The sequence below is a fragment of the Streptosporangium album genome (genome assembly GCF_014203795.1).
Lineage (GTDB): Bacteria > Actinomycetota > Actinomycetes > Streptosporangiales > Streptosporangiaceae > Streptosporangium > Streptosporangium album.
The window spans coordinates 1-57,671 of sequence record NZ_JACHJU010000001.1; the positions used below are offsets into that span (position 1 = coordinate 1).

At 71.9% G+C, this 57,671-nt stretch carries 47 protein-coding genes; 22 read left to right on the forward strand and 25 right to left on the reverse strand.

The window, feature by feature from the left end; genetic code table 11:
- Positions 1-158: 158 nt before the first annotated feature.
- On the reverse strand, positions 159-1,220 hold the full coding sequence (locus FHR32_RS00005; protein WP_184751776.1) for a hypothetical protein: 1,062 nt from the start codon (positions 1,218-1,220) through the stop codon (positions 159-161).
- A 207-nt stretch (positions 1,221-1,427) separates the two neighbouring features.
- Here FHR32_RS00005 and FHR32_RS00010 point away from each other — a divergent pair, with 207 nt between their 5' ends.
- Positions 1,428-3,638 (forward strand): thiamine pyrophosphate-dependent enzyme, encoded by a 2,211-nt coding sequence (locus FHR32_RS00010; RefSeq protein ID WP_184751778.1) that lies wholly within the window; start codon positions 1,428-1,430, stop codon positions 3,636-3,638.
- Positions 3,639-3,676: 38 nt separating this feature from the next.
- Here the strand turns inward: FHR32_RS00010 and FHR32_RS00015 are convergent, their stop codons facing one another.
- Genes FHR32_RS00015 through FHR32_RS00025 form a run of 3 tightly spaced genes read right to left on the reverse strand, consistent with a single transcriptional unit; the run spans position 3,677 to position 6,250 of the window.
- Positions 3,677-4,819 carry a magnesium and cobalt transport protein CorA gene (locus tag FHR32_RS00015; protein WP_312881751.1) on the reverse strand — a complete coding sequence of 381 codons (1,143 nt, stop codon included), beginning with the start codon at positions 4,817-4,819 and terminating at the stop codon, positions 3,677-3,679.
- Between the two features lie 19 nt (positions 4,820-4,838).
- Positions 4,839-5,315: a nuclear transport factor 2 family protein gene (locus FHR32_RS00020; RefSeq protein WP_184751780.1), complete on the reverse strand. Its 477-nt coding sequence runs from the start codon at positions 5,313-5,315 to the stop codon at positions 4,839-4,841.
- On the reverse strand, positions 5,312-6,250 hold the full coding sequence (locus tag FHR32_RS00025) for an amidohydrolase family protein (protein WP_184756274.1): 939 nt from the start codon (positions 6,248-6,250) through the stop codon (positions 5,312-5,314). Before FHR32_RS00025 ends, FHR32_RS00020 begins: the two co-directional genes overlap by 4 nt.
- 81 nt (positions 6,251-6,331) lie before the next feature.
- On the opposite strand from FHR32_RS00025, the gene FHR32_RS00030 reads away from it, so the two are divergent.
- From FHR32_RS00030 to FHR32_RS00065, 8 genes are all read left to right on the forward strand, one after another.
- Positions 6,332-7,045: a M50 family metallopeptidase gene (locus FHR32_RS00030; RefSeq protein ID WP_184751782.1), complete on the forward strand. Its 714-nt coding sequence runs from the start codon at positions 6,332-6,334 to the stop codon at positions 7,043-7,045.
- A gap of 260 nt (positions 7,046-7,305) precedes the next feature.
- The gene (locus tag FHR32_RS00035; protein WP_184751784.1) at positions 7,306-7,956 is read left to right on the forward strand and encodes a sensor histidine kinase; all 651 of its coding nucleotides are present in this window, start codon (positions 7,306-7,308) and stop codon (positions 7,954-7,956) included.
- Positions 7,957-8,103: 147 nt separating this feature from the next.
- On the forward strand, positions 8,104-10,740 hold the full coding sequence (gene lanKC, locus FHR32_RS00040; RefSeq protein ID WP_184751786.1) for a class III lanthionine synthetase LanKC: 2,637 nt from the start codon (positions 8,104-8,106) through the stop codon (positions 10,738-10,740).
- Between the two features lie 4 nt (positions 10,741-10,744).
- The gene (locus FHR32_RS00045) at positions 10,745-10,876 is read left to right on the forward strand and encodes a SapB/AmfS family lanthipeptide (protein ID WP_184751794.1); all 132 of its coding nucleotides are present in this window, start codon (positions 10,745-10,747) and stop codon (positions 10,874-10,876) included.
- A gap of 39 nt (positions 10,877-10,915) precedes the next feature.
- The gene (locus tag FHR32_RS00050; RefSeq protein WP_184751796.1) at positions 10,916-11,050 is read left to right on the forward strand and encodes a SapB/AmfS family lanthipeptide; all 135 of its coding nucleotides are present in this window, start codon (positions 10,916-10,918) and stop codon (positions 11,048-11,050) included.
- Between the two features lie 75 nt (positions 11,051-11,125).
- On the forward strand, positions 11,126-12,808 hold the full coding sequence (locus FHR32_RS00055) for an ABC transporter ATP-binding protein (protein ID WP_184751798.1): 1,683 nt from the start codon (positions 11,126-11,128) through the stop codon (positions 12,806-12,808).
- 29 nt (positions 12,809-12,837) lie between these two features.
- A complete protein-coding gene (locus FHR32_RS00060) occupies positions 12,838-14,529 on the forward strand; it encodes an ATP-binding cassette domain-containing protein (RefSeq protein WP_184751800.1) in 1,692 nt (563 codons plus the stop codon).
- Positions 14,526-16,523 (forward strand): prolyl oligopeptidase family serine peptidase, encoded by a 1,998-nt coding sequence (locus tag FHR32_RS00065; RefSeq protein WP_184751802.1) that lies wholly within the window; start codon positions 14,526-14,528, stop codon positions 16,521-16,523. Before FHR32_RS00060 ends, FHR32_RS00065 begins: the two co-directional genes overlap by 4 nt.
- On the opposite strand, the gene FHR32_RS00070 is transcribed toward FHR32_RS00065, so the two are convergent.
- The gene (locus FHR32_RS00070) at positions 16,447-17,172 is read right to left on the reverse strand and encodes a response regulator (protein ID WP_312881752.1); all 726 of its coding nucleotides are present in this window, start codon (positions 17,170-17,172) and stop codon (positions 16,447-16,449) included. The two genes, FHR32_RS00065 and FHR32_RS00070, sit on opposite strands and share 77 nt — an antisense overlap.
- Positions 17,173-17,388: 216 nt before the next feature.
- On the opposite strand from FHR32_RS00070, the gene FHR32_RS00075 reads away from it, so the two are divergent.
- The gene (locus tag FHR32_RS00075) at positions 17,389-18,582 is read left to right on the forward strand and encodes a cytochrome P450 (protein ID WP_184751804.1); all 1,194 of its coding nucleotides are present in this window, start codon (positions 17,389-17,391) and stop codon (positions 18,580-18,582) included.
- Here the strand turns inward: FHR32_RS00075 and FHR32_RS00080 are convergent.
- Together FHR32_RS00080 and FHR32_RS00085 are read right to left on the reverse strand one after the other, a co-directional pair.
- On the reverse strand, positions 18,575-19,336 hold the full coding sequence (locus FHR32_RS00080) for an SAM-dependent methyltransferase (RefSeq protein WP_184751806.1): 762 nt from the start codon (positions 19,334-19,336) through the stop codon (positions 18,575-18,577). The genes FHR32_RS00075 and FHR32_RS00080 overlap by 8 nt on opposite strands.
- A 64-nt stretch (positions 19,337-19,400) precedes the next feature.
- The gene (locus tag FHR32_RS00085; protein WP_184751808.1) at positions 19,401-20,570 is read right to left on the reverse strand and encodes a helix-turn-helix domain-containing protein; all 1,170 of its coding nucleotides are present in this window, start codon (positions 20,568-20,570) and stop codon (positions 19,401-19,403) included.
- A gap of 229 nt (positions 20,571-20,799) precedes the next feature.
- On the opposite strand from FHR32_RS00085, the gene FHR32_RS00090 reads away from it, so the two are divergent.
- Genes FHR32_RS00090 through FHR32_RS00105 form a run of 4 tightly spaced genes read left to right on the forward strand, consistent with a single transcriptional unit; the run spans position 20,800 to position 27,659 of the window.
- Positions 20,800-22,011: a hypothetical protein gene (locus FHR32_RS00090; protein ID WP_184751810.1), complete on the forward strand. Its 1,212-nt coding sequence runs from the start codon at positions 20,800-20,802 to the stop codon at positions 22,009-22,011.
- Entirely contained in the window at positions 22,008-23,189 is a 1,182-nt protein-coding gene (locus tag FHR32_RS00095; protein WP_184751812.1) for a hypothetical protein, read from the forward strand. Before FHR32_RS00090 ends, FHR32_RS00095 begins: the two co-directional genes overlap by 4 nt.
- 21 nt (positions 23,190-23,210) lie before the next feature.
- The gene (locus FHR32_RS00100) at positions 23,211-26,279 is read left to right on the forward strand and encodes a chromosome partitioning protein ParA (RefSeq protein WP_246465858.1); all 3,069 of its coding nucleotides are present in this window, start codon (positions 23,211-23,213) and stop codon (positions 26,277-26,279) included.
- Between the two features lie 36 nt (positions 26,280-26,315).
- On the forward strand, positions 26,316-27,659 hold the full coding sequence (locus tag FHR32_RS00105; protein ID WP_184751817.1) for a threonine/serine exporter family protein: 1,344 nt from the start codon (positions 26,316-26,318) through the stop codon (positions 27,657-27,659).
- A gap of 143 nt (positions 27,660-27,802) precedes the next feature.
- Here FHR32_RS00105 and FHR32_RS00110 read toward each other — a convergent pair whose 3' ends face one another.
- The 3 genes from FHR32_RS00110 to FHR32_RS00120 form a co-directional block, all read right to left on the reverse strand.
- Positions 27,803-28,843, reverse strand: coding sequence for an ABC-F family ATP-binding cassette domain-containing protein (locus FHR32_RS00110; protein WP_184751818.1), 1,041 nt, complete (start codon positions 28,841-28,843; stop codon positions 27,803-27,805).
- A gap of 148 nt (positions 28,844-28,991) precedes the next feature.
- Positions 28,992-32,909 (reverse strand): AAA family ATPase, encoded by a 3,918-nt coding sequence (locus FHR32_RS00115; RefSeq protein WP_184751820.1) that lies wholly within the window; start codon positions 32,907-32,909, stop codon positions 28,992-28,994.
- On the reverse strand, positions 32,910-34,037 hold the full coding sequence (locus FHR32_RS00120) for an exonuclease SbcCD subunit D (RefSeq protein WP_184751822.1): 1,128 nt from the start codon (positions 34,035-34,037) through the stop codon (positions 32,910-32,912).
- 83 nt (positions 34,038-34,120) lie between these two features.
- Here FHR32_RS00120 and FHR32_RS00125 point away from each other — a divergent pair, with 83 nt between their 5' ends.
- A complete protein-coding gene (locus FHR32_RS00125; RefSeq protein WP_312881754.1) occupies positions 34,121-35,692 on the forward strand; it encodes an alpha/beta hydrolase family protein in 1,572 nt (523 codons plus the stop codon).
- Here the strand turns inward: FHR32_RS00125 and FHR32_RS00130 are convergent.
- Positions 35,665-36,624, reverse strand: a complete 960-nt coding sequence (locus tag FHR32_RS00130; protein ID WP_184751824.1) for an alpha/beta hydrolase — start codon at positions 36,622-36,624, stop codon at positions 35,665-35,667. The two genes, FHR32_RS00125 and FHR32_RS00130, sit on opposite strands and share 28 nt — an antisense overlap.
- Before the next feature lie 151 nt (positions 36,625-36,775).
- Here FHR32_RS00130 and FHR32_RS00135 point away from each other — a divergent pair, with 151 nt between their 5' ends.
- A complete protein-coding gene (locus FHR32_RS00135) occupies positions 36,776-38,221 on the forward strand; it encodes an LCP family glycopolymer transferase (protein ID WP_312881755.1) in 1,446 nt (481 codons plus the stop codon).
- Positions 38,222-38,385: 164 nt separating this feature from the next.
- Here the strand turns inward: FHR32_RS00135 and FHR32_RS00140 are convergent, their stop codons facing one another.
- From FHR32_RS00140 to FHR32_RS00150, 3 genes are all read right to left on the reverse strand, one after another.
- Positions 38,386-39,390: an enolase C-terminal domain-like protein gene (locus tag FHR32_RS00140; RefSeq protein WP_184751828.1), complete on the reverse strand. Its 1,005-nt coding sequence runs from the start codon at positions 39,388-39,390 to the stop codon at positions 38,386-38,388.
- A gap of 104 nt (positions 39,391-39,494) precedes the next feature.
- The gene (locus FHR32_RS00145) at positions 39,495-40,847 is read right to left on the reverse strand and encodes an MFS transporter (protein WP_246465861.1); all 1,353 of its coding nucleotides are present in this window, start codon (positions 40,845-40,847) and stop codon (positions 39,495-39,497) included.
- A gap of 48 nt (positions 40,848-40,895) precedes the next feature.
- Complete coding sequence (locus FHR32_RS00150; protein WP_312881756.1) at positions 40,896-41,444, reverse strand: TetR/AcrR family transcriptional regulator C-terminal domain-containing protein; 549 nt, start codon at positions 41,442-41,444, stop codon at positions 40,896-40,898.
- Here FHR32_RS00150 and FHR32_RS00155 point away from each other — a divergent pair, their 5' ends adjacent.
- Positions 41,445-41,759 carry an MFS transporter gene (locus FHR32_RS00155; protein ID WP_184756666.1) on the forward strand — a complete coding sequence of 105 codons (315 nt, stop codon included), beginning with the start codon at positions 41,445-41,447 and terminating at the stop codon, positions 41,757-41,759.
- Positions 41,760-41,873: 114 nt separating this feature from the next.
- Here the strand turns inward: FHR32_RS00155 and FHR32_RS00160 are convergent, their stop codons facing one another.
- From FHR32_RS00160 to FHR32_RS00185, 6 genes are all read right to left on the reverse strand, one after another.
- Positions 41,874-42,479 carry a hypothetical protein gene (locus FHR32_RS00160; protein WP_246465862.1) on the reverse strand — a complete coding sequence of 202 codons (606 nt, stop codon included), beginning with the start codon at positions 42,477-42,479 and terminating at the stop codon, positions 41,874-41,876.
- A gap of 191 nt (positions 42,480-42,670) precedes the next feature.
- Complete coding sequence (locus FHR32_RS00165) at positions 42,671-43,828, reverse strand: VWA domain-containing protein (protein ID WP_184751832.1); 1,158 nt, start codon at positions 43,826-43,828, stop codon at positions 42,671-42,673.
- The gene (locus tag FHR32_RS00170; protein WP_184751834.1) at positions 43,828-46,260 is read right to left on the reverse strand and encodes a DUF5682 family protein; all 2,433 of its coding nucleotides are present in this window, start codon (positions 46,258-46,260) and stop codon (positions 43,828-43,830) included. Before FHR32_RS00170 ends, FHR32_RS00165 begins: the two co-directional genes overlap by 1 nt.
- A gap of 108 nt (positions 46,261-46,368) precedes the next feature.
- Positions 46,369-47,436, reverse strand: a complete 1,068-nt coding sequence (locus tag FHR32_RS00175) for an ATP-binding protein (protein WP_184751836.1) — start codon at positions 47,434-47,436, stop codon at positions 46,369-46,371.
- The gene (locus tag FHR32_RS00180; RefSeq protein WP_184751838.1) at positions 47,433-48,842 is read right to left on the reverse strand and encodes a DUF5691 domain-containing protein; all 1,410 of its coding nucleotides are present in this window, start codon (positions 48,840-48,842) and stop codon (positions 47,433-47,435) included. Before FHR32_RS00180 ends, FHR32_RS00175 begins: the two co-directional genes overlap by 4 nt.
- Entirely contained in the window at positions 48,839-50,176 is a 1,338-nt protein-coding gene (locus FHR32_RS00185; RefSeq protein WP_184751840.1) for an SWIM zinc finger family protein, read from the reverse strand. The genes FHR32_RS00180 and FHR32_RS00185 overlap by 4 nt, the downstream gene beginning before the upstream one ends.
- Positions 50,177-50,310: 134 nt before the next feature.
- Between FHR32_RS00185 and FHR32_RS00190 the strand changes: the two genes are divergently transcribed.
- The 3 genes from FHR32_RS00190 to FHR32_RS00200 all read left to right on the forward strand — a co-directional run bounded on the left by FHR32_RS00190 (position 50,311) and on the right by FHR32_RS00200 (position 52,885).
- On the forward strand, positions 50,311-50,775 hold the full coding sequence (locus FHR32_RS00190; protein ID WP_184751842.1) for a hypothetical protein: 465 nt from the start codon (positions 50,311-50,313) through the stop codon (positions 50,773-50,775).
- Positions 50,776-50,862: 87 nt separating this feature from the next.
- A complete protein-coding gene (locus FHR32_RS00195; protein WP_184751844.1) occupies positions 50,863-51,294 on the forward strand; it encodes a cupin domain-containing protein in 432 nt (143 codons plus the stop codon).
- A gap of 55 nt (positions 51,295-51,349) precedes the next feature.
- A complete protein-coding gene (locus tag FHR32_RS00200; protein WP_184751846.1) occupies positions 51,350-52,885 on the forward strand; it encodes an aldehyde dehydrogenase family protein in 1,536 nt (511 codons plus the stop codon).
- A gap of 330 nt (positions 52,886-53,215) precedes the next feature.
- On the opposite strand, the gene FHR32_RS00205 is transcribed toward FHR32_RS00200, so the two are convergent.
- Together FHR32_RS00205 and FHR32_RS00210 are read right to left on the reverse strand one after the other, a co-directional pair.
- A complete protein-coding gene (locus FHR32_RS00205; protein WP_184751848.1) occupies positions 53,216-53,665 on the reverse strand; it encodes a hypothetical protein in 450 nt (149 codons plus the stop codon).
- 235 nt (positions 53,666-53,900) lie between these two features.
- Positions 53,901-54,308 (reverse strand): ATP-binding protein, encoded by a 408-nt coding sequence (locus FHR32_RS00210; RefSeq protein ID WP_184751850.1) that lies wholly within the window; start codon positions 54,306-54,308, stop codon positions 53,901-53,903.
- Positions 54,309-54,451: 143 nt separating this feature from the next.
- On the opposite strand from FHR32_RS00210, the gene FHR32_RS00215 reads away from it, so the two are divergent.
- Together FHR32_RS00215 and FHR32_RS00220 are read left to right on the forward strand one after the other, a co-directional pair.
- Positions 54,452-55,321: a helix-turn-helix domain-containing protein gene (locus FHR32_RS00215; protein ID WP_184751851.1), complete on the forward strand. Its 870-nt coding sequence runs from the start codon at positions 54,452-54,454 to the stop codon at positions 55,319-55,321.
- 25 nt (positions 55,322-55,346) lie between these two features.
- Entirely contained in the window at positions 55,347-55,577 is a 231-nt protein-coding gene (locus FHR32_RS00220) for a DUF397 domain-containing protein (RefSeq protein WP_184751853.1), read from the forward strand.
- A 132-nt stretch (positions 55,578-55,709) separates the two neighbouring features.
- Here FHR32_RS00220 and FHR32_RS43905 read toward each other — a convergent pair whose 3' ends face one another.
- From FHR32_RS43905 to FHR32_RS43915, 3 genes are read right to left on the reverse strand one after another with little or no spacing between them, the layout of a single operon-like run.
- Complete coding sequence (locus FHR32_RS43905) at positions 55,710-55,865, reverse strand: hypothetical protein (protein WP_246465864.1); 156 nt, start codon at positions 55,863-55,865, stop codon at positions 55,710-55,712.
- Positions 55,859-56,572 (reverse strand): hypothetical protein, encoded by a 714-nt coding sequence (locus FHR32_RS43910; protein ID WP_246465866.1) that lies wholly within the window; start codon positions 56,570-56,572, stop codon positions 55,859-55,861. The genes FHR32_RS43905 and FHR32_RS43910 overlap by 7 nt, the downstream gene beginning before the upstream one ends.
- On the reverse strand, positions 56,499-57,533 hold the full coding sequence (locus FHR32_RS43915; protein WP_312881760.1) for an AAA family ATPase: 1,035 nt from the start codon (positions 57,531-57,533) through the stop codon (positions 56,499-56,501). Before FHR32_RS43915 ends, FHR32_RS43910 begins: the two co-directional genes overlap by 74 nt.
- Positions 57,534-57,671: the final 138 nt, after the last annotated feature.

Genomic DNA, 57,671 nt, shown 5'->3' on the forward strand with positions numbered 1-57,671 from the left:
GGCAAGGCGGAGGTGCTGTCACACTGGGGTTGTCGACGAGAACATCGCCCCGCCGGGACACGCCCGGCCCACGGCGGCACGAGAGCGGCCCGGGTGCTCGAGCACCCGGGCCGCCGCCTGTCAGACCCGCTCACCGGGAGCGGGCCTCGATCTCACCGTCAGCGCCTGTAGACCCTGACGTAGTCACTCCCGCTGGAGTCGCCGTAGAAGTCGCCGTCACCTCTGAAGACGAACTTCCAGTAACCGGACCTGTAAGTCTTGGCCTTGGTGTAGAGGTTGCCGCTGCCGTTGGACCACGTCGTCTTGACGTAGCTCCACCGGTGCGAACCCTTGGCCTTGAAGTACAGCGCGACCTTGGCGCGGTAGCCCTCCCAGCCCGAGTCGTCCACCTGGAGCTTGCCGGTGAACCGCAGATACCGGCCGTAGCGGACGGGCTCAGGCGAGGCGTTGAACTTGATGATGCGGCTGTCCGCGCGCTCCGGCTCCGGCTCCGGGTCGCCGACCGTCACCTGGTCGGTGTCGCTCACCGACCCGTGGGCTCCGCCGTTGCCGTCGAACTCGGCACGCCACCAGCCGGTGGCCTCGGCCTTGACCTTGGTCGCGAACCAGCCGCTGCGGCTGGTGCGGACCTTGGCGACGTGCCGGTAGGCGTCGGTGCCCCTCTCCCGGAAGGTGATCGTCACGGGCTGGTCGCCGTACTCCCTCCAGCCGCCGCTGTCACGCAGCAGCCGGCCGGAGACCTCGAGGACATCGCCCCTGGTGACGTTGTCGGGAGAGGCGTCGAAGTCGACGATCTTGGTGTCGAGGGCCTTCCTGAGCTCGACACCGAACTTGCCGCGCGTCGAGTCCTCCTTGCCGTCGCCGCTGTGGGCGATCGCGAGGAAGCTCCACTGCCCGGTGGTGCTCTTGGCGTCGAACGACTTGGACGCCGTCCACTTGGTCTCGATGCCGTGCGGGCTGGGCTTCAGGTCGAGCGAGGTCCAGGCGCTGACGCCCGGCGCCTTGACCTGGAGTTCGGCCTTACCCGCCGCCTTCGTGGTGAAGCTGAACGTCGCGCTGACCGGCGACCCGGTCACCACGACGGGGCTGGGGTTGATCTCCACGTTGGAGATGACGGGGTCCGCCGAGGTTCCCGCTGCGGCCGTCGCGGAGGGTGCCAGAGCAAGCGCTCCGGCTCCCATGGCCACCGCGACGACGACGGCTCGGGTGCGTTGCAACATCTGGGTTGTCCATCCTCCCCATTGGCTGAACGCGGCATGAGGGTGCCACGTCACTTCTCTCAAGTAGACGCAAAGAAGAGGCAATTGGTTGATAGATCTGACAAGTTGTTATTAATAGCTGTCGAATAGGACCGTTCCACCGTCTCCACAGACCCAAAGGAGCCAAGGTTGGGGACGGGAGCGACCAGGAGGGACATAATTAGGGGTGTGGCGCGCGACACGGTTGAGACGCATTTCACCGAGGCGGTGGCCGCCCTCTCTCCGGGGGCCCCGCGTGATCCCGGGCTGCCCGTGCGGGAGGGCACGGGCCTGACCGGCGCTCGCTGCCGCGAGCTTTTCGAGTTCCAACTGGGCAGCAGGCTCCTGGACGTCACCGCGCGCCGGCTGCGCGAGCAGGACGAGGGCTTCTACACCATCGGCTCGGCCGGGCACGAGGGCAACGTCGCGGTCGCCGCGGCGGTGCGCGACACCGACCCCGCCCTGCTGCACTACCGTTCGGGCGCCTTCTACCTGGCCCGGTCGGCGATGGCGGGGCGCCTGCCCGAGGAGGGACTGCGCGACGTCCTGCTCGGCCTGACCGCCTCGACCGAGGAGCCGATAGCGGGCGGCCGCCACAAGGTCTTCGGCCACCCCGACCTGGCGGTGATCCCGCAGACCTCCACGATCGCCAGCCATCTGCCGCGCGCCATGGGCGTGGCCTTCGCCATCGAGCGCGCCCGCCAGCTCGGCCTGCCGGGCGCATGGCCCGCCGACGCGATCGCGGTGTGCAGCTTCGGTGACGCCTCCGTCAACCACGCCAGCGCCCTGTCCGGTCTCAACGCCGCCGCCTACGGCTCCTACCAGGGGCTGGGGATGCCTCTGCTGTTCGTCTGCGAGGACAACGGCCTGGGCATCAGCGTCCGGACCCCGGACGGCTGGGTGGAGGCCGCCCGCCACCGGATGCTGGAATACTTCACGGCCGACGGCTGCGACCTGGCCGACATCCACGACGTGGCGAGAAGCGCCGCCGACCACGTCCGCACGCACCGCTCCCCCGCCCTGCTGCATGTCAGCACCGTCCGGCTGATGGGCCACGCCGGATCCGACGTGGAGATGTCCTACCGGACCAAGAGGGAGATCAACGCCGACCTGGAGCGCGACCCGCTCGTCGCCACCGCCCGGCTGCTCGTCGAGGCGGGGCTGACCACCCCCGACGAGCTGCTGCTCCGCTACGAGACGACGCGAGAACACCTGTTCAAGATGGCCATGGAGGGTTCACGGCGGCCCCGCCTGACCTCGGCCGCCGACATCATGGAGCCGCTGGCCCCCCGCACCCCCAAGGCCGTCGCCCCGGCCAGCACGGTGGCCGGACGGTCCAGGGAGAAGGCCTTCGGCGGCAGGCTGCCCGAGGAGGAGGGACCGCTCACCCTCTCCCAGGCGATCAACCGCACCCTCGCCGACGCCCTCGCCGCCCATCCCGACGTGCTGGTCTTCGGCGAGGACGTGGCCCGCAAGGGCGGCGTCTACGGTGTCACCCGGAGCCTGCAGAAGCGCTTCGGCGCGGGCCGGGTGTTCGACACCCTCCTCGACGAGCAGTCCGTGCTCGGCCTGGCACTAGGGTCAGGGGTCTCCGGTCTCCTCCCGGTGCCCGAGATCCAGTATCTGGCCTATCTGCACAACGCGCTGGACCAGATCCGGGGCGAGGCCGCGACGCTGTCGTTCTTCTCCCGCACCGCCTTCCGCAACCCGATGGTGGTCCGCGTCGCCTCCTACGCCTACCAGAAGGGCTTCGGCGGCCACTTCCACAACGACAACTCCGTCGCCGCGCTGCGCGACATCCCCGGCCTGGTGGTGGCCTCTCCCGCCCGGCCCGACGACGCGGCCTCGATGCTACGCACCTGCCTGGCCGCCGCCCGCACCGACGGCAGCGTCTGCGTCTTCCTCGAGCCCATCGCCCTCTACAACACGCGTGACCTGTTCGATCAGGGCGACAACGGCTGGCTCTCGCCGTACGCGCCACCGGCCCGCTGGGCGGAGACGCACATCCCGATCGGCCGAGCCCGCAGCTACGGCGACGGCCGCGACCTGACCATCGTGACCTTCGGCAACGGGCTGCGGATGAGCCTGCGCGCCGCGGTCAGGCTCACCGCGGAGGGTTACAGCTGCCGGGTCCTGGACCTGCGCTGGCTGTCACCGCTCCCGACCGACGACCTGCTGCACGCGGCGGAGCTGACCGGCAAGGTGCTGATCGCCGACGAGACCCGCCGCACCGGCGGCGTCTCGGAGAGCATCGTCGCCGAGTTGATCGACGCCGGCTTCACCGGCAGGATCTCCCGGGTGACCTCCGCCGACAGCTTCATCCCGTTGGGTGAGGCCTCCAGGCACGTGCTGCTCTCGGAGGGCGAGATCGAGGACGCCGCCCGCAAGCTGCTGGGCTGAGCCGTCACGGGTGACCTGTCTGCCGAGGGGCCGGCCCCCTACAGCCAGTCGCGGCGCTTGAACACCAGATAGAGGGTCACGCAGACGCCTGCCATCAGCAGCACCGCGAACGGATAGCCCAGGGCCCAGTGGATCTCGGGCATGACGTCGAAGTTCATGCCGTAGATGGTGCCGACGAGGGTGGGGGCGAAGAGGATGGCGGCCCAGGCGGAGATCTTCTTGACCTCCTCGTTCTGGGCGTTGCTGGCCTCGGTGAGGTTGGTCATGTGCTCGTTCTGCGCCTGGGCGACCATGGTCGAGTTGACCACGAGGATGTCGTGGAGCATCTGGCGGAATCCACTGACCCGCTCCGCCACGGTGATCGCGTGATCGGCGACGTCGCGCAGGTATCTCTGCAGTTCCTGGTCCACCCCGTATTTGGCCGCCCCCGCGATGAACCCCTCGATCATGCCGAGCAGCGGCCGGGTGGCCCGCTGGAACTCGATCACCTCGCGCGAGAGCTCGTAGATGCGGCGGGAGACGCCGGGCTCGTTGCCGAAGACCTGCACCTCGATCTCGTCGATGTCGTTCTGCAGGCCCGCGACGACCGGGGCGTAGCCGTCCACGACCGCGTCCATGATGGCGTAGAGCACCGCCTGCGGGCCCTGGCCGAGCAGTTCGGGGTCCGCCTCCATCCGGCGGCGGACCTGCGACAGGTCGGGGGCCTCGCTGTGCCGTACGGTGATCACGAAGTTCTGGCCGACGAAGACGTGCAGTTCGCCGAAGCCGACCTCCTCGGTCTCGTCCAGGTATCTGGCCGGGCGGAGCACCACGAACAGCGTGTCCCCGTAACGGTCGGCCTTGGGCCGCTGGTGGGCGACGATGGCGTCCTCGACGGCCAGTTCGTGCAGATCGAACTCCTCGGCGACGTTGAGGATCACCGCCTCCTCCGGGCGGTAGAAACCGATCCAGGCCATGCTGTCGGGGGTGTTCTTCAGGCACGCGAAGGCATCGGGCAGCGACTCGGGGGTGGCGGTCCGCCGCCCGTCGACATAGATCGCGTTGTCGATGACGAGCGACCGGGGTGTGGACGGCTCGTCACCGGCGGAACGCGGGTCCATCGACCGTTCGGGAGAGTCGCGGGTGCCCCCGGAACGCCCGCGCATCAGGCTCCGCACGCCACGCACTCGCCGATCAGCCACCTCTGCCTCCTCGTTCCGCTCATCTCGCGTCGATGAACTCCTCAAGCGATCGCATCGCCCTACCCCGTATCGTCGCCCGGAACATCGGGGTCCAGCCGAAGAAGAGTCCCACCGGCCTGCCCAGGGCCATCTTGGACCAGTGCTTGAAGTCGAATTCGTCATGATGCCGGATGATCAGCCCGTCCTCGAACCTGAACAGGGCGTCGACCTCGTTGACAACCTGCCTGGCCGTCTTGCCGAAGGCGTAGCGGGCGGTCCAGTGCGCCGCACCGTCGTGGTCGCGTGCCGCGACGTCCCGGACGGTCACCTTGATGTCGCCGTCGCGGCCGAGCAGCATCCGCCACATGCCCATGACCCGGGCGCGGCCCTCCAGGTCCTGGAAGACGGGATCGCCGAACGTGACATCGGGGTGGTAGCACCGTTCCATGGCATCGGGATCACGGCGCGCGAAGGCGTCGTAGAAGCTCCGGATGAGCGCGGTGTTCTGGTCGTTCACGCGAGTCCCCCTGGTCGTCGATGTCCCGCTGGCCGAGTGTATTCGGAGGCGAAGTCGAGCAGAGTGGCGGCGCTGTCCCAGCAGACCGCCCGTAGCCAGTCATCGCCGAGATCGAGGCGTTCCAGGGCGTGGAGCTGGTGGGCGTATGGGTAGGGGATGGTCGGGAAGTCGCTGCCGAGCAGGACCTTGCCCGCCAGGCCGAGATCGCGCAGGCGTGGCCGGAGATGGGCGGGGAAGGGCATGCGGCGCTCGGAGAAGTCGGTGAAGGTCATCGTGGTGTCGAGCCGTACGTTGGCGAAGGTCTCGGCCATCGTGAAGAACTCCTCGTACTCCGGCATGCCGAGGTGCGCGACGACGACGGCCAGGCCGGGGTGCCGGGCGAGCACGCCGGCGATCGGCGCCGGGCCGGTGCAGCGGCCGGGGAGGGGGATCGAGCTGGCGTGGACGACGACGGGAACGCCCCTGTCCGCCAGCAGCCCCCACACGTCGTCGATCTCCTCAAGGCCGGGGTCGAAGTCGCCCACCTGCAGGTGGACCTTGAAGATGCGGGCTCCCCGGTCGAGTGCGTCCCGCACATAGTCGAGGACTCCAGGTTCGGGGTAGAAGGTGGCCGACGGGATGCATCCCGGAGTACGGCGGGCGAAGTCGAGCGTCCAGGCGTTGAGGTCGGCCGCCATGCCGGGCCGGTGCGCGTAGGCCAGGGCGGGGAACGCCCGCACACCGAGGTCTCCCAGCAAGGCGACCCGTTCCTCGGCGGGCGCCCGGTAGTGGATCGGCCACCCCGCTCCCATCAGCGGGCCGCCGTGCTCGAAGTGGTGCCAGACCCTGCGTTCCATGCGCTCGGGGAGGAAGTGAACGTGCACGTCGGCCAGGCCGGGCAGGCCCAGCCTCCGCCACCAGGCGGGGACCTCGGCGTCCGCCGGTTCCAGAATCATGCTCTGCACGCTCTGACTTTATCCTCAGTGCACCGGATGTCGTGGGACGCTTTACTCCGGCGCTGAAAGGAGAGGTGACCGTTGTCCGAGGTGTGGGTGACCTTGACCACGGCCCAGGAGGCTCCACCTCTCTGGGTCGTGCTGCTATCCGCGCTGACCGCCCTGGCCGTGGTCACGTGGTCCGCCTCGTGGCATGTCTCACGGGGCCTGGTCACGATCGCGCACGAGGGAGGGCACGCGCTGACGGCGCTGCTCACCCGGCGTACGCTTCAGGGTATCCGGCTGCACTCCGACACCTCGGGTGTCACCCTGACCCGGGGCAGGCCCACCGGGCCGGGGATGATCCTGACCGCCGCCGCCGGATATGTCGCACCGTCCCTGCTGGGGCTCGGCGGGGCGTGGCTGACCTCCTCCGGCTACGTCGCGATCCTGATCGCGCTGGTGATCGTGCTGCTCCTGTGCATGCTGGTGCTGATCCGCAACCTGTTCGGCGTGGTGAGCCTGCTGGCCACCGGCGGGGCGATAACCGCCTTCACCTGGTATGCCCCACCCGACATCGACGCCGTCCTCGCCTACCTCGCCGTCTGGTTCCTGCTGCTGGGCGGCGTGCGGCCGATCGTGGAACTGCAGCGGAAGCGGCGCCACGGCCGCGCCCCGGACTCCGACGCCGACCAGCTCGCCCGGCTGACCTTCCTGCCCGGCGGCTTCTGGGTGCTGCTGTTCCTGCTGGTGGCGGCGGTCTGCCTGGTCTACGGCGCCTACCTCCTGGTCCCGTTGCCGCCCGGCTTTCCCTGAGCGTCCGTTCCGAGTCGCGGTGTCCCCTGTGAAGGCGGGAGCCTCCGCGCCCGAGGTGGCTCCGGCCCCGCCCATTACGGCGGTCCCGGCCCGTGCCGTCGTTCTTCGAACCGCCTTGACCGCCGTGGAGTACTCTGTTTTTCATTGACAGTTAAACGATTTTTTAAGTTTATGGCCCTACGCCTCCCCCCGACGAGAGTAGGTCGATGCCGCCCGCACTACACATCTCCGTAGCGGTTATAGCGGCAATTATCCTGACATTGCTATGCGTTACCGTGGTCCTGCTCCTGCGGATCAGGCGGCTCCGCGCCGAAAAAGAGAGGGCTGTCGTCCAGGCGCACGAGGAGTTCGCCCGGGATGTGCACGACCTGGTGGGGCACTGGCTGTGGCTGGCCTCGATCAAGAGCGAGCTGGCCTACCGGCGGGCGGCCGGCGACGCGCGCCTGCGCGGGGATCTGGGTGAGGCGCTCCAGGCCGTACGGCATGCCGCGCACGCCGTCCGCAACGTCTCCACGATCCACCGGCAGGTGTCCCTGCAGGGCGAGAGCACGCGGGCACAGACCCTTCTCGCGGGCCTCGGAGCCGACTGCTCGGTCCGGGTGGACGCCACCGGCCTGCCCCGTGAGGTGAGCGCCACGCTGGGAGCCGTGGTCCGCGAGGGTGTCACGAACATGATGCGGCACAGCACGGTAAGAACCTGCGTGATCGAGCTGGACGCCCGTGGGGGCCCGCTGCGGCTGACCGTCACCAACGACGGCGCCCCCGGCCGGAACCCGCGGCCGGCGTCCGGCGACGGGCTGGGCAATCTCCGTGACCGCGTCGCCCGGGTCGGGGGCACGGTGCGTGTGATCACCGGTGAGGACGGCTGGTTCACTCTGATCGCCGAAGTGCCGCAAAAATTTTCCGAATAAATTTCACTTCCAACACAAAAGCGCAGGTAGCGCACATCTTCATGATTAGGCCTGTGAAGTTTGCATGTATGAGTAGTTGACTTTGTAACTAGTCATTTCTCGGGTTATCCGTAATTCTCTCTTCTGGAAGACAGCAGGGAGATTGCCGTGAATGACCAGTATGAGCTTTATTGCCTCGCGGACCGGCTCTTTTACGACACCCTTGACGGCCGCCGGGGCGACCACACCGACTTTCCGCTCGCCGTACGGGACGTCCCTGACGGCTGGGAGCACCAGGCGACCGACACCTGGATGCACTACGCGCCTCTGGCCACCCGGACGCCGCCGCAGGGTTGGAAGATCCACGTGTCGGCCTGCCTGGAGGACGCCGAGCGGGCCATGGAGGCCGTCTGGGACTACTGCGTGGCGCGGGACATCGCGTTCAAGTTCCTGCGCAACCGGCCGGTCATGACGATGCTGAACTCCAAGGCCGCGGCACGCGGGTCCAGCGGCAAGCTTGTGACGATCTACCCCCTGGACGAGGCACAGCTCGAGCTCACGCTGAAAGAACTCGACGAGCTGCTCCGGGGTGTCAAGGGGCCCTACATCCTCAGCGATCTCCGTTACGGCCAGGGGCCGCTCTTCGTCCGCTACGGCGGTTTCGTGGCGCGACGGTGCCTGAGTGAGAACGGCGAACGGGTGCTGGCCATCGAGGACGCCGACGGGCGGCTGGTGCCCGACGTGCGCGAGCCCGCCTTCAGCCTGCCCTCCTGGGTGACGCTGCCCGAGTTCCTGGAGCCCCACCTGGCGGCCCGCAACGCGGTGACGACCAACGACCTGCCGTACACGATCGAGAGCGTCATCCAGTTCTCCAACGGCGGAGGCGTGTATCTCGGGCGGAACCTCGGCACCGGCGAGCGGGTCGTGCTGAAGGAGGCGCGCCCGTACGCCGGGCTCGACGCCGCCGACCGCGACGCCGTGACCCGGCTGGCGCACGAACGGGACATGCTGGAGCGCCTGGCCGGGCTGGACGCGGTGCCGGCCCTGGTCGACTACTTCACGCTCGGCGACCACCACTTCCTGGTCCAGGAGTTCGTCGACGGCAATCCGCTGCAGCGGCTCCTCGTGCAGAGGTATCCCCTGACCCGGGCGACCTGTGACCGGGAGACCATCGCCGAATACACCTCGTGGGTGCTCGACGTGCTGCCCAAGGTCCGGCAGGCGGTCGAGTCCCTGCACGGGCGGGGCGTGGTCTTCGGCGACCTGCACCCCAACAACATCCTCCTCACCGCAGAAGGCCGCCTGGTCCTGATCGACTACGAGGTCGCCACCCTCGCCGAGGACCGCGGCCGAGCCGCCCTGGCGCACCCGGCATTCGGCCCGCCACCCGACCGGCAGGGTGTCGAGATCGACGTCTACGCCCTCGCCTGCCTCTGCCTTGGACTGTTCGCCCCCCAGCTCACGATCATGCTGCCGCTCGACCGGGCCAAGGTGGTCCAGCTCGCCGCGCTCGTCACGGAGACCTTCCCCGTGCCACCCGAGGTGGTCGAGGAGGCCGTCCGGACCATCACGGGCCCCGCGCCCATGACGGTCCGGCCGATCCCCAGACCCGGCCTTGACCCGTGGCCCCAGGTCAAGGCGGCGATGGGCCAGGCGATCATGGCGAGCGCCACCCTGGATCGGGAGGACAGGCTCTTCCCCGGTGACGTGGCCCAGTTCCAGCCCGGCGGGGGGATCAACCTGGCGTACGGCGCGGCAGGTGTGCTCTACGCGCTGGAACGGTCCGGGATGCGCCGCTTGCCCGAGCACGAGGACTGGCTGCGCAGGAAGGCGCTGGCTCCCGACCCGGGAACGGGCATCGGGTTCTACGACGGACTCCACGGTGTGGCCTATGTCCTGGACCTGCTCGGACACCGTCAGGACGCGCTCGACACGGTGGAGCTGTGCCTGCGGGAGAAGGGGGACGCCCTCCAGCTCGGCCTGTTCGGCGGGCTCGCGGGGATCGGGTTGAACCTGCTCCACCTGGGCGTGACGGCCCACGAGCGAGCCCTCATCGATCTGGCGTTCCAGATCGTCGACATCTGCGCGGACCGGCTCGGCGGCCCCGAGGATGTGCCCGAGACCAGCGGCGGCGCCGATCCCCGCGCGGGACTGATGTACGGTTCGTCCGGCCCCGCTCTGCTCTTCCTGCGCGCCTACGAGCGGACCGGCGACACCTCACTGCTCGACCGGGCGGCCGTGGCGCTCCGGCAGGACCTGCGGCGCTGCGTCTCCAGCGAGGACGGCACACTCCAGGTCAGCCAGGGCTGGCGCACCCTCCCCTACCTGGACGAGGGCTCGGTGGGCATCGGCCTGGTCCTCGCCCGCTACCTGGCCCACCGTGACAACGAGGACTTCCGCGCCGCGCTCGGTGGCCTCCGGCTCGTCACGCAGGGCCGCTACTTCGTCCAGCCGGGGCTGTTCACCGGCCGGAGCGGCATGATCGCGGCCCTCGCCGCGGGCCTGGGGCCGGCACCGCACGACCCCGACATCGACTTGGCCGAGCAGATCCACGGGCTGGGCTGGCACGCGCTGCCCTACGGCGACGGGCTGGCATTCCCCGGCGACCAGCTGCTCAGGCTCTCCATGGACTTCGCGACCGGCACGGCCGGAGTCCTGTTCGCGATGAGCACCGCGCTGCACGACCGGCCGGTGTTCCTCCCCTTTACCGAGCCGCCCGGCGGCACAGGCGCCCTGACCGTGGCATTGCCTGTGCATGGATCCGCCGAGCGTCTCCGCTCCCACGAGCTACTGAAGGAGGTGTAACTACATGGTACTTCTCGACCTCCAGTCCTTGGAAGCCCCCACCGGCGGCGGTGGCGGCGGTGGCGGCAGCACGCTGACCGTTCTGGGCTGTCAGTCCTACAAGCCGAGCAACCTGAGCCTGCTGCTCTGCCACTAGTCCCTCTCCGAACGTCTTTCCAAGAAGTGAGGCAATCCCATGGTTCTTCTCGACCTCCAGACCCTGGAGACCCCCGGCGGCCACGGCGGCGGCGGCGGTGGCGGCAGCACCCTGACGGTCCTGGGCTGTCAGTCCTACCAGCCCAGCAACCTGAGCCTGCTGCTCTGCCACTAGTGAACTGAGTGCCCGGGACGGCCAGCGACGGCGGCCGTCCCGGGCACAGCCCTTTCAGCGAAGGAGGACCGACAGGTGCGGACGGCAGATCGGCTGGTGGCCCGGACCGTACGGCGCGGCGGCCCCTGGCTGGGTGTCCTCGCCGTCACCTGCGTCCTCGGCGCGTTCGCCGAACTGGCGCTCCCGCTCGTGCTGGGCAGGACGGTCGACACCCTCGTCGCGGCCGATCCGGCGAGCACAACCTGGCTGGGCGCCTGTGTCGCGATCGTGATCGTGACGGTGCTCTGCGACACGCTCGGCGTCTGGGGCGCCGGAGCGAGCAGCGCCCAGGTCTCGGCATGGCTCCGCCACCGGACCCTGCGGCACGTTCTCGGGGTCGGTCCCGCGATGACCCGCCGGTTCCCCGAAGGCGACCTGGTCACCCGGATAGGTGTGAACGCCGAGGAGGCGGGACGCGCGCCGGAGGCGGTCGTCACCGGGACGGCGCTGCTCATCCCCACGGTGGGCAGCCTCGTGGCGCTCACCCTCATCGACTTCCGGCTGACCCTGACCCTGGTCGCGGGCCTCGCCCTCATCGCGCTCGTGCTCCGGGCCTTCTTCCACGTGAGCACCTCCATCGCCGGTGACTACCAGGAGGCGCAGAGCGACATCGCCGCCCGCCTGGTCGACGCCCTGGCGGGGGCCCGGACGATCGCCGCGGCGGGCACCGCCGCCCAGGAGAGGTCCCGGGTGCTGACCGCACTCCCCCGGCTCCGCACACACGCCATGGACATGTGGCGGGCCAACGCCCGAGCCGGCGTCCAGGCCGGTGTCGTGGTGCCGCTGCTGGAGGTGGCCGTGCTGGGCGTGGGCGGACTACGCCTGGCAGGCGGTGACCTCACGGTCGGCGAGCTGTACTCCGCCGCCCGTTACGTCGTGCTCGGAGCCGGCCTCGGAGCCGCGCTGAGCCACATCAACCGCCTGGCGCGGGCCCGCGCGGCCGCCGGCCGGGTGGTCGAACTACTCGTCGAGAGACCGAGGACGTACGGTGGACGCCCCCTGCCCACCGGCCCCGGCACCCTGGAACTGCGTGGCGTCACCGCCGACGGCCTGGGTGGCACCGGCGGTGTCGACCTCGTCGTCCCCGGGGGATGCTCGGTAGCCGTGGTCGGCCGGTCCGGCGCCGGCAAGTCACTGCTCGCCGCCCTCGCCGGCCGTCTGACCGACCCCCTCAGCGGGACGGTCACCCTTGACGGCGTGCCCCTGCCCGGCCTCTCCCCGCGGGCACTGCGCCAGGCCGTCGGCTACGCCTTCGAACGCCCCGTCCTGATCGGCGACACCATCGGCGACGTCATCGGCCTCGGCCTCGACGCCCCCGGCCCGGAGACCGTGCGCGCGGCCGCCCGCGCGGCGTGCGCCGACACCTTCGTCCGGCGGCTGCCGTTGGGATACGACACCCCGGTCGAGGACGCCCCGATGTCCGGTGGGGAGAGGCAGCGGATCGGCCTGGCCCGCGCCTTCGCGCACGGGCAACGCCTGCTCGTCCTGGACGACGCCACCTCCAGCCTGGACACCGTCACCGAGCGCCAGGTCAGCAGGGCGCTCGCCGGTGAGCTGCGCGGCCGTACCCGCCTGATCGTGGCCCACCGGGTCGCGACCGCGGCGGCGGCCGACCGGGTGGTCTGGCTGGACCGCGGCCGGGTGCGCGCCTACGACACCCACCGCACGCTGTGGGACGATCCCGACTACCGGGCGGTCTTCACGGTGGACGCCCCGTGAACCGCCCCCCGGTCCCGCCGGCGGGTCCCGTGAACCGCCCGATCCGCCGGGCTCTCCGGCGCGCTCCGCGGCCACTGCTGCGGCTCGGCGTCTGGTCCGTCGCGGAGACCGCGCCCTCTCTCGTCGTCGGCGTCGCCATCGCGCGGGCGATCGACGAGGGTTTCGCCGCCGGCCGGCCGGGCACCGGCTTCGCCTGGCTGGCCGTACTCGGCGGTGCCTGGCTGGTGGCCGCCGCCGGTGCGCGGCAGGTCGTGCTGGCCGTCGCCTCGATCGTGGAGCCGTTCCGGGAGGAACTGCTCGGCCATGTCGTCGAGAGCACGCTGGAGCGGTCGGCCGTGGCCGGGCAGGGGCCGGACACCGCTGCCGTGGCCCGGTCGAACCTGCAGGTCGAGCTGGCCCGCGACGCGTTCGCCTCGGTCATCACGGTCGTCAGGTCCTTCGCCTTCACCGTGGTGAGCGTGGTGCTCGGCCTGACGACGCTGATCCCCCAGGTGCTCGTGCTGGTGCTGCCGCCGTTCGTCGTGGGCCTCGGCCTCTTCCTGCTCTCGCTCCCGGCCATGGCCCGGCGGCAACGGGCGTTCCTCCTCGCCGACGAGCGCACCGCCGAGTCGGTCACCGCCATGACCGGCGGGCTGCGCGACATCGCCGCCTGCGTGGCGCACGACCGAGTGGCCGACCGGGTCGGCCTGCGGGTGGCGGAGCAGGCCGGGGCGGGACGGTCACTGGCCCGGGTGACCGCGGTGCGCACGCTGTCACTGGCGGTGGGCGGCTGGCTGCCGGTCCTGCTCGTGCTGGCCGGCACCCCCTGGCTGCTGGGGCAGGGGGCCGGAGCCGGGGTGATCCTCGGCGCCCTGGCCTACATCACGCAGTCGCTGGCCCCCGCGCTCGGCAACCTCGTGGAAGGGCTGGGCATCAGCGGGGTACGGCTGCGCGTGTCGCTCGGCCGCATCCTGGGTGCGGACGACCCCGTCCGCACGGTGGTCGGGCGGGACACGGCCCGGGACGCGGAGGTCCTGCTGAACGGCGTGACGTTCGCCTACGGGCCGCACGCGGAGCCGGTGATCGCCGACCTTGACCTCCGCCTCCCCGAGGGGGAGCACATCGCCGTGGTGGGCCCCAGCGGGATCGGCAAGTCCACCCTGGCCGCGCTCGTCACCGGCGTGCTCCGGCCGGACGAGGGACAGGTCCTGGTCGGCGGCGTCCGGGCCGACCGGCTCGACCCGGCCCATCGGGTGCTCATCCCCCAGGAGGCCTACGTCTTCAGAGGCTCGCTCCTGGAGAACCTGACCTACCTGGCCCAGGCGTCCCAGGACGCCGTGGACGACGCCGTGACGGCGATCGGGCTGACCGCGGTGGTGGCACGGCTGGGCGGTTACTCCGCCGAGATCGACTCCGGCATGCTGTCGCCGGGCGAACGCCAGCTCGTCGCACTGACCCGCGCCTACCTGACCCCCGCCCGCCTGGTGATCCTCGACGAGGCGACGTGCCATCTGGACCCGGCGGCCGAGGCACGGGCGGAGGAGGCGTTCGCCCGCCGCGAGGGGACCCTGCTCGTCATCGCCCACCGGCTGACCTCGGCGCTGCGCGCCCGGCGGATCCTCGTCATGGACGGCACGAGCGTCCGGTCGGGAACGCACGAGGAGATGCTCGCCGCGTCGCCGCTCTACGCCGACCTGGTCGGCCACTGGAATCCTTCGACCACCCAGGAGCTGGTGCCGTGATCTACCCCCCCGCCGAGCGGCAGCCGATCGTCGACCGTCTTCACGGCCATGCCGTACCCGATCCCTACCGGTGGCTGGAGGACCCGGCGAGCGCCGCGACGGGGAGCTGGCTGGCCGCCCAGGACGGGCTGTGGCGTGACCACGCCGACGCACTCGCCGGGCGCGGCGGCTGGCACGCCCGGGTGGCGGAGCTCACCGGCGCCGGGACGGTCGGCCCGCCGGTCTGGCGTGGGGAGCGCCGGTTCTTCCTGCGCTGCGTGGCGGGGCAGGAGCACGGGGTGCTCTACACCGCCGGTCCGGGACGGGGCGAGGAGGCACTGCTCGACCCGGTGGAGCTCGACCCCAGCGGCCTGACCACGCTGGACCAGTGGCACCCCGCCCCGGACGGCCGGCTGCTGGCCTACCAGCTGTCCAGGAGCGGTGACGAGCGCTCGGAGCTGTACGTCATGGACGTCGGCACCCGGCAGGTCGTCGACGGCCCCATCGACCGCTGCCGTCACGCGCCGGTGGCGTGGCTCCCGGACGGGAAGGCGTTCTTCTACGTCCGCTCCCGGCAGGTCCGCCTGCACCGGCTCGGCACCCCTGCCGAGGAGGACGGGGTGATCTGCGCGGCCGACCGGTCCTACGGTCTGGGGATCAGCCACGACGGCCGCTGGCTGACGGTGTCGGCGGCGGCCGACGGCGGCAACGACCTCTGGCTGGCCGACCTGTCGGTCTCGTCTCCGGAGCGTCCCGCGCTCCGGGTGGTCCAGGAGGGGACGGGCGCGGTGACGGCGCCCGCCGTCGGCCGTGACGGTCGCCTGTATCTCCTCACCACGCTGGGCGCGCCCCGGGGCCGCCTGTGCGTCGCCGACCCCGAGCACCCCGAGCCGGAGCACTGGCTCGACCTGGTCGGCCCGGATCCGGAAGCGGTGATCGGCGACTTCGCGATCCTCGACGACGCGGTCCTACTGGTCGGCTGGACCCGGCATGCGATCAGCGAGATCAGTGTCCACGACCTGGCAGGCGGCGAGCGGCGCGGCCGGGTGCCGCTGCCCGGCCTCGGCTCGGCCGGACGGCTGTCCACCCGGCCCGGAGGGGGTCACGAGGTCTGGTTCACCTACACCGACAGCGTCACCCCGGGAGGCGTGCACCGCTACGACGCGCGCACGGGCGAGACCTCGCTCTGGACCGCCGCGCCCGGCGCCGTCGAGGTGCCGGAGCTCTCGTCCCGTCAGCTCGTCTACGCGTCGGCGGACGGCACCCCGGTCCGGATGGTCGTGCTGGCGCGGCCGGGGACCGGACCCCGGCCGACGATCCTGTACGGCTACGGCGGGTTCGGGCTCTCGCTCACCCCCGCCTACTCCAGCTATGTCCTGCCCTGGGTGGAGGCCGGAGGCGTCTTCGTGCTGGCCCAGCTGCGCGGCGGCGGCGAGGAGGGTGAGCAGTGGCACCGCGCCGGGATGCTCGACCGCAAACAGAACGTGTTCGACGACTTCGTGGCGGCGGCCGAACGGCTCATCGCCGACGGCGTGACCACCGCCGCGCAGCTGGGCGCCTGCGGCGAGTCGAACGGCGGGCTGCTGGTCGGCGCCGCGGTGACGCAGCGGCCCGATCTGTTCGCCGCCGCGGTCTGCTCGGCTCCGCTGCTCGACATGGTCCGCTACGAACACTCCGGCCTCGGCCCCTCCTGGCGGTCGGAGTACGGCTCGGCCTCCGACCCCGAGCAGCTGGGCTGGCTGCTGGGCTACTCCCCCTACCACCGGGTCAGGGACGGGGTGGACTATCCCGCGACGCTGCTGACCTCGTTCGGCGGCGACTCCCGGGTGGACCCCCTGCACGCCCGCAAGATGTGCGCGGCCCTGCAACACGCGACGTCGGGAGCCCGGCCGGTCCTGCTGCGCCATGAGAGCGGCGTCGGGCACGGGTCCCGGGCGGTCAGCCGGTCGGTCGGTCTGGCGGCCGACATGCTCGCCTTCCTCGCCGCGCACACCGGTCTGCAGGGGCCATGTTGACGTCCCGGTAGCGGATCAACCCGATCTCTCGCGCGTCGTCCGGCCAGAGCCAACCGGCCTCCCGGGCGATGGTGACCGCCTCCACCCGCGTCCGGGCGCCGATCTTGGCGAGGATCCGCGAGAGGTAGTTGCGGACCGTTCCACCGGACAGGAAGAGCCGGTCGGCGATCTCGCTGACCGGCGCCCCCTCCGCCGCGATCTTGAGGACCTCCAGCTCACGGGTGGTGAGGGGATTCTGCCTGGCGTTGAGAGCGGCGACGGCGAGCTCGGGGTCAATGACCCGCTCTCCCGCGGCCACCCGGCGCAGGCACCCGGCCAGCTGCTCCGCCGGGATGTCCTTGACGACGAATCCGCGCGCCCCGGCGTCCAGTGCCCGCCGCAGCGCCGCCGGGGTCGCCAACGCCGTCAGGATGACCGCCTTGCACGCGGGAAGCCTGCGGTACAGCTCCGCCGTGGCGGCCAGGCCGTCGGTGCCGGGCAGGCCGATGTCGATGAGCGCGATGTCGGGCCTGCAGGCGAGGCACGCGGGCACCACGTCGTCACCGTGGCCGACCTCCTCGACCACCTTGATGTCGTGCTCGGCGGAGAGCAGGGCGACCATGGCTCCACGGACGAGATGCATGTCCTCGGCGATCAGGACGCTTATCACGAGTCGTTTCTCCTGTTCTACGACATGCTCACAGCCCTGGCCCTCGGTGCTGCCCACGGGGGCACTTCGCCACCGGAGGAAGCCATCCCGTTACCCGGAGCATCCAGCCGACTACCCTCCCATAAGCGAGTTAAGCATCCAAGCCGCCAGAACCGGAAGTACACGGCATCCTCGACCGTATTGCCCCGAGCATCCGGCTCGCTGATGATGAGGGTCATGTCCGCCGCGCCGGAATGCGAGGGCCTGGTGCTCTACAACCCGTTCGATTACGCGCTGCAGGAGAACCCCTACCCCATCTATGCGCGGCTCCGGGACGAGGCGCCGCTGTACCGCAACGACGAGCTGGACTTCTGGGCGCTGTCACGACATGCCGACGTCAACGCCGCCTTCCGTGATCCGGCCCTGTTCTCCAGCGCCCACGGCGTCACCCTGGAGATGTGGGACGCCGCCGCGGCCGACCTGGTGGGGTTCCTCGCGATGGACCCTCCCCGCCACACCCGGATGCGGGCGCTGGTGTCCCGTGGCTTCACACCCGCCCGGGTGGCCGGCCTGGAGCCCGCCGTACGCGCAGTCACCCGCGAGCACCTCATGCCGGCGCTGGAGGCGGGGACGTTCGACTTCGCCGGGGTGGTGTCGGCGATCCCGGTGTACGTCGTCTCCGAGTTGCTCGGCGTCCCGAGGGCGGACCGGGCGGAGATGCTGCGCCTGTCGGAGATCCTCATCACCCGCCACGACGGCGACGCCGGGATACCGCAGTCGTTCTGGGACGCCGGCCTCGCGCTGACCGCCCGCTACCGGGAGCTGATCGCCGAGCGCCGGGCCCGGCCTCGGGACGACCTCATCAGCGCGCTCGTCCTGGCCGAGATCGACGGGGACCGGCTCGGCGACGAGGAGATCGTCGCGGTGCTGTCGCTGATCGGCGTCGCGGGCAACGAGTCGGTGACCAAGCTGGCGGCGAACGCCTGGTATCAGGCCTGGCTCCACCCGGGTCAGCGCGCGATCGCGTGGGCGGGGGCGGTCACGGCGTGGGTGGAGGAGACGCTCCGCTACGACGGGTCCGCGCAGATGGTCGCCCGCCGGCTCACCCGCGACACCGTTCTGCACGGCACGGAGGTCCCGGCGGGCGCCCGCGTGGTGCTGCTCGGCGCCTCCGCCAACCGCGACCCGCGTGTCTTCCCGCACGCCGACCGCTACGACCTGACCCGCGACACCGGCCAGGCTCTCGCGTTCGGATCCGGCCCGCACTTCTGCCTCGGCGCGGCCCTGGCCCGCCTCCAGCTCAGGGTCATGCTGGAGGAGCTCGTCGCCGCGGTGGACGGCTACGACATCGACGAGAAGGGCATCGAGCTCGTGCACTCGCCGAACCTGCGTGGTTTCCGCGCGCTGCCCACCGAGGTCACGCTCAGATAGGGAGCCGGCCGACTCCGCCGTACAGCCCCGTGGGGGTGGGATCGGCGTCGGGGTCGGTGGGCCGCCACAGCGCCAGGTCCACCATGCCCGGCTCCACCAACTCGAACCCGGCGAACAGGCCGGCGATCTCGGCGCGGGTGCGCACGTAGGCCTGCGACGCCTTCCGTATCTGCTCCTTGCGGTCCTCCCACCCTTCCACTCCGCCGTGGGAGATCGCCAGGAAGCTCCCCGTGGGGAGGGCGTCCCGGAACGTGCCGACGATCCGGGCGGGGTCGTCGGCGTCGGAGACGAAATGCAGCAGTGCCACCATCAGCAGGCCGACCGGCTGGGACCAGTCGATGAAATCCCTCACCACCGGCTCCTCCAGGATCTCCTGCGGCCTGGTGGCGTCGCCGCCGACGACGCGCACCATGTCGGAGCGGGCCATGAGCGCACGGGCGTGCGCGAGCACGATCTCGTCGTGGTCGACGTACACGACGCGGGTGTCGGGCGCGACCGCATGGGCGATCTCATGAACGTTGCCGCTGGCCGGAAGTCCCGCTCCGATGTCGAGGAACTGGCGGACGCCCTGGTCCACGAGATGTCTCACCACCCTGCCGAGGAACCGGCGGTTCTCCACGAACGACCTGCGGCTGTCCGGATTGAGCTCCAGGATGCGCCGCGCGGCCTCCCGGTCGGCGGGAAAGTTCTCCTTCCCCCCGATCATCCAGTCGTAGACGCGGGCCGGGTGGGGTCTGGCGGTGTCGAAGTCCACGGGTGATCACCTTCACTTTCGGGGGGTGCGCGCCACTGTAATCCTCCGTACGACCGCACCCCGTTCACCTCGGTCGACGGAGCCCGTCGCGCACCTCGGTGAGCACGTCGACCGTCTCGTCCGGTCTGCACGCGGCCACCGTCAGCCTGGCGAACGCCTCGTGGTAGCCGTCCGCGTCCGTACCGTCCAGCACGAAGTCGTTGTCGAACTGATGGACCGAGACCACCGGGTCCCCATCGGGGAAGCGGAACATCGTGAACGGAGCCGACCGGGGCAGGTAGGACGACGTCAGCCTCGTCACCTGCAACGTGACGTGCGGCTGCTTCGACATGTCGATCAGGTGGCTCAGCTGGTCCGCCTGCGCCCGGGCGCCGGCGATGCACCGCATCAGGGCCGCCTCGTCGACGACCGCCCACAGCGTCGGGCCGTCCGGGGCGGCGAGCGCGTCCTGCCGGCGCATCGTCGTCTCCACCGCCCCTTCGACCAGCTCCGGTGACGGCGGGGGGTTCTGGGACACGCGGACCGCGGCCGCCGCGTACTCGGCGGTCTGCAGCAACGGGGGGACGAACTGGAGCTGGTAGGTGCGGACCAGCTCCGCGCGCTGTTCCAGGCCGAACGTCGCCGACACCCACAGCGGGATGGCGGGCGTGTCCCACCAGCCCGGCTCGCGCTCGCCGCTGGCGATCGACAGGACCGCCTCTCTCTGGAAGCGGGCGGTCACGCCGTAGAGGGTGAGCAGCGCTTCGACGTCGTCGAGTGGGGTCTCGGTCTCAACGGCGCCGTTCTCCACGGACGTGACCACCCGCTCGTCGACGTCGACCATGTCCCCGGCCTGCGCCGGAGACAGCCCGCGCGCCTCCCTCAGGAGCCGCAGCCGCCCGCCCAGAACAACGCGCTGGCCGGCGTCGAGCTTTCCGGCGAGACGCGGCGGGCTCTCCTCTGTGTCAGGGAGAACCGTGGCGCCGTCGCCGGAAGAGAAAGGGCTAGGGATGTCATCCCCCACAAGCCATCCCACAGGCACCCGGAGCAGCACAGCGAGTGCTGTGAGCTGCTCCAGGGTCGGATTGGTCCGCTGGCCCTTGCTCAGCTGGTGGATGTAGACGTGAGTGGTCTGCACTCCCGCGTCGGTGACGGCCCTCGCTGCCCTGCGCGTGGAGTAGCCGCGATGACGCAGCGTCTCCGCCAGCCGGTCGGCGAGACTCGCCACGCATACCTCCTGTCCGGCAATGGTCATGTACGTGACGCGAGAAGCTCAGAATACGCGCGTTAACTGATAGTTAACAGCCCTAATCCCACCCCGTGGACGCCGAAATCACGGACGATCAAGTTCTCCTCCCCGGGGGAGTCCACGCACCGTCAGGAGGCGCGGGGCGTCATCGCGGGAAACGGGCGACGGCATCCGGGACCGGCTCGTCCCGGCGTCCGGGCGAGGATTGTCGGGCGCAAGCCTTACGGTAGGGCGCGTGCCAGAGACCAACCACGAGATCACCCTCGACTCGGCCCTCACCGAGGAGGCCGTGCTCGCGACCTACCGCCGGATGTTCGCCGCGCTCGCGCGCGACAGCGGCGCGGTGGTGGACGAGCCCGCGCTGGTCGACATCGCCGAAACGCTCTTCGCGGCGTTCGCCGAGGCCGGCGAGGAGTGGCTGACCCACGAGCAGATGCGTCACGTCTGCCGCGCCTACCCACTGGACCAGTTCGAGAACCGGCTGCGGGTGCTCAAGGGCCTCGGCGCGATCCGCGAGGTGTTCCCCAAGCCCAACCAGCTCCGTTACCGCGCGTCGTTCACCAGCGTGGTGGGGCTGATGTTCATCCGGCGGATGATGGACGACGGCGGCCAGTCGGAGATGCACCGGCTGCTCGCGCTTGAGGACCTCAACGTCGCCGACCCCCGCACGACCATGGAGGAGGCGCGCCTCAGCGCGCAGAACCTGTCGCGGGCGTTCCGGCTCTGGGCGCTGGAGCTGATCACGCTGACCGGCGGCACCATCGAGGAGCTGCGCGAGCAGGCTCCCAAGCTCTGGGGCACCGAGGAGATCGCCCGCAGGGCGCAGAGCCTGCACGGCACGATCCTCACCCGATGGCCGGATCTGGACCGCACCTGCACCGAACTGCGCGCCGCCATCTACTCCTACAGCGACGCCTCCCGCCGCGCCGCCGGGCGCCTGGCCGACTCCGCCGGCACCACCAGAAACCTGACCCTGCTGCCGGCGGAGACCTGGCGCACCTTCGCGCAGACCGCCACCAAGGAGCGCCTGGCCGCCGTGCTCGACGGCTCCGTCTTCGACGCCCCCGCCCCCTGGCACGACCCGGCGTCGATCGTCCGGGCGGTGGACGAGAGCCCCCGCCCTGCGCCCGCCCAGCCCACTCCCCCGCGCTCGGCGCTACCCGATCCCGGGCCCGCCGACTCCTACGACCCGGGCGGCGAAGGGCTCGGCCACCTGACCTCCGTCGCCGAGGCCGCACTCGCCGGGCGCACCGCCGCCCGCCTGGAAGAGCTGCTCACCGCCGACGGCGAGTGGGTCTCGGCCCGCCGCCTGCTGGCCGATCTCGTCTCGGCCGACCTGCGCCCCGAGTCCCCCTACCGCCTGCGCTGGTCGGACTCCCTCACCGCCACCCCCGACGCCGAACCGGCCTGGCTGTCACACGGCCACCTGGAGAGGACGGCGCAATGACGCCCGAGGCGGCACACGCACGTGCCAGGGCGACCGGCCCCCTCCCCCTCGGCGCGGGTGAGCCCGCGCCGAGGGGCATGATGCGGCTCGCCCACGGCGACGGAACGGGTCTGGCACTGCCGGTGTGGCCGGACGGGGCCACACCCGCGCTCCTGGAGGAATACCAGGTCGCACCGGTGAACGTGGAACGGTCCGGGGAGACCCGGCGCGTGCTGGCGGCGGCGCTGAAATGCTGCTGGACCGACCTGACGGCCGACCCGTGGCCGGGGACACCCGCGCCGGTGGAGGACGTCCTGTCGGCCTACCGGGCGCTGATCGGCCGCGGCGACGACCTCATGCGCAGCTGGGCGGTCGGGGCGCTGCGCCGCCTGCACGACTCGGCCTGGCTGGAGGTCGGCGACGGTCTCGTACGGCTCGGCCCCCGCTGCGCCTGCTGGCCCCCCGCCTCCCACGCCCAGCTCAGGGAGCTGGTGCGCCGCCTGCCCGCCGGCGGGGAGGACTCCCCCGGGCTGGACGTGCTCCCGGCGGCCGAGCACGTCTCGGATGAGGCGGCCGCGAGCGTCGCCGTCCCGGAAAGCGTGGACGAGGATCTGCTCGGCCCGTTCGACGAGCGGCGCAGGGCCGAGATCGTGGCGGCGTTCATGGCGGTGGAACACGCCGCCGAGCCGGTTCACGAGGCCCGGTTCACCGCGCTGCGCGATCCGGTGCTCCGCCGTACCCTCGCGGAGATGCTGCAGCGCCGCGGCCGGGTGCTGGTCCAGGACCGTGAGATGTGGACCTCCGGCTACGCCCCCGACGTGGCCGCCGAGACGGGCACGACGCTGGGTGAGGCCGAGCGGGCGGTGCTGGTGCTGGTGCTGGTCCACTCGGTGGCGATCCCCAGGGCTGAGGGACTGCTGCCGGCCGACAGCTGGCTGTCGCCGTTCCCCGCCCAGCTGGAGGAGCTGCGGCGGCACACCAGGCTCCCGATCGGAGAGCTGGAGGCCGCGCTGCGGACTCTGCGCCACGCGGGCCTGGTGACCCAGGTCAAGGCAGGAGAGGAGTCCGGGGGATACACCCCCGGCCCGCAGTTCCACCGGCTGACCCCACAGGCCAGACGCCGCCTGCAGGAAGAGCTGATCCTCGCCGCGGGTCCGCACACCCCGCTGGCCGCGGCTGTGAGAGCGAACCGTCGATAACCGATGAAAGGAAACACAGGGGTGACCGGAGAGCCGGGTCAGACGGGGAAGAGCCCGCGGAGGGGCGGGCCGGGCGCGCCCCGGGGAGCCGGGAGCGCGGAGCGGGCATCGGGGAGCCAGGCGAGCCTGGTGCCGGTGGAGGCGCAGACCGCGGCCCCCACGGAGAACGTGGTCGGCGACCGCGTGCTGATCGCCGTTCAGGCGGTCAACATCTCCCGGCTGTCGACCCACCCGGTGCCGACCGTTCCGGGCACGCTGATCGTGGTCGCCGGCGCGGGCCCGAAGGACTCCAACGGCGCGGGCAAGTCCTCGTTCATCGCGATGATCACCGCGTTGCTCGGCGACGAGCAGTGGCGTTTCGCCTCCGGCGCCAAGTCGGTGTCCGAGCTGCTGTTCAACGCCGAGCTCGCCGCGGGGGGCGGCAGCCGGTCGTGGGCCAGCGCCGATCACGGTTACATCGTCGGCGTCTTCGCCGGAGCCGACTCCATGGACGACGCGGTGACCGTGTGGCTGCGGGTCAATCAGGAGGCGCCGCACCTGGAGATCAGGTGGGTTCCGGGCGTGCGCGTCGCGGCGGCCCCCTCGGAGGCGGAGCGGGTGGCGCGGGCCGACGAGGTCTGGGCGACGCTGCCGCGCTCGGCGGGACGCCGGGACGTGGTGGCGCGGGACCTGACCAGGTTCCTGTACGGCGACCGGGTCAGATGCGTGTCGTTCCTGTCCACCTCGGTGCGGAGCAAGGTCGCCACGAACCTGCTGTCCCAGCCGCTCAACGAGATATCCCCCGAGCGGGTCTTCGAGGCGATCGCCGCGCTGACCGGGCTGGACGCCGAGCTCGACCAGGAGCGGGAGGCCCGGCGCGACGAGCACGTCAAGCGCGTGCGGGCGGCGCGGGCGATGGAGCTGCTCAAGGAGTTCGAGGACGAGTCGCAGACGCTGCTCTCCGCCTTCGACCGGCGCGACCGGGCCCGGGTCCGCCTGGCGGACGCGCTGCGCTGCTGGCGCGGGCGGCTGGCGCGCAGGCTCGCCGACGCGGCCCGGCGAGACGAGGCGCTCGCCGCCGAGGCGGAACGGCTGCGCGCGGCGGGTGAGCGTGCCTCGGAGGCGATCGACGTGGTCAGGGCGGAGACGGCCACGCTCAAGGACGACACGCTGGAGCGCGCCCTGGCCGAGGCCCGTAAGGAGCTGACCACCCTGCAGTCCCGCGCGGCCAAGCTGGACGCCGACCGGGCCGTGGCGGAGAACTCGGTGGACGAGCTACGCGGCCGGATCCCCGGGCTGGAGGAGCGGCGGCGGCTGGCCGACGGCCGCGACGTGAAGACCGCCGATGCCGAGCTGAGCCAGGCCAGGCTCCGGCTCAACGAGGCGCTGAAGGCACTGGGCGTGGCCGACCGGGAGGTCGAGGGCGCCAGGGCCGCACTGGACGATGCCGAGGGCGGCCCCGCGGCGGCCCAGCTCAACGCGCTCGCCGACGCCGGTGTCGGGGCGACCGGTCTGCTCGACGCGCTCGACGTCGCCGAGCACGCGCGCGATGACGACGCCGCGTCCGGGCGCGCGGGACAGGCGACGACGGTCCTGGGCGCCCGTGGATGGCCGAGGGAGCACGCGGTGATCGTGGACGCGGCCGACCTCCCGGCCGCCGCGCGGGCGTTGGGCGCGCTGCCCGGATCAGTCCTGGTCAGCGCGGCGGGGGTCACCGTCGTCGGCTCCTTCGAGGCGGTGGCCACCGGAAGGGAGGCCCGGATCAAGGCCGCCGAGCAGCGGCTGCACCGGGCCCGTGACGTGCAGGAGACGGCCGCCGGAGCCGTGCGGGCCGCCGAGGACGGGGTGGCCGAGGCCGGCCGGCGGCTGGATGGTGCCAGGGCGGCCGTACAGCTCGAGGACATCGAGCGGCGCACGGCCGAACGGCGGAGCGTTCTCGCCGGGCTGGTCGAGGCCCTGGCCGAGATCGGGCCGAAGGTGGGCGAGGCCGAGCGCCGGACGGGCACGCTGGACTTCCGCACCCGGACGAGGAACATGGAGGTCGAGCGGCTGGAGGGCCGCCGGGCCCGGCACGAGGCCGACCGGGACCAGGCCAGGGACCAGGCGGCCAAGGTCGCGGCCGACCGGGACGCCCTCGGGCTGGACGCGCTGGCCGGGGAATGGGGCGGCACGGTCGAGGGGGCCCGCGAGTGGCTGGAGACGCTCAGTGAGCAGGAGCGTCCGCTGACGGCCGAGGAGTGGTGGCGGGCCGCGGAACGCCGTCTCGACGAGGCGCTGCGCGACACCTTCCCGGGCGAGGACGAGGAGATGCCCGAGGAGCTGCGCTTCCTGGTCCGGGAACGGGCCGAGCCCGGAGCCGGGCGCACAGCACGCGAGCAGGCGACGTTCCCCGGCGTGTGCGCGGCGCTCTCGTCCTACCTGCGCGGACAGGAGGAGTACGAACGCCATCAGCGCCGCCAGATCGAGGCTCAGATCGTCACCCGGCAGCGGGATCTGAACGCCGCGGCCAAGGGCGCCGAGGAGGCGGCCCAGTCCACCACCGTGCACCGGGCCGCGCTGACCGCGGCGATCAAGGCACGGCTGGCCCGGGTGGCGGAGGAGTTCGAGAAGCTGGACACCTCCTACGGAGGTTACGGCGCGACGCTGGAGTTCCCGGTGCCGCCCGCGCCGGCCGATCCCGAGCAGCGCTGGGCGTGGCGGGTCACGCCCAAGTGGCGCCGGGGCGAGGGACAGGGCTTCGTGCCCTACAACCGGCGGGCCAACACGGCGCTGATGGACGAGAAGGCGGTGAAGCTGGTCTGCGCTGCGGCGATCGCGTCCTCCGGCGGGGGGCATCTGTGCCTGGTCCTGGACGAGCTCGGCCGCAACCTCGGCAAGGAGCACCGCAGGGAGGCCGTGGCGCTGTTCCGCCGGATCGGCGAGACCTACGGGATCACGGTGATCGGCGCGCTCCAGGACGACATGGAGCCCTACGCGGTCGACGCCTGCGGCCAGTACATCAAGCTGCGCCGTTCCTCCGACGCCATGCCGTACAACGAACCGCCGGTGATCATCGGTCATGATCGCCATTCCGAGCGAGTGCGTGCTCTCGCGTCCGTGGTAAGCCGATAGCCTCTGGCAAGGATTACGTGAGAGGGAGGAGAACCGGTGTCGGTGTCACCCTTGGAACAGGCACCGGCCCAGCCCGACCTCTACCGGGCCATGGCGCTGGCCCTTCGCGTGGGTGAGCTTCTGCTCGGCGGCGGGGAGTCCACCGAGACGGTGGCCGGCACCATGCGCAGGATCACCAACGCGTACGGCGTGCCCCATTGCGAGGCCGACGTCAACCTGTCGGCCATCACGCTGTCGTACGTTCCCACGGACGGCAGCGTGCCGGTGACCGCCGAGCGCAGGGTCCGTCGCCGCCTGCCCGACTACGACCGTCTGATCGCGGTCCACGACATGGTCAGGGAGACGTCGGCGGGTGCGTTGCCGCTCGATGTGGCCGAGATCCGGCTGCGGGAGATCACCCGGCGGGTGCGGGTCTATCCCAACTGGTTCCTGGTCACGGGGCTCGCACTGGTCGGCGCCTCGGCAAGCATCCTGGTCGGCGGTGGCGTGCCGGTCGCGGTGACCGCGTTCGCCGCGACCGTGCTGGGCGACCGGGCCAGCGCCTGGCTCGCCGGCCGGGGCGTGGCGGAGTTCTTCCAGCTCGCGATGGCGGCGATGCTCGGCTCGCTGGTCGCGGTGCTGCTGATCTCGTTCGGCGCGTCCCTGCGTGCCGAGGCCGTGGTGGTCGGCGCGGTCGTCGCGCTGCTGCCCGGACGCCTGATGGTGGCCTGCGTGCAGGACGGCATCGCCGGCGAGTACGTCACGGCGACCGCCCGGCTGTTCGAGGTCTTCTTCATCCTGACCGCGATCATCTCCGGAATCGGCATCACGCTGTACGCGGCGGTCCGCCTGGGCGTGCCGCTGAGTGTGGAGAACGTGCCTGCCGCGCCCCTGGTGCTCAGGCCGGCACAGCTCCTCGGGGCCGTCGGGGTGACGCTGGCGTTCGCCATCGCGCTGCTCGTGCCACCCCGCCATCTGATCGCGGCGTCGATCGGCGGCGGGCTCGCCTGGGTGGTCTTCGTGCAGCTCTACATCTGGCAGGTCCCGATCATCCTGGGAACGGCGGTCGCCGCGGGAGTCGTCGGCCTGTTCGGCAGCGCCTACGCCAGGGCGACCCGGGTGCCCTCGATGGTGCTCACGATCCCGGCGATCGGCTCGCTGCTGCCCGGCACCGCCCTCTACCGGGGCATGCTCGAACTCAACCTCGGCCACGCCGACGCGGGACTGGCGAGCCTGTTGCAGGCGCTGTCGACCGCCCTCGCCCTGGGCGCCGGGGTCATCCTCGGCACGGAGATCCTGCGCGCGGTCACCGGTTCCGACCTGACCAGGCGGGTGCGGCGTCCGGGTGCCCGCAGGCCGTTCATCATCCGCCCGGCCGCCCGCCGCACCCGCGGCTACTGACCGCGCGGCTGCGACGCCGAGCGCCGAGCCCGCCTGCCGGACTCCGTCACGGTGGTGGGGCATGATCGCACGGTGCTTGTCGCGGCACCCCCCATCCGCTGGCGCGGCAGAAGACGCTGCTGCGGCTGACCGGGCACGCCGCGTCAGGCGAGCGACACCAGGTCCAGGTAGTCCGGGCTCCACAGGTCCTCGATGCCGTCCGGCAACATCAGGACCCGGTCCGGGCGCAGCGCCTCGATGGCGCCCTCGTCGTGCGTGACCATCACGATGGCCCCGGGATACGAGCCGACCGCGGCGAGGACCTCGCCGCGTGAGGCCGGATCGAGGTTGTTGGTCGGCTCGTCCAGCAGCAGCACGTTGGCGCCTGAGTGGACCAGACCGGCCAGCGCCAGCCGGGTCTTCTCCCCACCGGAGAGCACCCGGGCCGGCTTGTCGGCGTCGTCCCCGCTGAACAGGAACGATCCGAGCACGTTCCGGGCCTCGCCGTCGGTCAGATGCGGCGCCGCGGACACCAGATTCTGCCGCACCGTACGGGCGGGGTCGAGCGTGTCGTGCTCCTGGGCGAAGTAACCCAGCCGCAGCCCGTGACCATGCACCACCCGGCCCGTGTCCGGGCTCTCGCGCCCCGCCAGAAGCCGCAGCAGCGTGGTCTTGCCCGCGCCGTTGAGCCCGAGGACGACCAGGCGGCTACCCCGGTCGACGGCCAGATCCACCCCGGACAGCACCCGGTGGTCTCCGTACGCCTTGGCCAGGCTGATGGCACCCAGCGGTGTCCGCCCGCACGGAGCGGGCTCGGGCAGCCGGATCCGTGCGACCTTCTCCAGGCGGCGGACCGGTTCCAGGTCTGCGAGCATCCGGTCGGCCCGCCGGGCCATGTTCTTCGCCGCGACGGCGGTCGAGACGTGCGAGCGCATCTTGTCCGCCTGGGTGCGTAGCGCCGCCGCCTTGCGTTCGGCGTTCGCCCGTTCCCGGGTACGGCGCCGCAGATAGCCGAGAGACCCGGTGGCGGTGATGGCCCCGGCAGCGGGCCGCTCCTCACCGGCCAGGGCCTTCATCAGGGTGGTCTTGCCCGCGCCGTTACGGCCGACGAGGCCGATCCGGTCGCCGGGGGCGATATGGAAGGAGACATCGGACAACAGAAGACGGGCGCCGACGCGAATGTCGACACCGCGAACGGTGATCATGGGGTTACGCTCCGGAAAGATCGAGGACACACGGGTGGCGTGAGAGCGGGTCCTTGATCTAAGAAATGCGGGGCGTAGACATGACAGCCAGACTAGCCGCGACCGCCGGCAGCCGCATCCGTATATCGAGCACAGCGCCGACCGGCGGTCACGAGGCAACCACGGACAGGGTGGAGCCGTGGCGGTCCTTGCGGACCCGGAGCTGGGCGGGGACGCGGGTGCGCAGCTCGGCGACGTGGCTGACGATGCCGACGGCCCGGCCGCCGTCGCGCAGTCCGTCGAGGATGTCGAGCACCCCATCGAGGGTGTCCTCGTCCAGGGTGCCGAACCCCTCGTCGACGAAGAGCGTGCCCAGCTCCACTCCCCCGGCCTCGGCGGTGACCACGTCGGCCAGGCCGAGGGCGAGCGCCAGCGAGGTGATGAAGCTCTCGCCTCCCGACAGGGTGGCGGGGTCGCGGTCCGCACCGGTCCAGCCGTCCAGGATGCGCAGGCCGAGTCCGCCGCCGGACCTGCTGCGGTCTCCCGCCGAGCGGCCGAGGTTGTGCTCCAGGAGATAGCGCCCGCCCGACATGTGGTCGAGCCGCTCGTTGGCCGACTCGACCACCTGGCGCAGGCGCTCGCCGAGCACGTAGGACGACAGCCGCATGTTCCACTGGTTGTCACTGGAGTTGCCGCCGGTCAGGGCCGCGAGCCGGTCGGCGAGGCGGTGCCGTTCGGCGGCGGGCAGCCAACGCTCCAGGCATCCGGCCAGCTCGGCGCGGAGCGCGGCCAGCCTGGCCCGGCGGGTCTCGGCCTGGTGCCGGGCGGACAGCAGGCCCGCGTGGGCCGCGTCGGCCGCGTCCCGGACGCGTCGCAGCTCGTCGAGGTCGGGCTCGGGCTCGGCCACGGCGGCGATCAGCTCCGGATCGGCCAGCACGGCCGTGACGGCGGCGCGTTCCTTGTCGAGCTCGCGGAGCCGCGTGGCCTTCTCCTCCTGCTCGGCGGGAGGGCGGACCGCGGCGCGGGCGTCGTCGAGTCCCAGGAATCCCGCCTCGACGGCAGCCGCCTGGGCGGCGGCCCGGGCCGTCGCGAGCTCACCGGCGGTGACCAGCTCCTCCCGGGTGGCCTCGACCGCCTCCCTGAGCAGCTCGGCCTCGTCGGACAGCCGGTCCAGCCTGACGGCGAGGGTCGGGTCCTCACCCCGGGCCTCGTCGATGCGCGCGGTCAGCCGCTCGGCGTCGGCGGTGAGCTTCTCCGCATCCGTACGGCGGGCGGCCAGCGTGACCGCCAGCTCGCGTGAGCGCTCCTGAAGCTCGGTGGTCTCCCCCGCGATCCGGTCGGCCTCGGCCGCCAGCGCCGGCACCGCCCCGGCGGACTCGCGCAACCGGGCCAGGGCCTGCCCGGCCTCCTGGAGCTCCCGTTCCGCGCGTTCGACGGTGAGGTCGGTCAACTCGCACGCTTCGCGGTGGGTGGCGGCGAGGCCGGCGGTGCGGGCCGCCGCGGTGAGAGCGGCGCCGAGAAGGGCCACGTCCTCGGCGAGTCGGTCACGGCGGGCCTGAACGGTGGGATCGGCGCCGCGGGCCCCGTCCAGACGGCCGGTCAGCCGGTCGCGTTCGGCCTGCCATCCGGCCTGGCGGGCACGGCCCTCGGCCAGCAGCCGGGCGATCTCCGCGGCCCTGGCCCTCGCGCCTTCCAGCTCGGCCGCGACGCGGTCCGCCGCCACGCCGAGCGCCGTCTCCCGCCCGGCGGCGGCCATCAGGGCCGCAAGCTCCCGCTCGGCCTCGGCAAGGGCCTCCTGCGCCTGGTCGGCGGCCAGTCCACCGGCGACGGCGGAGGCCTCCTCCAGGCGTGAGGTCAGGGCGGTGACGGTGTTCTCGGCGGCCCGGCGCAGGCCGTCGGCGTCGTCGTAGGCGCGCTGAGCGGCGCGTTCGTCCTCCGCGGTGGGAGCCTCGTCCGCCGGGGCCGCCGGGGCCGGGTGGTCGGGCGAGCCACAGACAGCGCAGGGTTCGCCGGGGTCGAGTTTGCGCGCGAGCTCGGCGGCCATGCCGTCGATCCTGGCCTGGCGGAGGTCCAGATGACGGTCGCGGAGCCGCTGGGCGTGGTCGGTCGCCTCGGCCTGGGCCGTGTGCGCGGTCTCCAGCTCCCCGTGGAGGCTGTCGCGCCGCCGGGCGGCGTCGCGGAGGGCGGCGGCGGCGTCCGCGGCCGCCCGCGCGGCGGGGACCCTGGCCGCCTGGTCCCTGACGGCGGCCAGCCGCGCCGAGGCCTCCGCCAGCGCCGCGGGCAGTTCCTCCTGGGCCGCACCGAGTGCGGACTCCTGGGCCGCCGCGTCGCGGAGCTCGGCGTCGAGGGCGGTGAGCAGCCCGGCCAGTTCGGCGAGCCGGGCCTCGTCGGCGCGCAGCCCCTCCAGGCCGGCGAGCTCCTCCCTGCGTTCACGCTCACCCGCGGCGAGCAGCTCACGGACCTCGTCCTCCTCCGCGACGGCGAGCAGGTTGGGGCGGGTGGCCAGCGCGGAGAGCCTGACAGTCAGGTCGTCGCGGGCGGCGTCCAGGTCGGCGGCGAGGACGTCGCGGTGCTCGGCCGCCCGCAGGCGGGCGGCCGCGGCCTCCTCCGCCGACTCGGCGGCCGGGACCCGGGCGGCGTCCAGGCGGGCGGCCGTGAGGCGGGTGTCCACGTCGTGCCGGAGGCCCGGGAGGAGGGCCAGGCGGGTGTCGGTCCCGGCCTGGGCGGCGGTCAGCTCGGTGATCTCGCGGCCGGACTTCTCACGGTCCTGGACGATCCTCGCCAGGCGTGACTCCTCCTCGCGCAGCCCGCCCAGCCGGGTGATCTCGCGCTGGCGGTCACGCTCCAGCGTGGCCAGACGGCCGGAGGCGGCGTCCTGGTCTCCGCCGAGCACGGGGAGTGCGCGGGTGACGGCGTCGGCGGCCAGCCGGTGCGCCTTGGCGGCCGCCTCGGCCCGCTGCTCGGCCCCCTGGATCAGGGGGAGCACCCGGTCGGCGCGGGCGGCCTCGGCCAGGATGACCTCCAGGTCCGCCCGTTCCTCGGCGCTCTCCTCCAGCACCCGGCTGCGCGCGAGCGCCTCGGCGTGTCGGCGGCGCCGCTCGGCCAGCGCGGCGCCGTGCTCCAGGGCGGTGCGTGCCCGCCGTACCGTGGTCTCGCCCTCGCCGTGGTCCTGGCTCATGGCGGTGAGGGCCCCCGCGGCGAGCTCCTCCAGTGCCCCGGCCCAGCCCAGCGGGTCGTCCTCGGCCGAGAGCGCGGCAGGCGACTCGGCGTCGTCTCCGAGAGGGTCGAAGAGCTCCACCGGGCCGGTCTCCGCGGAACCGGGGACCTGCGCCGGGGCCGCCGGCGCCGTCCCGGCTGTCTCAGCGGTTCCGGGAACCTCCGGGGATCCGCCCCCGGCCAGTGCGGCCAGCAGGTCGGGGCCCGCGGCCTCCTCCAGCCGTTTGACGGCGAAGTCCACTTCCTTGCGGAGGGCCTGCTGCTCGCGGTGGGCCTCGGTCCGCCTGTCTGCCAGCCAGGATTCGGCGGCGGCGTAGACCCTGACGGAGAAGAGGCGTTCCAGGACCTTGCGGCGGTCTTCGCCGTCGGCGCGCAGGAACCTGGCGAAGTCTCCCTGGGGCAACATGGCGACCTGGAAGAACTGGTCGGCGTTCATGCCCAGCAGGGTGCCGATGAGCTCTCCGGCCTCGTCGACCCGCGTGGTCAGCCCGCGCCACTCCCCCGAGGGGGTGAGCTCCTGCAGGACGGCCTTCTCGTTCTCCCTGGTGGTGCCGGTCCCTCTGAGCTTGGGGCGCTGCCAGGCGGGCGCCCGGCTGATCTTCAGCCGCCGCCCCCTGACCGTGACCTCCAGTGTCACACTGGGCCCCCGGCCCGGGGGCGCGTGGTCGCAGCGCAGACTCTTGGCGCTGTCGCGCTTGCCGGGCACCCGGCCGTAGAGGGCGTAGCAGAGCGCGTCCAGCACGGTGGTCTTGCCCGCGCCGGTGGGTCCGTGGATGAGGAACAGCCCGGCCTCGGCGAGGGCGTCGAAGTCGACCTCCTCGTCACCGGGGAAGGAACCGAACGCGCTGATCCACAGACGGTGCGGGCGCATCTACGCCATCGCCTCCTTGGTACGGCAGGCCTCCACGGCCTCCTGGATCAAGCGGGTCTCGTCGGCGTCGGCGGCCTCCCCGCGCACCTCCCGGACGAAGTCGAGGGTGACGTCGAGCTCGGGGCGCCCGGCCAGCTTCGGCCGTGTCACGGCCTCGCGGACGCCGCCCTCCGGCTCGAAGGAGAGCGCGAGGGTGTGCTCGAAACGCGACCGGAGCCGCTCCATGGCGCCCTTCGGCCGGACCGGGTCGGTGAGCGTCACCTGCAGCCAGTGCTCCTCGTAGGGGGCGTGCTCGGCCGAGGTCAGCAGGTCGTCGAGACGCCCGCGGAGCCGGTGGACCGGCCGGGGCACCGGCGCCTCGGCGAACTCCGCGGTCACCTGTCCCGTCGGGCCGAGATCCACCAGCCAGGAGCCCTTCACCTGGCCCGCTTCGGAGAAGGAGTAGGCGATCGGGGATCCGGAGTAGCGCACGGTCTCGCTCATCCGCTGGCGTCCGTGGAGATGGCCCAGGGCCACGTAGTCGACGCCGTCGAAGGCCGAGACCGGGACGTGCGCGACCCCGCCGACGCTGATGTCGCGCTCGCTGTCGCTGGCCTGCCCTCCCGTCACGAACGCGTGGGCCAGAACCACCGACCGGGGGCCCCGGTGGCGCAGATCGGCGCGGATCAGGGACATGGCGTGGTCGATCGCGGCGGTGTGGGTGCGCGCGGGCAGCTCCCAGGGGCCGCGTATCAGCTCGGGCTCCAGGTAGGGGATGCCGTAGAACGCCACGTCGTCGATCACCACGGGCTCGCCGACCCGTCCCGCGTCGGTGCGCAGGTGGACGCCCGCGGCGTCCATGAGGTCGGCGCCGAAGCCCAGCCGGCGCGCGGAGTCGTGGTTGCCGCTGATCAGCACGGTGCGCACGCGCTCGGCGACCAGCCGCCGCAGGGCCTGGTTGCACAGGTCCACCGCGTCGACCGAGGGCAGCGCCCGGTCGTAGACGTCGCCGGAGACGACGACCACGTCGACCCGCTCGGTGCGGACCGTCTCGATCAGGTGGTCGACGAAGGCCCCCTGGGCGGCCAGGAGGCTCTCACGGTGGAACGAACGGCCCAGATGCCAGTCCGAGGTGTGCAGTACGCGCATGTCGCTTGAAGCTAACAGGCCCCAGCCACAAATGCGTCCACTCTGACCACACCGGCCTCTCCCTCTGTCGTGAGGTCATGGGGGTGGGTACGCTGGATGATCAGAGGGAACGATACCGGCATACGGTCCTCACGGAGACGGCGACGATCGGGGAGCGGGTCGGCATGCAGGTGGGCCGAGGCGTGTTGAGCGTGGCTGCGGGCTTGATCCTGCTGGCTCTCGCGATGGTGGGCTACACGCTGCCTCCCCCGTTCGACCCACCGCCGCTGACCACGGACCCGGTCTTCCAGACCCTGCCCGCCCAGCCGCCCGGCGAGGCCCGGCACGTCCCCCTGGCCGCGCAGATCGTCACGCAGGACATCACGGTCGACGTCGGGGACACCACCCTCGAGGCCACGATCCGCGCGCCGCTCACCCCCGGGAGGCATCCCGCCCTGATCTTCGTCCAGGGGGCCGGCCCCGGTGTCCGGAGCGAGTTCACCACCCAGGCCGAGGCGCTGGCCAGGACGGGGATCGTCACGCTCACCTACGACAAGCGGACCGTGCGCTACGACTTCCGCAACCGCGACTTCGGCCTGCTCGCCGATGACGCGCTGCGCGTCCTGGAACGCCTCCGCCTGCGCGCCGACGTCGACCCGGCCCGCATCGGGCTCTGGGGGGTGAGCGAGGGGAGCTGGGTGGTTCCGATCGCGGCCGCCAAGAGCTCCGACGTCGGGTTCACCGTGCTGGTCTCGGCGCCCAACGTCTCCCCCATGCGTCAGGTCTCCTGGGCGATGGGTGAGCAGCTCGACCGGCTGCACGCGCCCAGCGGGGTACGGGATCTGATCATCCGGGCGATGAGCGCGGTCCACATGAACTTCCTGCGCTACGACGGCCTGCCCGCGCTGCGCGGGATCCACCAGCCGGTTCTCGCCTTGTACGGCACGCGCGACCCGTCGATCCCGTTCGTGGAGAGCAGTCAGGCGCTCACCGCCGCGCTCGCCGAGAGCGGCAACACCGACTACACGATCCGCTATCTCGCCGGCGCCGACCACGGCATGCGCATCCATGGAGGACCGTTCGTCCCGGGTTACCTGGAGACGCTGTCCAACTGGGTCAAGGGCCTGCCGGGCACGGCCAGGCCGGCGGTGCACATCGCGGGCGCCACCCCGGTCCAGCGTTACGAGGCCAGCGAGGTCCCCAACGCCCCGTGGTACGCCGGGGGCACGGTCCTGGGGCTCGCGCTCTGCCTGGCCGCCGTCGGATACGTGGTCGGCCCGGTGACCGAGATGGTGCTACGGCTGCGCGGCCGGCAGCTTCCCGCCGATGCCAACGCCCTGATCTGGCCGCCCATCCGGCGCCGGCTCCACCGGATGGCCTGGACCGGGCTCGGGCTGCTGATATCGGTGCTGGCGTTCATCACGCTGCTGGTGCTGTTCTCGGTCAACCAGGCGGGGGCCTGGCCGGCGGTGCTCGCCGGATGGCTGGTCATCCGGATCCTGGCCGTGCTCATGCTGCTGCAGGAGGTCACCGCCGTGGCCGCCGTCGTCTCCGGGATGCGGGAGGGCTGGGAGCCCAGCCGGCCGCAGCGCGCCGCGACCGCCGGGGTGCTGGGCAGCACCGGCCTGCTCCTGGTCGCCGGCGCCTACTACAGCCTGTTCGCGTTCCCGTGGTAGCAGGCGAGCCAGCGGTCCATCTCGGCGAACACCTGCTTGCGCACGGGTGCGGACGACAGCACCAGGTCGTGCATGCCGCCCGGCACCCGGACACACGTCACGTGAGGACCGATCCTGGTCGCCCAGTGGGCGATCTGCCGGGGGTCGAGCACGACGTCGGCGCCCTGTGCCTCCGGCGCGAAGTCGCGCAACCGCAGTCCTTTCTCCGCGCAGAGCACCAGGGTCGGGACGTCCACCCGGAGGCCGCCGTGGAGACGCCGCTGGGCCCGGCGGATCGCGGCCAGCCAGGCCGCGTGCACCGTGAATCCGCCGATCGGCTTCCAGCCCAGGTCGAAGTCCCACTCACCGTGATGGTCGCGGTGCAGGCTCGTGCCGTACGCGGTGGCCGCCGGCCCGAGGGGCAGTACGGCGCGCGGGGACATCCTGGCCATCGGCCTCCTGAGCAGGTCGGCGGCGAGCCGGAGAGGTGAGGGGACGTTGAGGTCGAGGAAGGGGCTGTTGAGCACGAGGCTCTGGACCAGCCCCCGGCCCCGGACCCGGTCGGCCCACAGGGCGGCGATCAGACCGCCGGTGGAGTGACCGTTGAGGACCACCTCGTCGTGGCCGTCCTCCTCGCGGATGATCCGGACCGCCTCGTCGACCTCCGGGAAGTACTCGGTGATGCTGCGCACGAAACCCCGGGTCTGGTGCGGCAGCAGCGAGCGGCCGTACTTGCGCAGGTCCAGGCCGTAGAAGTCGATGCCCTGGGCGACGAAGTGGTCGGCCAGATGGGTCTGGAAGAAGTAGTCGGTGAACCCGTGGAGGTAGAGCACGGCTCTGCCGGTGGGTCCGGGGGCGCGCCGCCGTACCAGCGAGGCGACCACCGCCCCCTCGTAGTCGTCGGCCATGGGCAGGGCCGTGAGTTCGTAGTCGGGGCCGAGAACGTCGCGCATACCGATCAGGTTAGGTCGTAGGGGTTGGCGGGATAGGACGAGATTGCTTCCCGCGGTGTTCACCCGCTCGTCGTCCGCGCGTCCGGGACACCGCCCTACCATCTCCCTGCGGCGCTCGAACGCGCCCGTAAGCGGAGGAATCGGGGAGCAGGTGACAGGCAACTCAAAACCATCCAGGGTCGGCGCGGTCATCGGATGGACGGCCCTTTCCGTCATCGCCCCGGGGGCCGCGCACCTGCGCGCCGGATGGCGCAGGACCGGGCTGACGCTCCTGTCCGTCCATGCCGTGCTGCTGCTGGGGCTGTCGTGGGTCGCGCTCACCGCCGACCTCGGCGACCTCGCCGGACGGCTCGTCGCGTCGTCCTGGCTGACCGTGGTCACCGTGGTCTCCGTCGCCCTCGGCCTCGCCTGGTCCGCGCTGGTCGTGCACTCGTTCGTGGTGCTGAACCCGGCGAGGCTCTCCCGAGCCGGTCAGGCGGCCGCCGGAATCCTCGCGGGCGTGCTGGCGGTGGCCGTGCTGCTGCCGTTCGGCCTGGCCGGGCAGTACGCCGCGGTCTCGCAGTCGGCGCTGGAGGAGGTCTTCAGCGCGCCGGCCACCACAGCGCCGTCGGCGGCCTCGACCGGCGGGGGGGATCCGTGGGCGGGCCGGGACCGGGTGAACATCCTGCTGCTCGGCGGCGACGCCGACACCCACCGGGTGGGTGTGCGGACCGACAGCATCAACGTGGCCAGCATCGACGTCGAGACCGGCGAAACCGTGCTGCTGAGCCTGCCGCGCAACCTGGAGAACGTCCGGTTCGTCCCCGGCTCACCGATGGCCAGGCGGTTCCCCGACGGCTTCCGGCTACCCGCCAACCCGGACGGTTCGCGCGAGGACCTGCTGTTCGCCGTCTGGGAGTACGCCGACTCCCACCCGGAGGTCTTCGGCGGCCGTAAGGGCCAGGGCACCCGGACGCTCATGGAGACGGTCGGCCACACCCTCGGCCTGAAGATCGACTGGTACGCCCTGGTGAACATGTGGGGCTTCGCGCGGCTGATCGACGCGATCGGGGGCGTACGGCTGACGGTGCCGCAGGACGTGGTCTTCGGCAAGTACGACGAGGGGCTGGTCAAGGCCGGCACCCGCAGGCTCCGCGGGGCCGACGCGATGTGGTTCGCCCGCTCGCGGACCAACAGCGACGACTTCACCCGGATGGGACGCCAGCGCTGCGTCCTGGGCGCCCTTCTCGCGCAGACCGACCCGGCGACCGTACTCGCCCGGTTCAACCAGGTCGCGCTGGCCACCAAGGAACTCCTGCGGACCGACATCCCGCGCCCGATGCTGGAGCACCTGGTCCCGCTGGCCCTGAAGGTGAAGAACGCCAGGGTGACCAGCGTCCAGTTCGTCCCACCGTTGATCAACACCGGCTACCCCGACTGGGAAAAGATCCGCAGCGTCACCGCCAAGGCCGTCCGCTCCTCGGCCGCGCCCCGGCGGCACCTCACCACCACCACCGCCCGGCCCACCGTCGCCCCGTCCGCCGTGCCCGCTCCCCGGACCAGTCCCAGGGCGACGGCCGCGGCCGCCCCCAAGGACATCACCGACGGGTGCGGCTGACCCGGCCCGCCGGAGTCTTTGACAACGAATTCACCCCGGCAGGAGACGGGCGGATCGGCTTCGTCGCCGCCGGCGACGTGGCCGCAGCCGCCGGACCGGGCGCGGGAGATGATGCTGGCGAACGGCCTGCCCGCGTGGCAGGCCGACGGGACAACCGCGCTCGATCAGGCGGCGTAGGAATCCCTGGCGAGACGGCGGACGCGGGCCACGTCGACGGTGTGGCCGAGGCCCGGCTGGGTGAGCGGCACGGCCACGACGCCGCCGACCACGCCGACCGGCGGGGTGACGATCTGCGCGCTGCGCGGCGGCTCGGCCACGTCGCAGGGGAGAGCGCAACCGGGCATGCTGGCCACGGCGACCGTGGCCGCCCGGGCGAGGCCGGTGCCCCGGCCTCCGGCGCAGGCGATCTTCCAGCCCGCCCGTACGGCGTGGTCGTGCACCTGCCGCGCCTCGTTCAGGGAGCCCAGGACATCGGGGCGGAGCAGCAGCGCCCGGCCCGCGTTCACGAGAATCGCCTCGTCGAGCTCGGCCAGTGAGGACACCTCCAGCAGGACGGCGGCGGCGACGCGCTCCTGCAGCTCGGCGTGCTCGGCGAGGTCGGCGAACGGGCGCTCGATGGACGAGAGCGTGTAGGCGTCCAGCGCCTCGAGGGCGCCGACGTCGGTGTAGGCGCCGCGGGCGTCCACGGCGATGCTCAGCGCGGGGTAGGCCTGGCGGACGGCCCGCAGCGGTTCGATGTCCCAGCCGGGATGGACGTCCAGGGTGATGTGGGCGTAGCCGGCGCAGACGTGGCGGTTCACCCGTGCGACCAGGCTCTCCAGGTTACGCTCGGCACCGATCCTGACGGTGGCCATCAATGAGGTACGGCTGCCGCCGAGTGCGTGGGAGAGCGGCACACCGCGCATCCTCGCCCACAGATCCCAGCAGGCCATGTCGGCGGCCGAGCCTCCGGGCAGGACGCCCAGTTCGTCCGGATGCTCCCAGTCGACACCGATCAGTGCCCCGGCGAGCAGCTCCTCCAGAGCCGCCCAGGTCTTGGGAGCGGGGTCGACGACCTCTCCCCAACCGGTCATGCCGCCATGGTCGGTGAGCCGGACGAGGATGCTCTCCGGCCGCCTGCCGTACGGCAGGACCAGGCGGAACACCTCAAGCTCACGCACGCGTGGCATGGACCCCCCTCGATCTCTGCTCGGAAAAACGCGAATCCCGCCCAAAGGCGGGACTCACCCCCAACACGGGGAAAGGTGACGTTCTTCCCATGGTGCCACGTTAGTTAAGTCCTGACCCTGCCCGCGACCAGGGCGCCCGTGGCCGCCAGCAGCGAGGCCAGCGCGAAACACAGCACGTAGGTGGAGGCGGCGGCGCCCAGTGCCGCCAGGATCGCACCGGTGACCGCGACCGAGACGACCGTGTAGACCGACTCGCCGACGCCCAGTGACGCGCTGTTCTCCCCCTCCTCTCCGGGGCGCGACAGCTCCAGGACGAGCACCGACAGCGTCGGATACACGATCCCCATGCCGAGGCCCAGGACGATCTCACCGAGGAAGGCGGTGGCCACCGGGACCACGGCGAACACGGTCAGTCCCATCAGTGCGAGACCCGAGGCGATCAGCACGGAGCCGGCGCGCAGGACCAGGACGCGGTCGAACCGTCTGCGCCCCACGACCCACGAGCCGAACGACCAGCTCAGCGCGCCGCCGGTCAGAGTGAGCCCGGCCATGGTGAGCGACAGGCCGCGCTCCTCGTTGAGCATCAGCGGCAGGAACGCCTCACCGCCGATGGCCGCGCCCGCCGCGATCCCCCGCAGGGTGATCACCGAGGGCAGTCCGCGGGCGGCGCTCAGCGTGCCCGCGGGGAGCAGCCGGGGCAGCGACGCGGCCAGCACGGCCAGACCGGCGAGCAGCAGAATCAGCCCGGCGCCCCGGGCCGCTCCGCCGTACTGCATGAGCGCCGCGCCGACCGCGGTCAGCACCGCCCAGCCCAGCCGCCTCACGATCGAGGAGCGCGCTCCCGGCGACGGCCGGTCCGACATCGGCGCGGTGGCCAGGCCACGCCAGAGCAGCAGCGCGGCCGGGAGGATGAACGCCGTCACCCCGATGAAGACCCAGCGCCAGCCCGCGTTCTCCACCACCAGGCCGGTGATGGCCGGACCGATCATGGAGGGCACCACCCAGGCGGTGGCGAAGATCGAGAACACCCGGGGGTGGATCTCCGCCGGGTAGACCCGCGAGACCACGACGTACATCGAGACCTGGAAGAGGCCTCCCCCGAAACCCTGGACGAACCGGCCCGCGACGAACAGGTCCATGGTCGGCGCCGTCCCTGCGACGACCAGCCCGGCGGCGAACGCCGCCACGCCCGCCCAGAGTGGCCCGACCGGCCCCCTGGCGTCGCTCCATCGCCCGCCCAGCACCGTCGCGATCACTCCGGCTGCCATCGCCCCGCTGAACGCCAGCCCGTACAGCGCGTGCCCGTCCAGTTCGTCGGCCACGACCGGCATGGCGGTCGCCACCGCCAGATACTCGAAGGCGACCAGGGAGATGAGCGCCACCATGCCGACCGTCAGCGCGCGGTGACGCTCGGCGAAGATCCCGGCGGGCGGTGGCGAAGCCGTCGTCATAGTCATGATCGGACAGTACGGCCGCCGCCCCGGCCCGGACATCGGCCCCGGAGGTCAGCCCTTGGTCGTAGGACCCGCCTCGACATGGGAGGCCAGGCCGCGCAGGAGCAGGTCGAGACCGAACTCGAACCGCTCCGTGCCACCGGCCTCCATCAGGTTGTCGATCTGGCCGACGAGGTTGGGGAAACGGCCGGCGGGCAGGCTGCGGTAGAACGTCTCGATCTGGCCGAAGAACTCGCCCATGAAGCTCACCAGGTCCTTCCCGCTGGCCCGCTGCCTGCTGATGTAGAGGGACCCCTCGTAGGTGTCGGAGCAGACGTAGAGGCCGAGACGGTCGATCATTATGGCGGCGACCTTGGGTGGCACCCCGCCACCGAGCATGATGGCCAGCTGCGCCTCGGCTATCCGCAGCCCGTTGGGCCCGGTCGGGATGGTGGAGAGACCGACCTTGGCGATGTCGGCGTGGGCGCTGAACACGCGGAAAGATTCCATGACCAGCTCCCTGAGCTGCTCCAGCCAGCGCTCCGGATCGGGCTCGGGCACCTGGATCTCACCCATGACCTCGTCGTAGATCAGGTCGAGGAGCTCCTCCTTGTTCTCCACGTGGGCGTAGAGGGAGGCGGGGCCGGTGCCGAGCTCCTGGGCGGCCCGTCGAGCATGATCCAGTGGCTCGGCGCCGGCTACACCCTGGCGATGGCCGTCGGCCTCATCACAGGCGGCCGCCTGGGAGACCTCTACGGCCGCAAGCGCATGTTCGCGATCGGCACGCTCTTCTTCGGCCTGCTGGAGAAGGGCTGGACGTTCGAGGAGTCGATGCGGCTGACGATCTGGATCGAGGTCGGCCTGCTCGCCGTCACCTTCCTCGCCGCTTTCCTGCTCCCGCTCCGCGCCCGGCCCGAGGAAAACGCCGGTCACTGAGCGCGCCGCGGCCAGGACAGACGGACCGGCCACGGAGACACGTCCCGGGAAGGACATGCGCCGGCGCGGACCGGTTTCCTCCTGGTCCGCGCCGTGCCGACGTGAAGCTCGATCTCAGCTGGCGCCGGGAACCGTGACGTTGCGCGCCTTGAAGTCATAGCCGCTGTTCAGGGCCTTCTGCTTCAGGGCATCCAGGGAGTTCTTGGTGGCGTCGAGGTCGGCCCCCGTGGCCGTACCGCCCTTGAGCTTGCCGGTGAGGCCGGCGACACTGTTCGAGACCGCCTGGACGCCCTTGCACAGCGTCGGGTTGGCCACGGCGAAGCCCTTGGCGATCTTCATCTCGTGGAGGGCGAAGGCACCGGCCACGGCGGCCTTCAGGAAGGTGCGCGTCCGCTTATCCGCTCCCGTCTGGAAGCCGCCGCTACGCAGCGGCTTGTAGATGTAGCGATAGAACGCCCCCAGCCCCAGACCCGCGTGCAACGCGAAGCGCGTCTTGGCGAATCGCCTGGCGTTCGCCTGCTGCGGGCACTCCCCGTTGTACTCCTGGCCGACCTTCACGTCCTCCGCGGCCGGCGGGGCGCTCGCGGCCGCGGGGGGCGGGACCACCGCACCCTGAGGCACCGCGACGGGCGGCTTGTCGCCGCCGCACCCGCTGAGCAGCGCCATCGCCAGCATTGCCGCTACCGGGACGGTAGCGAACCGGGCCTTCCGTACAGCCATCTGTTCCCCCATGGAATCTCATGGCGCTAAGATCCGCACCCCTCCCCCCTTTCCCCTTTGTAGTCGTATCGAAACAGAGAGTGACGATATCGGACCGGCGCGTCCGCCCCCCATGGCCGTCGCATGCGACGACCGCCAAGTGGGACGCTCTGGCAGGGGCGGGCCTCCGTGCCACCCTCGCCAGAGCGGGATCACGTGGCCGTGCGCTCCAGCTCGCGCTCGGCCCACTGGCCGATGTCGCGGCGCTCGATCGCGGCGGCCATCAGACCGGGGAAGGCGTCGGGGGTGCAGGCGAAGGCCGGCACCCCCAGGGCGGCCAGGGCGGCGGCGTTGTCACGGTCGTAGAAGGGCGCGCCCTCATCCGACAGCGCGAGCAGCACGATGACCTGCACTCCGGCCGCGGTCATCTGGGCGACCCTGCGGAGCATCTCCTCCCGGACGCCGCCCTCGTAGAGGTCGCTGATCAGGATGAAGATCGAGTCGGTGGGCCGGGTGATGAGGCCCTGACTGTAGGCGATGGCCCGGTTGATGTCGGTGCCACCGCCGAGCTGGGTGCCGAACAGCAGCTCGACCGGGTCGTGGAGCTGGTCGGTGAGGTCGACGACCGCGGTGTCGAAGACGACCAGCGAGGTCCTGAGCGAGCGCATCGAGGCCAGCACCGCGCCGAAGACGCTCGAATAGACGACGGAGGCGGCCATCGAGCCGCTCTGGTCGATGCAGAGCACGACCTCGCGCTGGACGGCCCGCTGCCTCCTGCCGTACCCGACCAGCCTGGAGGGCACCACGGTGTTCCGCTCAGGCAGGTAGTTCTTCAGGTTGGCACGGATCGTACGGTCCCAGTCGATGTCGGCGACCCGCCTGGGCCGGTGGGTCCGCGCCGACCGGTCCAGCGCGCCGGTGACGGCCGCCTTCGTCTTCTGCACCAGCCGCCGTTCCAGCTCGGAGACGACCTTGCGGACCAGCGCGCGGGCCGACTCGCGTGCCTTCTCCGGCATCACCCGGTTGAGCGACAGCAGCGTGCCGACCATGTGGACGTCGGGCTCGACCGCCTCCAGCATCTCCGGCTCCAGCAGCAGCCTGGTCAGGTTCAGCCGCTCGACGGCGTCCTTCTGCATGACCTGGACGACGGTCGAAGGGAAGTAGGAGCGGATGTCGCCCAGCCAGCGCGCCACTCTGGGAGCCGAGGCCCCCAGGCCCCCGCTCCGTTCGCCCGGCCCCTCGCCGTCACCGCCGTTGTAAAGGGCCGCCAGTGCACCGTCCATCTGGGCGTCGGTGCCGCCGAGCGCGCATCCGGTGCCGTCGGCGTCCCCGCCGAGCACCAGCCGCCAACGTCGCAGCCTCTCGTCCATCACGTCGCCTCCATCTTCCCCAGGATCATCAGCACGGTCCGCACGGCCGCCGCCGCGCGTTTCTCGTCGAGCTCCGCCGCGACCGCCGCGTCCGGGGCCGCCCCGGTCGCGAGCGAGCGGACCCGCGAGCCGATCGAGCGCCGCTCCGGCGCGGCGAAGGCGCCGAACGTCCTGCGGAGCAGAGGCAGCACGTCGACGAACGTCTCCGGGGCCAGCCCGGTGAGCCATCCGTCGACCAGCGCGAGCAGCCGGGCGTCGTGGACGAGCAGCAGTCCGCCACCCGACAGGAACCCCTCGATCCAGGCCGCCGCCCGGGCCGGTGGATGCCCGGCCGACATCGCCCGGGACATCCGCGGGCCCACCGATGCGGCGTCGAGGTCCCCGGCGTCCAGCAGGATCCGGATGAGCCGCCCCTCGATCAGGCCGTGCAGGTCGGAACGGCCCGACGCCCCGCGCAACGTGGCCAGCCACCGCGCCTGTGGCGACTCCTGTCCGGCGGCTCCGTCGAGCAGGGCCACCGCGGCGTGCACCCCGTCGACGTGGCGCAGCAGGTCGCGCGCGGCATCGTCGTCCAACCCGGTGACCGCTCCGCCCAACCCCACGCAGACCCTGCTGAGCAGGGCGTCGACGATGGTGGCCAGGCCGGCGGCGGGAGTGCCGCGCACGTCGCCGTAACGCTGGGCGCGGACCATCGCGGGAAGCGCCGCCATCAGGTGCGTGACGTCGCTGTCGAGTGCGGCCCGTGCCGACAGCGCCTCCAGCACGTACGGCAGCGCATCCGGCAGGTCGGCGAGCAGGCAGCGCTCCACCAGCCCGGTGAGCCCGGCCAGCGTGACCCCGGGCGTGCTCTCCCGCCCGCCGTGGAGCGCCGGGGAACCCGGCCCCGCCGCCGTCCCCGCGCCTGCCCGTGACGCGGCCGGATCCGACACCCGCCCTCCGTCCGCGAGGTCGCGGACACGGGCGGTGGCAGCGGCGGGGACCGTGGTGCCCCAGGCGCCCGCCTCGATCAGGTCGATGTCGAACTCGGGGCGCCAGGTGAGCGTCCACGACTCGCGGAAGGTGCCCTTGCCCCGGCTCTCCTGAGGTGTCCCCCACTCCACGCCGAGCAGCCGCAGCCGGTGCAGCAGCCTGCTGCGCTCCAGGTCCAGCGGTTTGCGCAGGTCGAGGTCGTGCTCGCGGCCCAGAGCCTCCGGCTTGAGCTTCAGCCGTCGCTGCTCCTCGCGGAGGTGGCGCTGGAGAGGGACCATCGGGGTCGCGTCGGGAACGTGGCCGAGCCTCTCCCCCACGACCATGCGCCGCTGGACCAGCTCCGTCGGCAGGTCGTCACCCTCACACAGGACGGCCCTGACCGCCTCGGTGACCTCCGCCAGCCCGGCCAGCGGCCGTCCCCGGAGCACGGCCAGGCTCTGTGTCAGTCGCACCGCCTCGATGACGTGCGCCGAGGAGACCGGCAGGTCCTCCTCGCGCAACACCCCGGCCGCCGCGGTCAGCCATCGCTCCACCGGACGGTCGGCGGAGGCGAACAGGTGGTGGTACCAGCCCGGCGAGGTCACTCCCGCGCCGTAGCCACTCCAGGCGGCCAGCCGCCCGTACGTCCAGGGCACCCAGGTCATCTCGGCCTTCACCTTGGGCAGCCCCCGCAGCAGCGCGTCGTCGGCCTTCACCGTGGGCAGCCCGCTCCCCCACGCGGCGCCCTCCGCCGGATCCCCCGCCAGCGCGGGCACGTGCCAGGCCCCGCATACGACGGCGATCCGCTCGAACCCGTCCTTGAGCGCCCTGCGGATCGTGCGGCGCATGAAGGCCTCCCGCCGGGCCTCCCGCGTGTCGGCCACGTGCCCCTCACGGACCGCCGCCATCGCTTCGGCGATCACCTGGAACGGAGTGTCCCCCCGGTGCTCGACCACGTCCTCCCACCAGCGCTCCGGGTCGTCGTATCCGGCCGCGCGGGCGAGCGCCCCGATCGGGTCGGTCCGTACGGCCGGCACTCCGGCGTCCGGCCCCTCCCCGGCCCGCGGCCCCGCGGCCCCGGGACCCGCGCCCTCAGGTCGCCCGTCCCCGGCTTCCGCGCCCTCCGGGGCGCCGTCCCGCCGCCCCTCCCCCGGCTCCCCCGACTCGGAGGCGAGGCTGTGGACGGCGGGCAGGTCGCAGAAGCGGACCGGGACACCCGCCCCCGCGGCGTGGCAGATCGCCTGCCACTCGGGCGAGAAGACCGCGAACGGCCAGAACGCCGCCTTGGACGGCTCTCCCGGCACGTGGGCCAGCAGCGCCACCGGGGGCTGGAGGCCGGGGTCCTTGGCCAGCTCCACCAGCTCGTCGGCCTCGGGCGGCCCCTCGATGAGAACGATGTCCGGCTTGAGCCGGTCCAGCTCCTGAACGAGGGACCGCGCCGAGCCCGGTCCGTGATGCCGGACTCCCAGCACGGAGACGCTCATGGGCGGCCTCCGGCCATGGGGATGTCCGGTCGCGTGGCCGGCCCCGCACCGCGGCTGCCGTCACGCGGGGTGATCGCCGCGAAACGGGACGGCCCCGTCTCGGCGGCCTCAGCCCGCGTCACGGCAGGCCCGGTAGAAGTCGCGCCAGTCCTGGCGCTCGCGGACGACGGTCTCGAGGTATTCCCGCCAGACGACGCGGTCGGAGACCGGATCCTGGACCACGGCACCGACGATTCCCGCGGCCACGTCGGAGGGGCGGAGCACGCCGTCGCCGAAATGGGCGGCCAGGGCGATGCCGTTGGTGAGGACGGAGATGGCCTCGGCGGTGCTGAGGGTGCCGCTGGGAGACTTGACCTTGGTCCGGCCGTCCTCGGTGACGCCGGTGCGCAGCTCACGGAAGACCGTGACGACGCGGCGGATCTCCGCGAGGCCGGTCATGGTCTCGGGCAGCTCCAGGGATCGGCCGAGCTGGTCGACGCGGCGGGAGACGATGTCCACCTCCTCCTCGGCGGTGGCGGGGACCGGCAGCACCACGGTGTTGAACCTGCGGCGCAGGGCGCTGGACAGGTCGTTGACCCCCCGGTCGCGGTCGTTGGCGGTGGCGATGACGTTGAACCCGCGCGAGGCCTGGACCTCCTCGTTGAGCTCGGGGATCGGCAGGGTCTTCTCCGACAGCACGGTGATCAGCGCGTCCTGCACGTCGGAGGGCATGCGGGTCAGCTCCTCCACCCGGGCGAGGCGGCCCTCGGCCATCGCGCGCATCACCGGGCTGGGGGTGAGCGCCTGCCGGGAGGGGCCCTCCGACAGCAGGCGGGCGTAGTTCCAGCCGTAGCGGATGGCCTCCTCGGCCGTGCCCGCCGTCCCCTGCACCAGCAGAGTGGAGTCACCGCTGATCGCGGCGGCCAGATGCTCCGACAGCCAGGTCTTGGCGGTGCCGGGCACGCCGAGCAGCAGCAGCGCGCGGTCGGTGGCCAGGGTCGCCACCGCCACCTCCACGATGCGGCGGGGCCCGATGTACTTCGGGGTGATCTGGTCGCCGTCGCCGAGGATGTAGCAGGTCACCGCCCAGGGGGACAGTTTCCAGCCCGGCGGCCGGACCCGGTCGTCGCTTTTGGCCAGGATCGCCAGCTCGTCGGCGTACTGGTCTTCGGCATGGGCCCGCAGAACCGTTGTCACGCAAGCTCCTTCAACATGTCGTCACGGAAACGCAGGAGGGCGGCGACCTCCTGGATGGGCGGCTCGGGCGAGAGCCGTTCGGCCACGCCGTACAGGGCGGGATCGATGCGTTCGCCGGCGAGCCTGGTCAGCTCGCCGAGGTTCCACGGCTGGGTGCCGGAGACCTCAAGGATCTTCTGCAGCACGGCCCTGGTCAGATGGGCTCCCCAGGGCGCCGCGGCGCCGCCGAGGACCATGATGAGCTGGCCGTCCAGGCCGTGCCGCCGGACGAAGTCGGCCGCGAGGCTCTCCTGCTCGGCCCCCGGCAGCGCGGCCAGCAGGTCGGCGAGCGGATCCCAGGCGAACAGCTCCCTCGCCCATTCGGGATCGCCCTGGAGCACCGCGGCCCTGACCCACCCCGCCATGACCTCCCGGCCCCAGTCGGCGATCTCCATGCGGACGAGCTCCGCGGGCGGACGGCCGAGCAGCCGGGTCCAGACGCCGAGCGGAGTGCGCGCCACGGCCTGCTGCAGCCACCAGCCCCGCTCTCCCGTCCCCCGCGGCGGCTTGGCCCGGATGCCGTCGCGCTCCATCGCGGCGTCGCAGACGACGGGAGGGGTGACCTGGATGCCCCCGCCCTCCACGGTGAGGTAGCGGGTGACCCGTCCGGCCATCCGCCGGCCCAGACGCGAGTCCGGCAGGCGGGTCAGCAGGTCGGCCGCCTGGTGGCGGACCTCGCGGCGGCGGTCGTCGAGGGCGGCCTCCAGGAACGGTTCGTCGTCGGGTGAGAGCCCGGCGGCCAGGACCTCCAGGAAGGCCGCCCGGTCCTCGGGGGCCTCCTTCTCCCACGTCTTTGCGAGCAGCTGCCTGGCTCCCGCCGGGTCTGCGGACCGCACCGCGCCCAGATGGGCGCGGCGATCACCGGAGGTGCCGAACTCCCAGACCTCCCGGGCGTCGTCGGATGCGGCCGAGGCGACCGCGGTGACCTCCTGGAGCAGGAAATCCCACGCCGGGTTGAGGCCGGCCAGCCAGCGGCCCCGGTGCCCGGCCAGAACGCCCAGGTGCGGGCGGATCGACCGGTCCCTGGCCCCCTGGTCGAGAAGCTCGGGCAGCAGGTGCGGCGAGACCCGGTAGCCACGCCCTGCCGCCGTCTCCAGCCATTCGGCGAGCAGCCTCGGCCGCTCGCCGCCGAGGATCCGGCCGAGCCGGTCGGCCGCCGCGCGCGAGACCACGGGCTGCTCCTCGGCCGGTGCGACGCTCAGCGGCTCGCCTCCGGCCAGACGCTGACCGGCCCGCATCCGCAGGGTGTGCACGGCGGCGCGTTCGAGGAGCTCGGTCTCGGGAGCCGAGCCACCCGGAACGGGGCGGCGGTCGGTGCCGACGAGCGCGGCGGAGACGAGCTCCTCCCACGCGGTCGAGGCGTTCAAAGGACGATCACCCGGCCTTCCTCGTCCCAGGTCGTGAGAGGCCGCAGGCCTCTGGGGGTCCATTCGGCGGCGACGGTCAGCGGGTGTCCCCCGGAGGCCGCGATCAGCCGCCAGGGGGTGCCGGCCGACGGGTGGAGCGCGAGTCCTCCCGAGGAGTCGCCAAGCGACCAGGAACCGTTCCCCGCGGGGGTCACCGCGTCGAGGACAACGGGCCAGGAGTCGGCCCAGGGATCTCCGGCAAGGGCCCCGGCGACCTCCTCCAGCACCTCCTGCGGGGTGGATCCGGGCGCGGGAGCGGCGGGGGCGCCACCGTGACGGGTGGCGACCAGGGCTCGCAGCGGTGACGTCCCCGGATAGAACGCCAGGTCGGCGTCGAGGGCCGTGCCGGTGACGAGCGAGGCGTCGAGGGCCTGGCCCACCGGGGCGAAGGAGAGCACGAGCGCCGCCCGGCCGGTGTTCCTGCCGCGGAGCCAGACCCGGCGCGCGATCAACCGGTCGTGCTCCTCGTCGCGGCGCCCGAGCACGTCCCAGACGTCCCTGACCGTCTCTCCCGCGAGCACCTCCTCCTTGGTGACCGGGAAACCGACGCGCTCGCGGACCCGCTGCAGGAGACCGGTGTCCACACCGTCTCGTGCCTCCCCGACGACCTCGGGCAGGCGGCGGTGAGCCACACAGAGGAGGTGAAGGAGCGCGTATTCGCCAAGGAGGCGGGCGGGCCAGTCCTCGCCGCTCAGGACGGAGCTCAGGCGGGCGAGGGCGCCGGCGACGGCCGGAGCCTGCGCGTCGACCAGGCGTCTGGCCAGATCGTCCCAGTGGTCGTGCCGCCGGGATCCGGCGAGGCCCTGCCTGACCTGGTCGGCGAGCCAGCGCTCCAGCTCCGACAGCCCGGCCGCCACGCGCTGCTCACGCTGCCCGGCCCGGCGGCTCTCCGCGGGATCCGCGCCCGTTCCCGCCGCGCGGGGCGCCTCTGCCTCCGCCGCGCGGGCCGTCGCCTTGACGGCGCGCTCGCGCCGCTGCTCAAGCCACTCGGCCACCCAGTCGGCGGGCTCGTCGGCGGCCGGGACGCCGTCCGCCGACCACAGCAGCAACAGGCCGAGGGCGTGTTTGCAGGGAAACTTCCGGCTCGGGCAGCTGCACCGGTAGGCGGGCTCGGACAGGTCGACGCACGCCCGGTAGGGCGTGGAGCCGCTGCCCTTGCACTCACCCCACAGCGCGTCGGCCGTGGCTCCGATCCCCGACCACTTGCCGGGGGAGGAGACCCCCTGGGCCGCTTTGGCGGATGAGGTGTCGGGCGCGAGCGCCAGCACCTGATCCCGGTTCCACCGTTCGATCACGGTCCGAACCGTAGCCAACCCCGCCGACAAAACCGGATCGGCCGAACGGACGCGACCGCCGCCCCGGCGGCGCGGGGCGGCACACGGCCCGGTGCACCGCCACCGGGGGTAGCGCGGAGCTCCCTTTTTGACGGATGCGGCGATCGCAGGAGCTGCTCTCCCCACTCTGGGACCTCCCTCTCCTTTGGTTCGGGTACGCGCCGCTGACCGCCCTCGCCTGCGGGGGCGTGCTGCTGAGCGTCCGGGCCGGACGGCCCCGGCTCGGACGGGTCCTGGCCCGCTCCGCCGCCACGGTGGTGATCGTCCGCCACCTCCCCTCTCAGCTGCTGCTCATGCTCGACCTGTCCGCCGGCCCCGGGTGCGCGGAGAGCTGGGGCCCGCCGGAGATCCTGGGCCAGAGCGTCATGATGGACCTCTACCATCTGGTCCCCGCACTCCTCGTGCTTCTCGCCGTCCGCGGGCGCAAGGCCGTGCAGGAGGACGTCGACGCCCCGGACGGCGCCGTCCAGCTGCTGATCATGGTGTTTCCCGGAGAGGAGAGGAGACCCGTGATCTATCGTGACCACCCTTCCGGGAAGAGCCGGGGGACAGGCCCCTAGGATCGGTCCGTTGACCTCCCCAGGGCTGACGCCGGGGAGCCCGGCTCTCACGGGTCGGATTCTTGCCTCACCGCCAGGAGAAATCCCATGACGACCTCTGCCCGCCCGCCGCTCGCCGAGACCCTCGACCTGCTGCCGCACCCCGAGGGCGGCTGGTACCGGGAGACCTGGAAGACCTCCGTCGGCCTCACCCCGCCCGGCTACGACGGGACACGGGCCACCGCCACCGGGATCTACTTCCTGCTGGAGCCGGGCGAGGAGTCGCGACCGCACGTGGTCCGCTCCGACGAGGTGTGGCTCTGGCACCGGGGCGGCCCGCTGACCCTGGTCCTCGGCGGGCACGACGGCCAGCCGGTGAGCACGGTGACCCTCGGCCCCCTGGTCGAGGAGGGGCAGGTCCCGCAGGCCCTGGTCCCCGGCGGGACCTGGCAGGCCGCCCATCCGGCCGGGGACCGGGGCGTGCTCGTGAGCTGCGTCGTCTCCCCCGGATTCGACTTCGCCGACTTCCGTATGACGTGACGGTCTGCCCGTCTGCGGAGAGAATGCGGTTACACGACATATTGGGAGGTCAACGGTGACCCGCGAGATCGTCTCCGTCATCGGCGGAAAACAGGCCGGCAACGGCACAGCCTACGACTCGATCAACCCGGCGCGCGTGGAGGAGGTGGTCGCGCGGGTCCGGCTGGCCGACGCGGAGACGTTCTCCGCCGCATGCCGTACGGCCGCCGAGGCGCAACAGGAGTGGGCGCGGGTGCCCGCCCCCGTGCGGGGCCGGGTGATCGCCTCGATCGGACGCCTGGTGGAGGCCAACGCCGAGTCGCTGGCCCGCCTGGTCACCCGCGAGATCGGCAAGCCGTACGCCGAGGCCCTGGGTGAGGTCCGGGAGATCGTCGACACCTGCGACTTCTTCCTCGGCGAGGGACGGCGGCTCTACGGGCAGACGGTGCCCTCGGAGATGCCCGACAAGAACCTGTTCACCTTCCGGGTGCCGGTCGGCGTGGCCGCGGTGATCACGGCGGGCAACTTCCCGGTCGCGGTGCCGTCGTGGTACCTCGTCCCGGCGCTGCTGTCCGGCAACACGGTCGTCTGGAAGCCCGCGGAGTACGCCGCGGCCTCGGCACACGCGCTCTACCTGCTGTTTTCGGCGGCCGGGCTGCCCGAAGGCGTGCTGAACCTGGTGCTCGCCGACGGCCCCGCGACGTTCGAGGGGCTTGAGGCGGCACTGGCCGAGGGCACGGTGCACAAGGTCGGTTTCACCGGCTCGACCGAGGTCGGCCGGCGGATCGGCGAGCTGTGCGGGCGGCACCTGCAGTCGCCCTGCCTGGAGCTCGGCGGCAAGAACCCCATGGTGGTCATGCCCGACGCCGACCTGGACCTGGCCGTGGAGGGGGCGCTGTTCGCCGGGTTCGGCACGGCGGGGCAGCGCTGCACCTCGCTCGGCACGGTGATCGTGCATGAGAGCGTCCACGACGAGTTCCTCGACCGCTACACGCAGGCCGTGGCGGCCGCGACGATCGGCGACCCCGCCGGGGACGTGCTGTGCGGGCCGTTGCTCGACCACAAGTTCGCCGCCCGCTATGAGGAGTATCTGGACTGGATCCAGCCGCACCACACGGTCGTCTCCGGCCCGACCGGCCGGATCACCGGTGACAACCCGCGCGGTGACTTCGCCGGCGACGGCGGGCTGTACTACCACCCGGTGGTCGTGGACGGCGTGCGCCCCGGCGACCGGCTGTTCCTGGAGGAGACCTTCGGCCCGATCGTGGGCGTGACCGCCTTCTCGACGCTGGAGGAGGCCGTCGAGCTGGCCAACCGGCCCGGTTACGGGCTCTCCTCCTCCATCTACACCACCGACCCCAAGGCCGCCTTCCGGTTCCGTTCGGGCATCGGCGCGGGCATGGTCAGCGTCAACAACTCCACCTCCGGCGCGGAGGCCCACCTGCCCTTCGGCGGGAACGGCAAGTCCGGTAACGGCAGCCGCCAGTCAGGGGTGTGGGTGCTCGACCAGTTCACCCGCTGGCAGGCGATGAACTGGGACTACTCCGGCAAACTCCAAAAGGCCCAGATGGATGTCGCCGAAATCATCCCGGATCTGGATTTCCGCCTCTGACTTTGCCATAACGGGGGGTTCTCCCCATCATGATCGCGGCATGCCTCTTCATGGACGAGGTGTGCCGCGACGGCCGACGCGATCCTCACGGAGGGACCGGCCGTCACGGCCGGAGCCGGCCCTCTCGTGGCCGGACGCCGGCCGTGTGAGGTCCCGGCCCGTCACCACGTCCACCCGGTCCGCGCACCACGTTCGGGAAGACCCGTACGGCCGGCACGCGAGACCGCCACCCGCCTGGGAGGCCGCAAGGCCTGCCGGGAACACGTGGGGGGCCGCGTGCTGCGGCGCGGTCCCCCACGGATTCGATGGCCCGGGTGGCTGCCCGGCGCGTCAGTGGTGCATCACGACGTGCCCGGCGACCTCGAAGCCGGCGAGGAGCAGGAACGCGATCCCGGCGAGAGCGTAGAGCAGGACGGGCGGCCCGTAGCGGCCGAGCACCGGGATCCCGCCTCGCGCGCGCCCCCTCCCGGCGGGCGCCGGAAGGCGGTCCGCGGGCTCGGGGCCGGGCTCCACGACGAGGATCGGCGCGGGCGTGCTCGCCACGTCGGCGTGATGCGACCGGTCGCCCGCGGGGAAGGCCTTCACGCTGCTGTCACCGCAGGCGGGGCAGCTCACCCCCGACCAGGGGGGCTGGACCAGGACACCGGACCGTGTCCAGATCACGACATCGCGGCCGTGCCCGTCGTTGAGACGGCGGACGAGGTATTCCTCCTGCCAGACGTGCCGGCAGTGCAGACATTCCAGCGGCCAGGTCTCGCGAGCACTGAACTCCTCGTGCACGAGGACCACCCCCAACGTGACACCGATTACCCGCCCTGAGTGTGAGCGCGGTTTCGCGGTACGGCAAGCGTCGGGAGGCCATGGATTTTTATTCCCACATAATGAGACAATATATCCTATTAGGCGAGACTCTTGTCATGGTCGGCCTGCCCAGTCGCGGGATACCGATCCACAAAAACCCACATTTCATGACTTGTGCGGATCTCACCCACAGGGAGCCGGAAGCCGTACCGAGTCAGCGGGAGACCTCGAACCACAGGGTCCTGAACCCACGTGCGTCATCACAGGTCCCCCAGCGGTCGGCGAGCAGGTCGACCAGGAACATCCCCCGTCCGCCCTCGGCCTCCGGATCGTTGCGCACATGGGGCGCCGACACACCGGACCCGGCGTCGCACACCTCCACCAGCACCGCGCGGGGACTCACCGTCACGGCCATCTCGACCCTGCCGCCGCTGCCCGACCCCGAGTGGACCACCGAGTTCGTCACCACCTCGCTCACCAGCAGGACGACGTCGTCGAACGCCGGATGTCCCTCTCCCAGAAGCTCCCCCACCCGGAACCGGGCGAGCGACACCGCCTCCGGCACGCCACGCAGGGTGACCGTCGATCGCGGCGGAACGGTCCGCTGATCGAGCGTCATCATCGGCCTCACTCTCCCCCACATACACTCAGGTGCACATGGCGCTCTGAGATGGCACACTCACTCACGGTGAACTGTTCTATCAGGGACTTCAATAGCTCATGTTGAAATTCCACAGTTTTCTTCCCCCGGATAGAGGTGCGTGCATGGCTTCCCGGCGTAGCCCCACGGCCCGTCATCGCCGTCTGATGGCCGAACTGAACCGCCTGCGCGACGACAGCGGGCTGACACGTGCACAGGTGGCCGAACGGATCGGCGCCACCGACACCACCGTCTGGAGATACGAGACGGGACTGACCCGCCCCAAGCCCTCCGACGTCTCGGCCCTCACCGAGGTGTACGGCGTGACCGGCGAGGCCAAGGACTCCTTGATCCAGATGGCCAGGGAGGCCCGCAAACGCGGCTGGTGGCACCGGCACCGGCAGGCACTCAAACCGGGCTTCGACTCCTACATCGGACTGGAGGCGGAGGCGTCGGTGGTGCGCTCCTACGAGCCGCTGGTCGTCCCCGGCCTGATGCAGACCGAGGCGTACGCGCGCGCCGTCATCGAGGCGACCGCGCTCACCCATGCCCCCTCCGCGGTCGACGAGAAGGTCTCCGTGCGCATGTCACGCCAGCAGCTGCTGCACGGCCCCGGCGATCCGATCCAGCTCGTCGCCGTGCTGGACGAGGCGGTGCTCCAGCGCCAGGTCGGCAGCACGGAAGTGATGCGTGAGCAGCTGAAACACCTTCTCGATCTCGGCAGACTGCCCAATGTGGAGATTCGGGTTATTCCGTTCTCCGCAGGCGCGCACGCTGCGATGGACGGTAAGTTCTGCCTACTCAGCTTCCCCGAGCCCGAAGATCCCGACCTGGTCTATCTGGAGCAGGCCGCGAGCGGGTTGGTGCCGGAAGACCCGGAGGAGGTGCGCCGCTACACCCTCATGTTCGGGAGCCTGTCGGCACTGGCTCTCGGCGCGGAGGCGTCGGCCGCCTTCATCGCCCAGCGGGCGAAGAGCTGTTCCAACCAACAGTAGGAAGAGAGAAATGCAAGGCTCCACGATGGATCTGTCCAGCGTCGCGTGGCGCAAGAGCAGTCGCAGCACCAACGGAGGCGACTGTGTCGAAGTGGCGATCGTGCCAGGCGACCCGGCCCTGGCCGAACACAAGGCCGACGCGGATGAGCTTTACCTCGTCCGCGACTCCAAGGACCCGCAAGGTCCCGCGCTGGCCTTCACCCAACGCGAGTGGGACGCCTTCGTCGGCGGCGTGAAGGACGGCGAGTTCGGCTGAGGCGTTTCCGGGGAACCGGTCGCCCGGTTCCCCGGAGACACCGGCGGAGCACAGGTCCGCCCACCCGGCCCTGCCGGCGGCCCGTCATCACGGGCCGGCGGCCGGGGTCCACCGCACCACCGATCCGGCCACTCAGCGGCCCTTCGGACCATCGGGGCCGTTGTAGCCGAGAATCCGCATCGCGACCTCGGGATCCATCGCCGCGGCCAGAAGCTGGGCCCGCTCCACGGCACGGTCGCGCTGGGCCTCGGCCCTGACCCGGGACGCCTGGACCCTCCGGATCACCACGGCGACGGCGCCTGACCGCCCTCACCCCACGGCACGAAGTCCGGCCCCGCCGCGACAACCGACCCCGCCGCCGCGGACAGTGCGGAACCATGGCCGTTACCCGTCACGACGGCGCCCCGGATGACCGCCGCAGCGGGTTCGAGCCGGGGCAGAAGCAGCGGGACGGGCGGCTCCCGCGCCACATGGCTGTGCTCACGGTGCGCCCGGGTCGCCTCCAGGTGATACTCCTCGATCTCGGCGTAGAACTCCTCCGACGCGTAGACCGAACCATCCACCAGCGGCCCCTGCCGATGCTCCAGGACAGCGATCACATCCTCGCCGTTGAGCGTCTTGTGCGTCTCCAGCGCATGGGCCAGGCAGAGCACCTCCCGCCGGTGCTCCTTCAGCAGGTCCTCTGTCGCCTCCAGCAGCCGGACCAGGTTGTACTCGATGCGCTCGCCCAACACGTCGGGAGCCGGCGGCTGCCCGCCGCCGGGCGCCCTGGTGAAACCGATGCCCCCGGCGCCACCGGGCTTGGGCAGGGACCTGCCACCCATGATCTCCAACTCCTGCAGCGCGGGCATCGACGTCACACCGCGCCCCATCCCCCAGTGCGCCTCCATCAGCGCGGTGAGATAGGTGGCCGAGAACAGGTCACCCGAGACCCCGGAAGAGTTGTCCTGGGCGAAGAACATCCGCTCCCCGGCCAGCGAGGCGAGCGAGACCATGATGTCGGCCTCGTGCTCGGACTTCCACCGGGTGAACCGGTCCTCGGGCTTGATGCTCGCGCTCGATGTACTCCACGTCCTCCGGCGGCCCGAGCTGCTTGAGCCGTTTGGCCCTGGTCACATCGGACCAGGTGATGACCTCACGGCCGTCACGGATCGCGGTGATCAACGACTCGTTCACCAGGTCCTTGATCGTGGCGCCGGTGGCGTAAGGGGTGATCGTGGCCGGCTTGTCGAGCTGCTCCTCCGTCAGATCGTGGTCGACCTTGTCGAAGTACCCCCGGTAGGTGCGGACCCGCCCCGCCTTGGAGGGATAGCCCACCTTGTAGATGCGGTCGATACGGCCCGGCCGCAGCAGCGCCTCGTCCAGCGAGTTGGGCATGTTGGTGGCCATCATCACCAGGATCCGATACCTGGGCGGCGGCTTGGGCCGCATGCCCAGCAGCCTGCGGACATGACGGTTGACGATGCCACGCGGTTTCTTCAGCCCCGACAGCTCGGTGAGCAGCGCCTGCAGCGTCCCCGGATCCCCGCCTCCACCACCCATGTTGCCGCCCGTGAAGAAGCGGCTACGACCGGCGGCGGGCTCCTCCTCCTGCCGCGCACCCCTGCGAGTCAGCAGCCCCCGGGTCTCCTCCGCCAGGTAGGTGAAAACGTGACAGCCATCTGCGTACGCGGAGAAACCGGGGCCACCCCTGGGGCCCTGCTGCGCCAGCGAACCGCGGCGGCCGAGGGAGTCGGCCTCGTCGAAGAAGACGATCACGCTCCCATACCGCAGGGAGAGCTTGCGGAGCTTACGGAACAGCGACTTCACCTTCAGGATGCCGATGCCCATGAACATGTTGACGAACGCACCGGGGTCCACGAAGACGTACGGCTTGCCCGTCTCCCCCGCCACCGCCTCGGCCATCCGGGTCTTGCCGGTGCCGGGCGGCCCCCACAGCAGCAGGCCGCTGGGCACGTAACCGCCGCGCTCCTCGATCTCGTCGGGCCGTTCTCAGAGCGAGTACCGCGATCCAGAACAGCCACTTGACGGCCCGCGCGATCCTGAAGCGGTTCCAGTCGGAGAACCGGCGGTGGGTCCACCGCTCGAAACCAC

Coding starts and splice junctions, on each gene's coding strand:
- FHR32_RS00005 (WP_184751776.1), bottom strand. CDS start 1,220: ATGTTGCAACGCACCCGAGCCGTCGTCGTCGCGGTGGCCATGGGAGCC.
- FHR32_RS00220 (WP_184751853.1), top strand. CDS start 55,347: ATGGATCTGTCCAGCGTCGCGTGGCGCAAGAGCAGTCGCAGCACCAAC.
- FHR32_RS00130 (WP_184751824.1), bottom strand. CDS start 36,624: ATGCGCGACGTTCTCGGCCCCGACTACGAACTCACGGCCCTGCCCATG.
- FHR32_RS00160 (WP_246465862.1), bottom strand. CDS start 42,479: ATGGCTGTACGGAAGGCCCGGTTCGCTACCGTCCCGGTAGCGGCAATG.
- FHR32_RS00045 (WP_184751794.1), top strand. CDS start 10,745: ATGGTACTTCTCGACCTCCAGTCCTTGGAAGCCCCCACCGGCGGCGGT.
- FHR32_RS43910 (WP_246465866.1), bottom strand. CDS start 56,572: ATGGTCTCGCTCGCCTCGCTGGCCGGGGAGCGGATGTTCTTCGCCCAG.
- FHR32_RS00050 (WP_184751796.1), top strand. CDS start 10,916: ATGGTTCTTCTCGACCTCCAGACCCTGGAGACCCCCGGCGGCCACGGC.
- FHR32_RS00085 (WP_184751808.1), bottom strand. CDS start 20,570: ATGACCATTGCCGGACAGGAGGTATGCGTGGCGAGTCTCGCCGACCGG.
- FHR32_RS00095 (WP_184751812.1), top strand. CDS start 22,008: ATGACGCCCGAGGCGGCACACGCACGTGCCAGGGCGACCGGCCCCCTC.
- FHR32_RS00110 (WP_184751818.1), bottom strand. CDS start 28,843: ATGATCACCGTTCGCGGTGTCGACATTCGCGTCGGCGCCCGTCTTCTG.
- FHR32_RS00120 (WP_184751822.1), bottom strand. CDS start 34,037: ATGCGCGTACTGCACACCTCGGACTGGCATCTGGGCCGTTCGTTCCAC.
- FHR32_RS00210 (WP_184751850.1), bottom strand. CDS start 54,308: ATGATGACGCTCGATCAGCGGACCGTTCCGCCGCGATCGACGGTCACC.
- FHR32_RS00170 (WP_184751834.1), bottom strand. CDS start 46,260: ATGAGCGTCTCCGTGCTGGGAGTCCGGCATCACGGACCGGGCTCGGCG.
- FHR32_RS00145 (WP_246465861.1), bottom strand. CDS start 40,847: ATGACTATGACGACGGCTTCGCCACCGCCCGCCGGGATCTTCGCCGAG.
- FHR32_RS00075 (WP_184751804.1), top strand. CDS start 17,389: ATGTCCGCCGCGCCGGAATGCGAGGGCCTGGTGCTCTACAACCCGTTC.
- FHR32_RS00215 (WP_184751851.1), top strand. CDS start 54,452: ATGGCTTCCCGGCGTAGCCCCACGGCCCGTCATCGCCGTCTGATGGCC.
- FHR32_RS00195 (WP_184751844.1), top strand. CDS start 50,863: ATGACGACCTCTGCCCGCCCGCCGCTCGCCGAGACCCTCGACCTGCTG.
- FHR32_RS00190 (WP_184751842.1), top strand. CDS start 50,311: ATGCGGCGATCGCAGGAGCTGCTCTCCCCACTCTGGGACCTCCCTCTC.
- FHR32_RS00140 (WP_184751828.1), bottom strand. CDS start 39,390: ATGCCACGCGTGCGTGAGCTTGAGGTGTTCCGCCTGGTCCTGCCGTAC.
- FHR32_RS00165 (WP_184751832.1), bottom strand. CDS start 43,828: ATGGACGAGAGGCTGCGACGTTGGCGGCTGGTGCTCGGCGGGGACGCC.
- FHR32_RS00115 (WP_184751820.1), bottom strand. CDS start 32,909: ATGCGCCCGCACCGTCTGTGGATCAGCGCGTTCGGTTCCTTCCCCGGT.
- FHR32_RS00025 (WP_184756274.1), bottom strand. CDS start 6,250: ATGATTCTGGAACCGGCGGACGCCGAGGTCCCCGCCTGGTGGCGGAGG.